The 55894-nt window shown below is 58.7% G+C and carries 55 protein-coding genes and 1 tRNA gene (2 of these 56 only partly in view); 24 read left to right on the top strand and 32 right to left on the bottom strand.

Going from position 1 to position 55894, the window contains the following annotated elements; genetic code table 11:
• From nuoL to KDX39_RS15620, 20 genes are all read right to left on the bottom strand, one after another.
• On the bottom strand, window positions 1–1198 hold the 5' portion of the coding sequence (gene nuoL / locus KDX39_RS15715) for an NADH-quinone oxidoreductase subunit L (RefSeq protein ID WP_099228008.1). The gene continues 656 nt to the left of window position 1, outside the view; 1198 of the gene's 1854 nt are visible here — the first part of the coding sequence; the start codon lies at window positions 1196–1198; its stop codon lies off the left edge, out of view.
• On the bottom strand, window positions 1195–1503 hold the full coding sequence (gene nuoK, locus KDX39_RS15710) for an NADH-quinone oxidoreductase subunit NuoK (protein WP_002554020.1): 309 nt from the start codon (window positions 1501–1503) through the stop codon (window positions 1195–1197). Before nuoK ends, nuoL begins: the two co-directional genes overlap by 4 nt.
• Window positions 1500–2009 carry an NADH-quinone oxidoreductase subunit J gene (gene nuoJ / locus KDX39_RS15705; RefSeq protein ID WP_099228007.1) on the bottom strand — a complete coding sequence of 170 codons (510 nt, stop codon included), beginning with the start codon at window positions 2007–2009 and terminating at the stop codon, window positions 1500–1502. Before nuoJ ends, nuoK begins: the two co-directional genes overlap by 4 nt.
• 10 nt (window positions 2010–2019) lie before the next feature.
• Window positions 2020–2568: an NADH-quinone oxidoreductase subunit NuoI gene (nuoI, locus tag KDX39_RS15700; protein WP_004884641.1), complete on the bottom strand. Its 549-nt coding sequence runs from the start codon at window positions 2566–2568 to the stop codon at window positions 2020–2022.
• Between the two features lie 11 nt (window positions 2569–2579).
• Window positions 2580–3587: an NADH-quinone oxidoreductase subunit NuoH gene (gene nuoH, locus KDX39_RS15695; RefSeq protein ID WP_004884642.1), complete on the bottom strand. Its 1008-nt coding sequence runs from the start codon at window positions 3585–3587 to the stop codon at window positions 2580–2582.
• Complete coding sequence (nuoG, locus tag KDX39_RS15690) at window positions 3584–6301, bottom strand: NADH-quinone oxidoreductase subunit NuoG (RefSeq protein ID WP_231660984.1); 2718 nt, start codon at window positions 6299–6301, stop codon at window positions 3584–3586. The genes nuoH and nuoG overlap by 4 nt, the downstream gene beginning before the upstream one ends.
• A 139-nt stretch (window positions 6302–6440) precedes the next feature.
• On the bottom strand, window positions 6441–7799 hold the full coding sequence (gene nuoF / locus KDX39_RS15685) for an NADH-quinone oxidoreductase subunit NuoF (protein WP_004884644.1): 1359 nt from the start codon (window positions 7797–7799) through the stop codon (window positions 6441–6443).
• A complete protein-coding gene (gene nuoE / locus KDX39_RS15680; RefSeq protein WP_024685527.1) occupies window positions 7796–8293 on the bottom strand; it encodes an NADH-quinone oxidoreductase subunit NuoE in 498 nt (165 codons plus the stop codon). Before nuoE ends, nuoF begins: the two co-directional genes overlap by 4 nt.
• Before the next feature lie 2 nt (window positions 8294–8295).
• Window positions 8296–10077, bottom strand: coding sequence for an NADH-quinone oxidoreductase subunit C/D (nuoC, locus tag KDX39_RS15675; RefSeq protein WP_099228005.1), 1782 nt, complete (start codon window positions 10075–10077; stop codon window positions 8296–8298).
• Window positions 10078–10151: 74 nt separating this feature from the next.
• Entirely contained in the window at window positions 10152–10826 is a 675-nt protein-coding gene (locus tag KDX39_RS15670; RefSeq protein ID WP_004884656.1) for a NuoB/complex I 20 kDa subunit family protein, read from the bottom strand.
• Between the two features lie 10 nt (window positions 10827–10836).
• Window positions 10837–11250 carry an NADH-quinone oxidoreductase subunit A gene (locus KDX39_RS15665; RefSeq protein ID WP_002554011.1) on the bottom strand — a complete coding sequence of 138 codons (414 nt, stop codon included), beginning with the start codon at window positions 11248–11250 and terminating at the stop codon, window positions 10837–10839.
• Between the two features lie 452 nt (window positions 11251–11702).
• Window positions 11703–13028 carry an isocitrate lyase gene (gene aceA / locus KDX39_RS15660; RefSeq protein WP_099228004.1) on the bottom strand — a complete coding sequence of 442 codons (1326 nt, stop codon included), beginning with the start codon at window positions 13026–13028 and terminating at the stop codon, window positions 11703–11705.
• 528 nt (window positions 13029–13556) lie between these two features.
• Window positions 13557–14288 carry a secretin N-terminal domain-containing protein gene (locus KDX39_RS15655; RefSeq protein WP_231660983.1) on the bottom strand — a complete coding sequence of 244 codons (732 nt, stop codon included), beginning with the start codon at window positions 14286–14288 and terminating at the stop codon, window positions 13557–13559.
• A 179-nt stretch (window positions 14289–14467) separates the two neighbouring features.
• Window positions 14468–14890, bottom strand: coding sequence for a GNAT family N-acetyltransferase (locus KDX39_RS15650; protein WP_184323330.1), 423 nt, complete (start codon window positions 14888–14890; stop codon window positions 14468–14470).
• The gene (locus KDX39_RS15645) at window positions 14883–16049 is read right to left on the bottom strand and encodes a ribosomal protein uL16 3-hydroxylase (protein WP_231660982.1); all 1167 of its coding nucleotides are present in this window, start codon (window positions 16047–16049) and stop codon (window positions 14883–14885) included. The genes KDX39_RS15650 and KDX39_RS15645 overlap by 8 nt, the downstream gene beginning before the upstream one ends.
• A 61-nt stretch (window positions 16050–16110) precedes the next feature.
• Window positions 16111–17481, bottom strand: a complete 1371-nt coding sequence (gene purB / locus KDX39_RS15640; protein WP_210041811.1) for an adenylosuccinate lyase — start codon at window positions 17479–17481, stop codon at window positions 16111–16113.
• Between the two features lie 131 nt (window positions 17482–17612).
• A complete protein-coding gene (gene hflD, locus KDX39_RS15635; protein ID WP_099227999.1) occupies window positions 17613–18233 on the bottom strand; it encodes a high frequency lysogenization protein HflD in 621 nt (206 codons plus the stop codon).
• Entirely contained in the window at window positions 18233–19363 is a 1131-nt protein-coding gene (mnmA, locus tag KDX39_RS15630) for a tRNA 2-thiouridine(34) synthase MnmA (protein ID WP_231660981.1), read from the bottom strand. Before mnmA ends, hflD begins: the two co-directional genes overlap by 1 nt.
• Window positions 19364–19423: 60 nt before the next feature.
• Window positions 19424–19870 carry an NUDIX hydrolase gene (locus KDX39_RS15625; RefSeq protein WP_231660980.1) on the bottom strand — a complete coding sequence of 149 codons (447 nt, stop codon included), beginning with the start codon at window positions 19868–19870 and terminating at the stop codon, window positions 19424–19426.
• A 134-nt stretch (window positions 19871–20004) separates the two neighbouring features.
• Window positions 20005–22230: an NADP-dependent isocitrate dehydrogenase gene (locus tag KDX39_RS15620; protein ID WP_231660979.1), complete on the bottom strand. Its 2226-nt coding sequence runs from the start codon at window positions 22228–22230 to the stop codon at window positions 20005–20007.
• A gap of 439 nt (window positions 22231–22669) precedes the next feature.
• On the opposite strand from KDX39_RS15620, the gene icd reads away from it, so the two are divergent.
• The gene (gene icd / locus KDX39_RS15615) at window positions 22670–23926 is read left to right on the top strand and encodes an NADP-dependent isocitrate dehydrogenase (RefSeq protein ID WP_231660978.1); all 1257 of its coding nucleotides are present in this window, start codon (window positions 22670–22672) and stop codon (window positions 23924–23926) included.
• 81 nt (window positions 23927–24007) lie between these two features.
• On the opposite strand, the gene cspD is transcribed toward icd, so the two are convergent.
• Window positions 24008–24277 carry a cold shock domain-containing protein CspD gene (gene cspD, locus KDX39_RS15610; protein WP_231660977.1) on the bottom strand — a complete coding sequence of 90 codons (270 nt, stop codon included), beginning with the start codon at window positions 24275–24277 and terminating at the stop codon, window positions 24008–24010.
• 222 nt (window positions 24278–24499) lie between these two features.
• Here cspD and clpS point away from each other — a divergent pair, with 222 nt between their 5' ends.
• Entirely contained in the window at window positions 24500–24862 is a 363-nt protein-coding gene (gene clpS / locus KDX39_RS15605) for an ATP-dependent Clp protease adapter ClpS (RefSeq protein ID WP_004884680.1), read from the top strand.
• A 30-nt stretch (window positions 24863–24892) separates the two neighbouring features.
• Window positions 24893–27166 (top strand): ATP-dependent Clp protease ATP-binding subunit ClpA, encoded by a 2274-nt coding sequence (gene clpA / locus KDX39_RS15600; RefSeq protein ID WP_004884681.1) that lies wholly within the window; start codon window positions 24893–24895, stop codon window positions 27164–27166.
• 112 nt (window positions 27167–27278) lie between these two features.
• On the opposite strand, the gene infA is transcribed toward clpA, so the two are convergent.
• The 3 genes from infA to aat form a co-directional block, all read right to left on the bottom strand.
• Window positions 27279–27497, bottom strand: coding sequence for a translation initiation factor IF-1 (infA, locus tag KDX39_RS15595; RefSeq protein ID WP_002553999.1), 219 nt, complete (start codon window positions 27495–27497; stop codon window positions 27279–27281).
• Window positions 27498–27598: 101 nt separating this feature from the next.
• Complete coding sequence (locus tag KDX39_RS15590; protein ID WP_004884684.1) at window positions 27599–28306, bottom strand: arginyltransferase; 708 nt, start codon at window positions 28304–28306, stop codon at window positions 27599–27601.
• A gap of 49 nt (window positions 28307–28355) precedes the next feature.
• Window positions 28356–29045 carry a leucyl/phenylalanyl-tRNA--protein transferase gene (gene aat / locus KDX39_RS15585; RefSeq protein ID WP_231660976.1) on the bottom strand — a complete coding sequence of 230 codons (690 nt, stop codon included), beginning with the start codon at window positions 29043–29045 and terminating at the stop codon, window positions 28356–28358.
• A 478-nt stretch (window positions 29046–29523) separates the two neighbouring features.
• On the opposite strand from aat, the gene KDX39_RS15580 reads away from it, so the two are divergent.
• The 6 genes from KDX39_RS15580 to cysG all read left to right on the top strand — a co-directional run bounded on the left by KDX39_RS15580 (window position 29524) and on the right by cysG (window position 37027).
• Complete coding sequence (locus KDX39_RS15580; protein ID WP_231660975.1) at window positions 29524–31926, top strand: DNA translocase FtsK; 2403 nt, start codon at window positions 29524–29526, stop codon at window positions 31924–31926.
• Between the two features lie 69 nt (window positions 31927–31995).
• Window positions 31996–32619: an outer membrane lipoprotein chaperone LolA gene (gene lolA, locus KDX39_RS15575; RefSeq protein ID WP_184323337.1), complete on the top strand. Its 624-nt coding sequence runs from the start codon at window positions 31996–31998 to the stop codon at window positions 32617–32619.
• Between the two features lie 19 nt (window positions 32620–32638).
• Window positions 32639–33961 (top strand): replication-associated recombination protein A, encoded by a 1323-nt coding sequence (locus KDX39_RS15570; protein WP_231660974.1) that lies wholly within the window; start codon window positions 32639–32641, stop codon window positions 33959–33961.
• Window positions 33961–34335 (top strand): fluoride efflux transporter CrcB, encoded by a 375-nt coding sequence (gene crcB / locus KDX39_RS15565; RefSeq protein WP_231660973.1) that lies wholly within the window; start codon window positions 33961–33963, stop codon window positions 34333–34335. The genes KDX39_RS15570 and crcB overlap by 1 nt, the downstream gene beginning before the upstream one ends.
• Before the next feature lie 16 nt (window positions 34336–34351).
• The gene (serS, locus tag KDX39_RS15560) at window positions 34352–35632 is read left to right on the top strand and encodes a serine--tRNA ligase (protein ID WP_099227990.1); all 1281 of its coding nucleotides are present in this window, start codon (window positions 34352–34354) and stop codon (window positions 35630–35632) included.
• Window positions 35633–37027 (top strand): siroheme synthase CysG, encoded by a 1395-nt coding sequence (gene cysG, locus KDX39_RS15555; protein ID WP_231660972.1) that lies wholly within the window; start codon window positions 35633–35635, stop codon window positions 37025–37027.
• Window positions 37028–37073: 46 nt separating this feature from the next.
• On the opposite strand, the gene KDX39_RS15550 is transcribed toward cysG, so the two are convergent.
• From KDX39_RS15550 to KDX39_RS15520, 7 genes are all read right to left on the bottom strand, one after another.
• A complete protein-coding gene (locus KDX39_RS15550; RefSeq protein ID WP_231660971.1) occupies window positions 37074–38072 on the bottom strand; it encodes a glutathione S-transferase family protein in 999 nt (332 codons plus the stop codon).
• A 108-nt stretch (window positions 38073–38180) separates the two neighbouring features.
• Window positions 38181–39182, bottom strand: a complete 1002-nt coding sequence (locus KDX39_RS15545; RefSeq protein ID WP_231660970.1) for a glycosyl transferase family protein — start codon at window positions 39180–39182, stop codon at window positions 38181–38183.
• Entirely contained in the window at window positions 39179–39514 is a 336-nt protein-coding gene (locus KDX39_RS15540; protein ID WP_231660969.1) for a TusE/DsrC/DsvC family sulfur relay protein, read from the bottom strand. Before KDX39_RS15540 ends, KDX39_RS15545 begins: the two co-directional genes overlap by 4 nt.
• Complete coding sequence (tusB, locus tag KDX39_RS15535) at window positions 39511–39807, bottom strand: sulfurtransferase complex subunit TusB (protein ID WP_231660968.1); 297 nt, start codon at window positions 39805–39807, stop codon at window positions 39511–39513. The genes KDX39_RS15540 and tusB overlap by 4 nt, the downstream gene beginning before the upstream one ends.
• Window positions 39807–40169, bottom strand: coding sequence for a sulfurtransferase complex subunit TusC (tusC, locus tag KDX39_RS15530; protein WP_231660967.1), 363 nt, complete (start codon window positions 40167–40169; stop codon window positions 39807–39809). Before tusC ends, tusB begins: the two co-directional genes overlap by 1 nt.
• Window position 40170: 1 nt before the next feature.
• Window positions 40171–40563, bottom strand: coding sequence for a sulfurtransferase complex subunit TusD (tusD, locus tag KDX39_RS15525; protein WP_231660966.1), 393 nt, complete (start codon window positions 40561–40563; stop codon window positions 40171–40173).
• 361 nt (window positions 40564–40924) lie between these two features.
• Window positions 40925–41012 (bottom strand) — tRNA-Ser (locus KDX39_RS15520).
• 121 nt (window positions 41013–41133) lie between these two features.
• On the opposite strand from KDX39_RS15520, the gene KDX39_RS15515 reads away from it, so the two are divergent.
• From KDX39_RS15515 to KDX39_RS15490, 6 genes are all read left to right on the top strand, one after another.
• Window positions 41134–41805 carry a Bax inhibitor-1/YccA family protein gene (locus tag KDX39_RS15515; RefSeq protein WP_184323343.1) on the top strand — a complete coding sequence of 224 codons (672 nt, stop codon included), beginning with the start codon at window positions 41134–41136 and terminating at the stop codon, window positions 41803–41805.
• Between the two features lie 490 nt (window positions 41806–42295).
• Complete coding sequence (locus tag KDX39_RS15510; protein WP_231660965.1) at window positions 42296–43735, top strand: serralysin family metalloprotease; 1440 nt, start codon at window positions 42296–42298, stop codon at window positions 43733–43735.
• A 57-nt stretch (window positions 43736–43792) separates the two neighbouring features.
• Window positions 43793–44182, top strand: a complete 390-nt coding sequence (locus KDX39_RS15505; protein WP_231660964.1) for a protease inhibitor Inh/omp19 family protein — start codon at window positions 43793–43795, stop codon at window positions 44180–44182.
• Window positions 44183–44255: 73 nt separating this feature from the next.
• Window positions 44256–46052, top strand: a complete 1797-nt coding sequence (locus tag KDX39_RS15500) for a type I secretion system permease/ATPase (RefSeq protein ID WP_231660963.1) — start codon at window positions 44256–44258, stop codon at window positions 46050–46052.
• Window positions 46049–47386 carry an HlyD family type I secretion periplasmic adaptor subunit gene (locus KDX39_RS15495; protein ID WP_231660962.1) on the top strand — a complete coding sequence of 446 codons (1338 nt, stop codon included), beginning with the start codon at window positions 46049–46051 and terminating at the stop codon, window positions 47384–47386. The genes KDX39_RS15500 and KDX39_RS15495 overlap by 4 nt, the downstream gene beginning before the upstream one ends.
• A gap of 1 nt (window position 47387) precedes the next feature.
• Window positions 47388–48737 carry a TolC family outer membrane protein gene (locus tag KDX39_RS15490; protein ID WP_184323347.1) on the top strand — a complete coding sequence of 450 codons (1350 nt, stop codon included), beginning with the start codon at window positions 47388–47390 and terminating at the stop codon, window positions 48735–48737.
• Window positions 48738–48744: 7 nt separating this feature from the next.
• Here KDX39_RS15490 and solA read toward each other — a convergent pair whose 3' ends face one another.
• Window positions 48745–49920, bottom strand: coding sequence for an N-methyl-L-tryptophan oxidase (gene solA, locus KDX39_RS15485; RefSeq protein ID WP_231660961.1), 1176 nt, complete (start codon window positions 49918–49920; stop codon window positions 48745–48747).
• Window positions 49921–50940: 1020 nt separating this feature from the next.
• Here solA and KDX39_RS15480 point away from each other — a divergent pair.
• From KDX39_RS15480 to KDX39_RS15440, 9 genes are all read left to right on the top strand, one after another.
• Window positions 50941–51864 (top strand): sigma 54-interacting transcriptional regulator, encoded by a 924-nt coding sequence (locus tag KDX39_RS15480; RefSeq protein WP_099227976.1) that lies wholly within the window; start codon window positions 50941–50943, stop codon window positions 51862–51864.
• A gap of 115 nt (window positions 51865–51979) precedes the next feature.
• On the top strand, window positions 51980–52186 hold the full coding sequence (locus KDX39_RS15475; protein WP_004884739.1) for a hypothetical protein: 207 nt from the start codon (window positions 51980–51982) through the stop codon (window positions 52184–52186).
• A 69-nt stretch (window positions 52187–52255) separates the two neighbouring features.
• The gene (locus KDX39_RS15470) at window positions 52256–53200 is read left to right on the top strand and encodes a DNA-binding protein (RefSeq protein WP_099227974.1); all 945 of its coding nucleotides are present in this window, start codon (window positions 52256–52258) and stop codon (window positions 53198–53200) included.
• Between the two features lie 34 nt (window positions 53201–53234).
• Window positions 53235–53594, top strand: coding sequence for a type III secretion system inner rod subunit SctI (gene sctI, locus KDX39_RS15465; protein WP_231660960.1), 360 nt, complete (start codon window positions 53235–53237; stop codon window positions 53592–53594).
• Window positions 53595–53603: 9 nt separating this feature from the next.
• Entirely contained in the window at window positions 53604–54395 is a 792-nt protein-coding gene (gene sctJ / locus KDX39_RS15460; protein ID WP_231660959.1) for a type III secretion system inner membrane ring lipoprotein SctJ, read from the top strand.
• The gene (locus KDX39_RS15455) at window positions 54392–55015 is read left to right on the top strand and encodes a hypothetical protein (protein WP_231660958.1); all 624 of its coding nucleotides are present in this window, start codon (window positions 54392–54394) and stop codon (window positions 55013–55015) included. Before sctJ ends, KDX39_RS15455 begins: the two co-directional genes overlap by 4 nt.
• The gene (sctL, locus tag KDX39_RS15450; RefSeq protein ID WP_180274306.1) at window positions 54981–55559 is read left to right on the top strand and encodes a type III secretion system stator protein SctL; all 579 of its coding nucleotides are present in this window, start codon (window positions 54981–54983) and stop codon (window positions 55557–55559) included. Before KDX39_RS15455 ends, sctL begins: the two co-directional genes overlap by 35 nt.
• A gap of 70 nt (window positions 55560–55629) precedes the next feature.
• Entirely contained in the window at window positions 55630–55851 is a 222-nt protein-coding gene (locus KDX39_RS15445) for an HrpF family protein (protein ID WP_004884749.1), read from the top strand.
• A protein-coding gene (locus tag KDX39_RS15440) for a type III secretion system chaperone (RefSeq protein WP_210041791.1) crosses the window boundary here: on the top strand, window positions 55838–55894 show its beginning. Its footprint extends 354 nt past the window's final position; the window shows 57 of its 411 coding nt (coding positions 1–57); it begins with the start codon at window positions 55838–55840; its stop codon lies off the right edge, out of view. The genes KDX39_RS15445 and KDX39_RS15440 overlap by 14 nt, the downstream gene beginning before the upstream one ends.

Raw genomic sequence — 55894 nt, 5'->3', positions numbered from 1 at the left:
AGTAGAAGCCTGCCGTCAACAGTGGCAGCGCGGCCAGAGCGGCACCACCAACGATGAAGCTTGCGTAGGCCAGTGGCAGTTTCTTCCACAGGCCGCCCATCTTGAAGATGTTCTGCTCGTGGTGGCAGGCAACGATCACGGCACCCGATGCAAGGAACAGCAGCGCTTTGAAGAACGCATGCGTCATCAGGTGGAAGATCGCACCTTCCCATGCGCCGACACCCAGCGCCAGGAACATGTAGCCGATCTGGCTCATGGTCGAGTAGGCGAGAATACGTTTGATGTCGGTCTGCACCAGCGCTGCGAAGCCTGCCAGTACCAGGGTGACGCCACCGACGACGCCAACCAGATGCAGGATGTCCGGCGCGAGGGCGAACAGGCCGTGAGTCCGGGCAATCAGATAGACACCGGCCGTGACCATCGTTGCAGCGTGGATCAGGGCCGAAACCGGGGTAGGACCGGCCATCGCGTCCGCCAGCCAGGTCTGCAGTGGCAGCTGTGCAGATTTACCGACAGCACCACCGAGCAGCATCAGCGTCGCCAGTACGATCCAGAAGTCGCCGACCTTGAAGTGCTCCGGCGCCCTTACCAGCAGTTCCTGAACGTTCAGCGTACCCAACTGCTGGAACAGGATGAACAGGCCGATGGCCATGAACACGTCGCCGATGCGGGTCACGATGAACGCTTTGAGGGCTGCGTTGCCGTTGTTGCGGTTGCTGTAATAGAAACCGATCAACAGGTAGCTGCACAGGCCCACGCCTTCCCAACCGAAGTAGATGAACAGCAGGTTGTCGCCCAGAATCAGGAACAGCATGCTGGCAATGAACAGGTTGGTATAGGAGAAGAAGCGCGAGTAGCCCGCTTCGCCGCGCATGTACCAGGACGCGAACAGATGGATCAGGAAGCCTACACCGACCACTACACCCAGCATCGTGACGGACAGGCCGTCCAGATACAGGGCGAAGTTGGGCTGGAAGCCATCCACGTCCATCCAGCGCCACAGCACTTGGGTGTAATGACCACCCTCAGGCGGTGCGACGTTGAATTGCCAGATGACCCAGGCCGTCACGATGGCGGAGAGCCCGATGGAGCCGACGCCGATCAGCGCTGCCAGGTTTTCCGAAATGCGGCCCCGTGAAAACGACAGCAGCAAAAAACCGATGAGGGGAAATACAAAAGTCAGAAAGAGAAGATTCATCCGCGCATCTCACTGGCAGCGTCGATATCGAGCGTGTGGAAGCGGCGATACAGCTGCATCAGGATCGCCAGGCCAATACTGGCCTCGGCCGCTGCAAGGCTGATCACCAGAATGAACATGACCTGTCCATCCGGCTGCGCCCAGCGGCTGCCGGCAACGACGAACGCAAGAGCAGAGGCGTTCATCATGATCTCAAGGCTCATCAACACGAAAAGGATGTTGCGTCGCACCATCAGGCCGACCAGACCGAGGCAGAACAGGACGCCGGCCACCGCCAGGCCGTGTTCGAGAGGGATAGCATTCATTGGCTTGGCTCCTTCGCCTCGTTGCGGCCCAGGTGGAATGCCGTGACTGCGGCTGCAAGCAGCAGCATCGAGGCAAGTTCCACAACGAGCAGATAAGGCCCGAACAGGCTGATACCGACCGCCTTGGCGTCGACCGTGGTGTGACCGATGGCAGCGCCGGTCTGGTTGGCGAACAGCACATACAGTAGCTCTGCCAGCAGCAGCACGCCGAGGATGACCGGACCGAGCCAGATACCCGGTTTCAGCCAGGTACGTTCCTGCTCGACCGAGGCCGGGCCAAGGTTCAGCATCATGACCACGAACACGAACAGCACCATGATTGCGCCAGCGTAGGCGATGACTTCCAGTACACCGGCGAACGGTGCGCCAAGACTGAAGAACGTCATGGCGACGGCGATCAGTGAAATGATCAGGTAGAGCAGGGCGTGCACCGGATTCGTGTTCGTGACCACCCGCAGGGTGGACACGACAGCGATACCGGATGCGAAATAGAAAGCGAATTCCATCTTTACTTCCTTAAGGCAGCAAGCTCTTGACGTTGATCGGCTCGGCTTCGTTCTGCGCGGAGCCCTTGGGCTTGCCGGCAACGGCCATGCCCGCAACGCGGTAGAAGTTGTAGTCGGGGTTCTTGCCGGGGCCGGAGATCAGCAGATCTTCCTTTTCGTACACCAGATCCTGACGTTTGAAGTCGGCCATCTCGAAGTCCGGCGTAAGCTGGATTGCGGTGGTCGGGCAGGCTTCTTCGCACAGACCGCAGAAAATGCAGCGAGAGAAGTTGATGCGGAAGAAGTCCGGATACCAGCGGCCGTCCTCTTTCTCCGCTTTCTGCAACGAAATGCAGCCCACCGGGCAAGCCACGGCGCACAGGTTACAGGCTACGCAACGCTCTTCACCATCGGGGTCACGCGTCAGTACGATGCGGCCACGGTAGCGGGGCGGCAGGTAAACCTGCTCCTCGGGGTATTGCAGGGTGTCGCGTTTGCGGAAGCCGTGACCGAACACCATCACCAGGCTGCGCAATTGGGTACCAGTACCCTTAACGATGTCGCCAATATATTTGAACATGGGTCAAATCCTCACTGAACCGAGCCTGCCGGTGTGTTCAACAACACAATCGCAGCAGTCACCAGCAAATTGATCAGGGTCAGCGGCAGACAGAATTTCCAGCTGAAATCCATGACCTGGTCATAACGTGGGCGCGGAATGGAAGCGCGCAACAGAATGAACAGCATGATGAAGAACGCGGTTTTCAGGGCGAACCAGAAGAAGGCCAGCGATGGCAGGATATCGAACGGGCCGTGCCAGCCGCCGAAGAACAGGGTTACCAGCAACGCCGAAATCAGAATGATGCCGATGTATTCGCCGACGAAGAACATGCCCCATTTCATGCCGGCATACTCAATGTGGTAACCGTCGGCCAGTTCCTGCTCGGCTTCCGGCTGGTCGAATGGGTGACGGTGAGTTACCGCCACGCCTGCGATGAAGAACGTACAGAAGCCGAAGAACTGCGGAATGATGAACCACAGGTTCTGCGCCTGATACTCGACAATGTCGCGCATGTTGAACGAGCCGACCTGCACCACGATGCCCATCAGCGCCAGGCCCATGAACACTTCGTAGGACACGGTCTGCGCCGAAGCGCGCAAGCTGCCCAGCAGGGCGAACTTGTTGTTGCTCGACCAGCCTGCGAACAGCACCGCGTACACCGAGAGACCGGCCATGGCGAAGAAGAACAGCAGACCGATGTTCAGATCCGCCACGCCCCAGGTCGGGGTGATCGGGATCACGGCGAATGCGATCAGCAGGGCGCTCATGGCCACGACCGGTGCCAGGGTGAAGATCACCTTGTCGGCGAACGGCGGCGTCCAGTCTTCCTTGAAGAACATCTTCAGCATGTCGGCGGCGATCTGGAACATGCCGAACGGGCCTACGCGGTTCGGACCGTAACGGTCCTGCCACCAGCCCAGCAAGCGACGTTCCACGAAACTGAGCAACGCACCGCAGACAACGACGGCCAGCAACACCACGATGGCCTTCACGACCGCGATGATTGCGTCAATCACTTCAGGGGTGAACCAGGTCATTGCGCTGCCTCCTGCAGACCATCAACGGATTTACCGAACACTGCCGCAGGAATGCCCGGCAGGCCTGCCGGCAATGCAACCAGACCGGCGCCGAGTTCTTCGTTGATGCGCAGCGGCAGTTTCAGTGTCTGGCCAGCGACATTGAGCGAGATCAGCGCGCCTTCGTTGACACCCAGACGATCCGCTTCCGACTTGGCCAGCGCCACGTAAGCCTGTGGAATCCGCTCCTGGACCGGGGCGGCCAAAGACGAGGTTTCATCGCTGCCGAACAGGTGGAAGAACGGCACCACCTGCCAGGTGCCGCGCTCTGGCGCGAATGCGCGGGGAACGCTGGCGAACCACGACAGAGCGTCGCCTTTGCTTTCGATCAGGCGAGTGCCTGGATCGCCTGCACGCAGGTGACCACCGACCTCGTCCTGGAATTTGTTCCAGGCCTGTGGCGAGTTCCAGCCCGGAGACCAGGCGAACGGCACTTGCTGACGCGGCTCGGCAGACCCCGAATAACCTTCCATGGAGAACGCAAACGCCGTGTCCTTGTCTTGCGAAGTGCGCGGTTCATGAACGCTGATGTTGGCGCGCATGGACGTGCGACCGCTGTAACGCAGCGGTTCGCGAGCGAGTTTCAGGCCCTTGATGCGGAACGAAGCCGATGGCGCAGCATTGACGATACCGGCCAGTTGCGCAGAGCTGCTCGCACAGGCTTCGGTGACATGGTCCAGTTGTGTCCAGTCTACCGGCCTGTTGAGCAGGGTCGCACGCAGGGCATGCAGCCAGCGCCAGCCTTCGTGGATCATGATGCTGGCATCCAGGTAGGTCGGATCGAACACCTGGAAGAAGCGCTGGGCGCGGCCTTCCTGGCTCACCAGCGTACCGTCGCCTTCGGCAAAACTGGCAGCAGGCAGGATCAGGTGGGCACGGTCGCTGGTAGGCGTCTTCTGATGATCGGCAACGATCACCACTTTCGCGGCACTCAATGCAGCGTCAACCAGCGAGGCATCGACACGGCGGTACAGGTCGTTTTCCAGCACAACGATTGCATCGGCCTTGCCGGAGATGACGGCCTGCAGTGCAGTGTCAACCGACTCACCGCCCAACATGGCCAGACCCATGCTGTTGGCTTCAGGCACGATCAGGCTGATGGAGCCTTGTTTGTCACGCAGCTTCAGGGCCTTGGCGATATTCGCGGCGGCTTCGATCAGCGCGGTCGAACCCAGTGAGCTGCCGGAAATGATCAAGGGGCGTTTCGCGGCGAGAAGGGCATCGGCTATGCGTTGCGCCAGTTCCAGCGCTTCGCTGTCCAGGCCTTCAACTGCAGGCGCGCTGGCGTCCAGAGCGTGGGCAACGGCGAAACCGATGCGGGCCAGGTCGTCGGGGGCCGCATGTACACATTCTTCGGCGACGTCGTCCAGGCGGGTTTCAGCCAGGCTGGCGATGAACAGCGGGTTCAGCTCGTGCTGACCGATGTTCTTCACGGCAGCGTCCAGCCATGGCTGGACTTTCATGGCCGCAGCCATGTCTTCGGCCTTGCCCTTGACGGCCTGACGCAGACCCAGCGCCATACGGGCAGCGGTCTGGGTCAGGTCTTCGCCCAAGACGAAGATGGCGTCGTGGTCTTCGATGTCACGCAGGGTCGGAACCGGCAGCGGACTGTCGTTCAGCACCTTCAGGATCAGACGGATGCGCTCCAGTTCACCGGCTTCGATGCCGCTGTAATAGTGCTCGGCACCCACCAGTTCGCGCAGGGCATAATTGCTTTCCAGGCTGGCGCGCGGCGAGCCGATACCGACGATGTTACGACCGCGCAGCAGATCGGCTGCCTTGTCCAGCGCCTCGTCCAGGCTCAGTTTGACCTGTCCATCGGCAAGCAGTGGCTGACGAGGACGATCCTTGCGGTTCACGTAGCCATAGCCGAAACGGCCGCGGTCGCACAGAAAGTACTGGTTCACGGAACCGTTGTAGCGGTTCTCGATGCGACGCAGCTCGCCATAACGCTCCCCGGGGCTGATGTTGCAGCCGCTGGAGCAACCATGGCAGATGCTTGGCGAGAACTGCATGTCCCATTTGCGGTTGTAGCGCTCGGAGTGGGTCTTGTCGGTGAACACCCCGGTCGGGCAGACCTCGGTGAGGTTGCCGGAGAACTCGCTTTCCAGCGTGCCGTCCTCGACGCGACCGAAGTAGACGTTGTCGTGCGCGCCGTAAACGCCCAGATCCGTGCCACCCGCATAATCCTTGTAGAACCGGACACAGCGATAGCAGGCAATGCAGCGGTTCATCTCGTGCGCGATGAACGGCCCCAGTTCCTGGTTCTGGTGGGTGCGTTTGGTGAAGCGATAACGGCGCTCGTTGTGGCCGGTCATCACTGTCATGTCTTGCAGGTGGCAATGACCGCCTTCTTCGCAGACCGGGCAGTCGTGCGGGTGGTTGGTCATCAGCCATTCAACGACACTGGCGCGGAACGCCTTGGATTCATCGTCTTCGATGGAAATCCAGGTGTTATCGGTGGCTGGCGTCATGCAGGACATGACGATACGACCACGCGTGTCGTTCTCGTCGGTGTACTGCTTGACCGCACACTGGCGACAGGCGCCAACGCTGCCCAAGGCAGGGTGCCAGCAGAAATAAGGAATATCGAGGCCCAGCGACAGGCAAGCCTGTAACAGGTTGTCTGCGCCATCGACTTCGAGGGCTTTGCCGTCTACGTGGATAGTAGCCATGGTTCAAAGATCTTCGTTGGCCCGTTGTCAGCAGGCGTGGCTAATGGAATCTCGGTAGTACCTGCAGCGCTCAGCCCGTCAGGGCGTCAGCAGGTACAAGGACGGCGGCCTTGAAAAGTCCGCCGCCCGGTGTGTCTTGTTATGCGCCGACCATGGTCGGACTTTTGCCGGGTGTCAGCGTGTCTGGTCGTGCGGGTGCGATACCGGCTTCGAACTCGGACCGGAAGTATTTGATCGCACTGCCCAGCGGCTCGACGGCTCCTGGTGCGTGTGCACAGAAGGTCTTGCCAGGGCCGAGGAAATTGACCAGGCCGAGCAGGGTTTCGATATCACCCGGCTGGCCCTGACCGTTCTCGATCGCGCGCAGCATCTTCACGCTCCACGGCAGGCCGTCGCGGCATGGCGTACAAAATCCGCAGGATTCCTGGGCAAAGAACTCTTCCATGTTGCGCAGCAGCGAAACCATGTTCACCGAGTCATCGACCGCCATCGCCAGACCGGTACCCATCCGCGTACCGACCTTGGCAATGCCACCGGCATACATCTGGGCATCCAGATGCTCCGGCAGCAGGAAGCCTGTACCGGCACCGCCAGGCTGCCAGCACTTGAGCTTGAAGCCGTCGCGCATGCCACCGGCGTAGTCTTCGAACAGTTCGCGAGCCTGCACGCCGAATGGCAGCTCCCACAGGCCGGGGTTCTTGACCTTGCCGGAGAAGCCCATCAGCTTGGTGCCATGGTCTTCACTGCCTTCGCGGGCAAGCGACTTGTACCAGTCGTTGCCGTTGTTGACGATGGCTGGCACGTTGCACAGGGTTTCGACGTTGTTCACGCAGGTAGGCTTGCCCCAGACACCCACGGCAGCGGGGAAGGGCGGCTTGGAGCGCGGGTTGGCGCGGCGGCCTTCCAGGGAGTTGATCAGTGCGGTCTCTTCACCGCAGATGTAACGACCGGCGCCGGTGTGCACGAACAGCTCGAAATCGAAACCGGTGCCCAGAATGTTCTTGCCCAGCAGTCCCGCTGCCTTGGCCTCGGCCACGGCGCGGTTCAGGTGCTTGGCCGCCGTCACGTATTCACCACGCAGGAAGATGTAGCCACGATAGGCTTTCAGGGCCTTGGCGCTGATCAGCATGCCCTCTACCAGCAGATGGGGCAGTTGCTCCATCAGCATGCGGTCTTTCCAGGTGTTGGGCTCCATCTCGTCCGCGTTGCACAGCAGATAACGGATGTTCATGGACTCGTCTTTTGGCATCAGGCCCCACTTCACGCCAGTGGGGAAGCCTGCGCCGCCGCGACCCTTGAGGCCGGAGTCCTTGACGGACTGGACGATTTCGTCGGCCGACTGCTGGAGCAGCGCCTTGCGCGCTGCTGCGTATCCGTCTTTGGTCTGGTATTCGTCAAGCCACACTGGTTCGCCGTCATCACGCAGACGCCAGGTCAACGGGTGAGTTTCTGCGGTGCGCGCAATGCGGTTCGCAGGGCCGAAGGACGTGATGGTCATAGGTAACCCTCCAGCATCTTGGCTACGCCAGCAGGCTGTACGTCGCCGAAAGTATCGTCATCGACCATCACGGCCGGAGCCTTGTCGCAGTTGCCCAGGCAGCAGACGGGCAGCAGGGTGAAGCGGCCGTCTTCGGTGGTTTGACCCAGACCGATGCCCAGCGAACTCTTGATCTCGTCGACCACTGATTCGTGGCCGCCGATGAAGCAAACCATGCTGTTGCAGACACGAATGATGTGACGCCCGACCGGCTGACGGAAAATCTGGCTGTAGAAGGTGGCCACGCCTTCGACGTCGCTGGCAGGAATGCCCAGCAGATCGCCAATGGCGTAGATCGCACCGTCCGGCACCCAGCCACGTTCCTTCTGAACGATCTTCAGGGCTTCGATGGATGCCGCTCGCGGATCCTCGTAGTGATGCATTTCATGCTCGATGGCCGAGCGCTCTGTTTCGCTCAGCGCGAAACGGTCTGTCTGGATAAGCGGGCTGTTCATGCTTAGCGGTCCACGTCGGCCATAACGAAATCGATACTACCCAGGTACGCGATCAAGTCCGCGACCATGCTGCCTTTGATCACCGAAGGGATCTGCTGCAGGTGCGGGAAGCTTGGGGTGCGGATCCGGGTACGGTAGCTCATTGTGCCGCCGTCGCTCGTCAGGTAATAGCTGTTGATACCCTTGGTCGCTTCAATCATCTGGAAGGACTCGTTGGCCGGCATGACCGGGCCCCACGAAACCTGCAGGAAGTGCGTGATCAGGGTTTCGATATGCTGCAGCGTGCGCTCTTTTGGCGGCGGCGTGGTCAGCGGGTGATCCGCCTTGTACGGGCCGGCCGGCATGTTGCGCATGCACTGGTCGATGATCTTGATGCTCTGGCGCATTTCTTCCACACGCACCATGCAACGGTCGTACGCATCACCATGGACAGCCAGCGGGACTTCGAACTCGAAGTTCTCGTAACCCGAATAGGGACGAGCCTTGCGCAGGTCGAAGTCCAGGCCGGTGGCACGCAGGCTTGGGCCGGTAACGCCCCAGTCCAGCGCTTCCTTTGTGTTGTAGGCAGCAACGCCGACCGTACGTCCCTTGAGGATGCTGTTCTGCAATGCAGCCTTGGTGTATTCGTCGAGCCGCTTCGGCAGCCAGTCCACGAAGTCCTTGACCAGTTTTTCCCAGCCGCGTGGCAGATCGTGTGCAACACCGCCGATGCGATACCAGGCCGGGTGCAGACGGAAACCGGTAATGGCCTCGATCACCGTGTACGCCTTCTGGCGGTCGGTGAAAGTGAAGAACACCGGAGTCATCGCGCCCACGTCCTGAATATAGGTACCCAGGAACAGCAAGTGGCTGGTGATACGGAAGAACTCGGCCATCATGATACGAATCACGTTGACGCGATCAGGCACGGTGATACCGGCCAGCTTCTCGACCGAAAGCACGTACGGCAGGTTATTCATTACCCCGCCCAGGTAATCGATGCGGTCGGTGTAAGGGATGTAGCTGTGCCAGGACTGGCGCTCGCCCATCTTCTCGGCACCACGGTGGTGATAGCCGATGTCCGGAACGCAGTCGACGATTTCTTCGCCGTCCAGTTGCAGGATGATACGGAACGCACCGTGAGCCGAAGGGTGGTTCGGACCCAGGTTGAGGAACATGTAGTCCTCGTTCTTGCCGGAACGCTTCATGCCCCAGGCTTCCGGATTGAAGCGCGCGGCTTCTTCTTCCAGTTGCTGCTTGGCCAGTGTCAGGCTGTAGGGGTCGAATTCGGTTGCGCGCGCAGGGAAGTCCTTGCGCAGCGGGTGACCTTCCCAGGTCGGCGGCATCATGATGCGGGTCAGGTGCGGGTGGCCCGGGAAATCGATCCCGAACATGTCCCACACTTCTCGCTCGTACCAGTTGGCGTTAGGCCAGATACCGGTTACGGTCGGAACGCTCAGGTCGCCTTCCGACAGCGCTACCTTGATCATGACGTCGCTGTTACGTTCTATCGACATCAGGTGATAGAACACAGTGAAGTCGGCGCCAGGCAGATTACGGCGGTGGGTGCGCAGGCGCTCGTCCACGCCATGCAGGTCGTAGAGCATGGCGTATGGCTTGGACACCTGGCGCAGGAACGTCAGGATTTCAACTAACCGGGCGCGCTCGACCCACAGCACAGGCATGCCGGTGCGGGTCGGTTGGGCCGTGAAGGCCTCGGCGCCAAAACGGTTGTTCAGTTCAACGACGACATCTTGGTCGTCAGCCTTGTAAGGCGGGATGTACAGAGCGTTGTCTGCAGTCATAGGTCTCAATCACTTCGGTCAACGTACAGAATCAACCCCGGTTCCTGTCTTTTTTATAAGAAGAACGGGCTGGATCAGACTTCGTCGGGGCTGCGCAGGTTGGTGACCTGAATACGCTGTTCGCGGCGCTGTTCCTTTTGCGACGGCATGTCGGCGCGATAGACGCCTTGATCACCGACGACCCAGGAAAGTGGGCGACGCTCCTGGCCGATGGATTCCTGCAGCAGCATCAGGCCTTGCAGGAATGCCTCGGGGCGGGGCGGGCAGCCGGGCACGTAGACATCCACGGGGAGGAACTTGTCCACACCTTGAACCACGGAATAGATGTCGTACATGCCACCGGAGTTGGCACAGGCGCCCATGGAAATGACCCATTTCGGTTCAAGCATCTGTTCATACAGACGCTGAATGATGGGAGCCATCTTCAGGAAAGGCGTACCGGCGATTACCATGAAATCCGCCTGACGTGGCGAAGCCCGGATAACCTCGGCGCCAAAGCGCGCGATGTCGTGAGGAGCCGTGAAGGCAGTGGTCATTTCCACGTAGCAGCACGACAGGCCGAAGTTGTAGGGCCACAGGGAATTTTTACGTCCCCAGTTGACCGCGCCGTTCAGCACGTCTTCAAGCTTGCCCATGAAAATGTTTTTGTGGACTTGGTCTTCTAACGGATCGGAAACGGTTTCCCGTTTGCCGATGGGGTACTGCTCGTTAGGAGCGTCCGGGTCGATCCTTGTAAGGTTGTATTGCATCGCCAAAGCCTCATTGTTTCAGCTTCGCTTGCCGGTTACGGCGACCTTCAGGAGCCCAATCAAGTGCTCCAACCCGCCATAGGTAGACAAGACCTGCCAACAGAATTGCTATGAAAACGAGAGCTTCGACGAATCCGGTCCAGCCGCTTTCGCGGACGGACACAGACCAGGCAAAGAGAAAAAGGGCTTCAATGTCAAAGATCACGAAAAGCATCGCGACCAGATAGAATTTTGCGGAGAGACGCAGACGCGCGCTGCCCGTGGGCAACATGCCGGATTCGAAAGGTTCGTTTTTGCTGCGGCCCCAGGCCTTGCTTCCGAGCAGGCTGGAGAGACCGAGCATGAAGGCGCAAAGGCCGACAACACCCAAAAGGAAAATGGCGAAGCCCCAGTTGTGGGCAATCAATCCTGTCGATTCGGGCATGCTGGCAGTCCTTGTTAGAGAGCAAAGGTCTCTGTGCTTGATAAAGAGTCGAGGCAGTGACGAAATGTCGCAGAGCGGTCAACGCGATGATTTTATGTGCAAACAGTTGGCAAGTAAATTTTCTACATCAAATTTATTCAACGAATCAATCGGCTATAAGCCCGAAACAAGGCCCAAGGGCCTGCCAGGCGGGCGTTACAGCGCATTTTGCCAATTATGTATCAACCGGTCGAAAATGAATGAAACGCAATTTGAATGATAATTGATATCATTTGAGGGGTTCTGTTAGTTCAACCTGCCATAGTTACGCCATGAGTTGATTAAGAGTCTGCAGGTTTTATCGCATTGCGCGCAGAGTCTTACATTGTCCCGGATCAATACAGTGCACCGATGCCCGGGAATAAAAAAACCGCCCCTTGGGGCGGTTTTTATCTGGCGCATTGCCGGTTGGATCAGTGGAACTGTTCTTCTTCAGTCGAGCCGGTCAAAGCAGTGACCGACGACACGCCGCCCTGGATCACGGTGGTCATGTCGTCGAAGTAGCCAGTGCCCACTTCCTGCTGGTGGGCCACGAAGGTGTAGCCTTTGGCGGCGTCGGCGAACTCCTGTTCCTGCAGTTTCACGTAAGCGGTCATGTCGTTGCGGGCATAGTCGTGCGCGAGGTTAAACATGCTGTGCCACATGTTATGGATGCCGGCCAGGGTGATGAACTGGTGTTTGTAGCCCATTGCCGACAGCTCGCGCTGAAATTTCGCGATGGTCGCGTCGTCCAGATTCTTCTTCCAGTTGAAGGAAGGCGAGCAGTTATAAGACAGCAGCTGGTCCGGGTATTCCTTTTTGATCGCCTCGGCGAAGCGACGTGCTTCGTCCAGATCCGGTTTTGCGGTCTCGCACCAGATCAGATCGGCGTATGGCGCGTAGGCCAGGCCGCGGGAGATCGCCTGATCCAGACCGGCACGGACCTTGTAGAAACCTTCCGGCGTGCGCTGACCGGTCACGAACGGCTTGTCGTAAGGGTCGCAGTCCGAGGTCAGCAAGTCCGCGGCGTTGGCGTCGGTACGGGCCAGAATGATGGTCGGCACGCCTGCTACGTCGGCAGCCAGGCGGGCAGCCACCAGCTTCTGAATGGCTTCCTGAGTGGGCACGAGCACTTTGCCACCCATATGACCGCATTTCTTCACCGAGGCCAGTTGGTCCTCGAAGTGAACGCCGGCGGCACCGGCCTCGATCATGCTTTTCATCAGCTCGTAGGCGTTCAGTACGCCGCCGAAACCAGCTTCTGCGTCTGCCACGATGGGCGCGAAATAGTCGATATAGCCTTCATCACCCGGATTCTTGCCGGCTTTCCACTGAATCTGGTCTGCACGGCGGAACGAGTTATTGATGCGCTTGACCACGGTCGGCACCGAATCAACCGGGTACAGCGACTGATCCGGGTACATGGACTCGGCAGAGTTGTTGTCGGCGGCAACCTGCCAGCCGGAGAGGTAGATCGCCTGAATGCCAGCCTTGACCTGCTGAACCGCCTGGCCGCCTGTCAGCGCGCCCATACAGTTGACGAAGTCCTTGTCAGGCCGGAAGGATGGCCTAGCACCTTGCGTGACCAGATTCCAGAGCTTGTCGGCGCCCATTTTTGCGAGGGTGTGTTCCGGTTGAACCGAGCCACGCAAGCGGACCACATCAGCGGCGGAATAGGTACGGGTCACGTGTTTCCAGCGCGGATTTTCGGCCCAGTCTTTCTCGAGAGCCGCTATTTGTTGTTCGCGTGTCAGTGCCATGGAGATAAACCTCTAGAAGTAGGTCTTGTTGGAAAGTCCTGCTCCGCCAAAACGCCTTGTTTATCGAAGGCACGGTAGATGGCTGCTCGCTGACAAGAGACCCTGCGTCGGGCCGGGGCTTGACTGACTGCGATGGATGAACGATGGCTCGAGGAGAGAGAGCAGGGCGCCGGGCATGACTCAGTCAAGTGGACAGTCTGGCTCGTGGATGCCGTTGTGCGTCACCAAAAGCCTTGCCGGGTTACCGTTTACGCTTCCGTCCCTCGGGACAACTTCGTTCCAGTCGCAACCTCGTCAAACTGCCTTGTGGGCGGTGCGGACACGAATCGGCTCTAGTGGGTGGGTCAGAGCGGCGATTCGAAGGCCTGTTCAGGGCCTCTGATCAGCGGGAGCGAGGCAATCATGCCTCGCGGTTTTTTGTCCGTCAAACAATTTGTAGTGCTTTTTATAAATTACTACATATCTGTTTGAAAGCGACCGGTTGGTCATTAAAAGCCCCGCAGGTATTGGCTTTCAGGCGTGCGCAGGCTATTCGAGGGCTTGCACCATTACGCGCAGTACCATGTCATCCCGACCCTGGGTCGAATAGCGTTGGGCGACGCCGCTCTGATCGGCCATCGACTGGTCGCTGCTACTGGCCAGCGTGATCCATTCACCGAGGCGGCCGCTGACCTGGCTGTCGGTGCTTTGCACCTTGATGGCGTCAGGACGTTCCTGGCTCATCCGGTCGCGGTTGGTGCTGATGTTCAGGTGCACGGTTTCGCCTGTAACGCTGGCGGTGACGTAAAACCCCTGAGTCACGTTGCGGTATTCGGTATTGCTCTGCGCGTAGCCGTAAGAGTCGGTAGACGAGGTGGTCAAGGGCACGCTTTGTCCGACCTGGATGAGCGCTGGCGTGCCCTCTGTGGCTTGTATCTGTTGCACCCCGCCTTCGCGACTGACGGTGCCGTAGTTAATGACCCGGGACCCGTTGGCGCTGCGAGAGGCGTTTTCACTGGTGTCCACGCTGATGAGCAGGCGCTTGGGCGCGGTATCGAGTTGCGAAATCAAGGTGCGAAGTTCCTCGATCTTGCGTGAATCCGCATTGACGACAAGCTGGTTTCCGTAAGCGCTGACCGTGCCCTCCTGCCCGAGGAAGGATTTGGCAACGGGCAGCAGATCGGCACTGGTCCGGTAATTCAGCGGTACAACTTCCGTCGCCGCGAGTGTGCAGGTGCTGAATATGATCAGCAGCGAGGCGAGCAGGGTACGTCCTGACATGTCCAGTCTCCGCAATGATTGCGTAAAGCATGAGTGTGCCATGTTGTCGGCCTGTAGCGAGCAAGCTGAATGCCCGGATGGCAAAACGCCCCGAGATTTTTATCTCAGCCTGTTCCGGCTGGAAAAAAATCGGGGCGTCATGTTTTGTAGTGCGTTTATAAGCGCCTACATGCCTTGGTTCAGGCCTGTCGGACCATGTTCACGTGTGGCAGTCCTGCTTCGAGAAACTCGTCACTGACCACGGTGAAGCCGAAACGCTCGTAAAACGCGATGGCTTGAACCTGGGCACTGAGTTTCTGCTCCTTCAAGCCACGCTTCTCGGCCTCGCTGATCGCGGCGGTCAGCAGGGCTTCACCGACCTTGAGGCCTCGCCAGTCTTTGAGCACAGACAGTCGACCAATTTCACCATCCTGCAGGAGGCGGGCAGTGCCGATCGGGTAATCGCCCTCGGAGGCCAGGAAGTGCACGGCATCCATGTCCTCCGAGTCCCACTCCAGTTCTGGCGGAACCGATTGCTCGGCGATGAAGACCGCATCGCGGATGCGCCTGATATCGGCGTTTTTTCTCTGCCAGTCTGCAACAGATACGGTGACTTTATTCATCGGCAAATCCCAGGCTTCCTTGTTTTACGAGTTCGCAAAGCAGATTGCGTCCTTCGTCATCGGCCAACCATTGGCCAAGGTTTTCGCTGTGCAGTGCATCGGCAGCGCAGATCAATTTGAGCAGTTCGCGCAGGTTGCCCGGCAACAGGCGGCTCTGGCCACTGGCAAACAGTAGCAGATCATCGTCCACTTCCGACCAGGCCAGGCGTGCGCTCGGATTGCGAATGAGCACTGCACCCTGTTCCAGGCTGTCGAGCAGATCGTCTTCGGCCAGTTCCGGGCCAGTTACCAGTTCCGGGTAGCGTGGCTCGGTCATGAACTGCCCGAACCAGGTCAGCAGCAGGCGCTCGTCGCCCATGTGTTCGGCCAGCAGGGCCTTGAGGCGACCCAGTGCGTCGTGCTGGATCTGGTGCGGATCGCTGACCGGCTGTGCGTCTGCGTCGGTGTAGCGCTCTTCGTCGGAGATGAACTGGCTGAGGAAGTCAGTGAAGTGGGTCAACACTTCGGCGGCTCCCGGAGCGCGGAAGCCCACCGAGTAGGTCAGGCAGTCGTCTACGGCTACGCCGCAGTGGGCCAGGCGCGGAGGCAGGTAAAGCATGTCGCCCGGCTCCAGCGTCCATTCTTCGGTCGCTTCGAAGTCGGCAAGAATGCGCAGGTCTGCATGCTGCAGAAGAGGGCTGTCGGAGTCGCACATCTGGCCGATCTGCCAGTGACGCTTGCCGTGGCCCTGAAGCAGAAATACGTCGTAATTGTCGAAATGCGGGCCAACGCTGCCGCCCGGTGCGGCGTAGCTGATCATCACGTCGTCGATACGCCAGCTCGGCAGGAAGCGGAAGTGTTCCAGCAGTTCGCTGACCTCCGGAACGAACTGATCAACTGCCTGGACCAGCAGGGTCCACTCACGCTCAGGCAGTTTGCTGAACTCGTCTTCGGCGAACGGGCCGCGACGCAGCTCCCAGGGGCGCTCGCCCTTTTCGATGACCAGTCGCGACTCGACCTCTTCTTCCAGGGCCAGGCCAGCCAGCTCGTCTGCATCGATCGGACTCTGGAAGTCCGGCAATGCCTGACGGATCAGCAACGGCTTTTTCTGCCAGTAGTCACGCATGAAGACGCGTGCGCTGATGCCGCCCAGAAGTTGAAGAGGAATATCAGGATTCATGTGTAAGCCCTTGAAATGAAAACGCCCGGCACAGCCGGGCGTGTGCAAATTGTCTTGCGTGTCAGATGCGCTTGGCTTGAGCTGCCGCGTTGCCGATGTAATTGGCGGGGGTGAGCGTTTTCAGCTCGGCCTTCGCTTCGGCAGGCATGTCCAGGCCGTCGATGAAAGTTTGCAACGCTTCCGGGCTGATGCCCTTGCCGCGTGTCAGTTCTTTCAGCTTTTCGTACGGGTTTTCGATGTTGTACCGACGCATGACGGTCTGGATCGGCTCGGCTAGCACTTCCCAGCAGGCGTCCAGATCGGCAGCGATGCGTTGTTCGTTCAGTTCCAGCTTGCCGATGCCTTTGAGGCTGGCTTCGTAGGCGATCACGCTGTGGGCGAAACCGACACCCAGATTGCGCAGCACGGTGGAGTCGGTCAGGTCACGCTGCCAGCGGGAGATCGGCAGTTTGCTGGCCAGGTGCTGGAACAGTGCGTTGGCGATGCCCAGGTTGCCTTCGGAGTTCTCGAAGTCGATTGGGTTGACCTTGTGCGGCATGGTCGACGAGCCGATCTCGCCCGCGATGGTGCGCTGTTTGAAATAACCCAGGGAGATGTAGCCCCAGATGTCGCGGTCGAAGTCGATCAGGATGGTGTTGAAGCGTGCAACGGCATCGAACAGCTCGGCGATATAGTCGTGCGGCTCGATCTGAGTGGTGTAGGGGTTGAAGCCCAGGCCCAGTTCATCTTCGATGAATGCACGCGCGTTGGCTTCCCAATCGATATCGGCGTAGGCGGACAAGTGTGCGTTGTAGTTGCCCACCGCACCGTTGATCTTGCCCAGCAGTGGCACTGCCGCGATCTGTGCGATCTGGCGCTCCAGTCGGTAGACGACGTTGGCCAGTTCCTTGCCCAGAGTGGTCGGAGAGGCGGGCTGACCGTGGGTGCGCGATAGCATTGGCACATCGGCGAAACGGATGGCCAGTTCACGGATGGAGTCGGCGATCTGGCGCATCAGCGGCAGCATGACGGTGTCGCGGCCTTCGCGCAGCATCAGCGCGTGGGACAGATTGTTGATGTCCTCGCTGGTGCAGGCGAAATGGATGAATTCGCTGACTTTTTCCAGCTCGGGCAGTTTGGCAGCCTGTTCCTTGAGCAGGTACTCCACGGCTTTCACGTCGTGGTTGGTCGTGCGCTCGATCTCTTTCACGCGCTCGGCGTGGTCCACGGAGAAGTCTTCGGCCAGCGTGTTGAGGATGGCGTTGGCCTGTGCGGAGAATGCCGGGACTTCAGTGATCTGCGGGTGGGCCGCCAGACGCTGGAGCCAGCGGACTTCGACCATCACACGAAAACGGATCAGGCCGTATTCGCTGAAAATAGGGCGTAGAGCCTGGGTTTTGCCGGCGTAGCGGCCATCAACAGGGGAAACCGCAGTGAGCGAAGAAAGCTGCATGGGATGCTCTCGGACAGTCGGGCAACGAAAAGGGCGCGTATCATACATGAAAAATCAGTCCGACTGAGGCGGACTGACCAGCGTAGATCGCACCATGCCTGTGGTGGTGGGGGTCATTGTGGCGCAGCGGGTCAGCCGTGCAGCAATGGGTAAAGTTCTTTCAATAGCTTGCGTCGATTGAAGACCAGCTGCCAGCGATGACCGCCAACCTGTCGCCACAACCGCGCCGAGCGAATCCCGGCCAGCAACAGGGCACGAATCTTCGATGCGTTGTTGGGTTGTTGCAGATTGCGCATGTCGCCGTGCACCTGGATACGCTGGCGCAATGTGCTCAGCGTATCCTGATACAGAGCGCCCGTGGCGGCGATGACATTCTCGTGGGCTACACCAAAATGCTCGGCCTGGGACTGAATCACCGGAATCCGTTTGCCGATCACTTCCAGCATGTCGTCACGCTTGGCGAGCTGGCGCTCCAGGCCAAGCATGGCCAGGGCATAGCGGAGCGGCTCGCGCTGCAGGGTCGCGGGATCTCGCTCCAGAGCGCTGACCATCGCGCGATAGCCTTCATGCAGGTTCAGGTCGTCACCGCCATATACGTCCAGCGTGTCCTTGGGGTCGATCACCAGCAGGCTGCCGATCATACAGCTCATCGCCGCTTCGCTGACCTGGCCGGTCTTGGCGATCCGGTCGACCAGCACGGCGGCCTGGAATACGCCACCCAGCGCGATCAGTTGTTCCTGAGTCGGGGTCATCAACGCTTGTCCTTGCTGGTCCAGGGTTCGGCGACTTCGATCACGCCGCCGCCCAGGCAGATTTCGCCATCGTAGAACACGACGGACTGGCCGGGTGTGACCGCACGCTGCGGTTCGTCGAACGTGGCGCGATAACCGTCAGCCGTTTTCTCCAGCGTGCAGTGCTGGTCGCCCTGGCGATAACGAACCTTGGCAGTCAGCTTGCGCGGGCTGCTCAGGTCGATGGGGTTGACCCAGTAGATTTCCGAAGAGACCAGCGCCCGTGAGAACAGCCAAGGGTGATCATTGCCCTGGCCGACAATCAGTTCGTTGTGCTCCAGGTCCTTGACCAGGACGTACCACGGATCATCGCTGGCATCCTTGAGGCCACCAATGCCCAGGCCCTGACGCTGGCCGATGGTGTGGTACATCAGTCCGCTGTGGCGGCCGATCACTTCACCTTCGGTGGTCTTGATCTCGCCCGGCTGGGCGGGCAGGTACTGGCGCAGGAAGTCGGTGAAGCGACGCTCGCCGATAAAGCAGATCCCGGTGGAATCCTTTTTCCTGGCGGTCGCCAGGCCATGCTTTTCAGCGATGGCACGCACTTCCGGCTTTTCCAGTTCGCCGACCGGAAACAGCGTTCTGGCGATCTGTTCGCCACCCACCGCATGCAGGAAATAGCTCTGGTCCTTGTTCGAGTCCAGCCCCTTGAGCAGTTCGGTACGGCCGTCGATATCCCGGCGGCGCACATAGTGGCCGGTGGCAATCAGGTCGGCACCCAGCATCAGGGCGTAGTCGAGGAAGGCCTTGAACTTGATTTCCCGGTTGCAGAGGATGTCCGGGTTGGGGGTGCGTCCGGCCTTGTATTCTTCCAGGAAGTGTTCGAACACATTGTCCCAGTACTCGGCGGCAAAGTTGGCCGTGTGCAGCTTGATGCCGATCTTGTCGCACACAGCCTGAGCGTCGGCCAGGTCTTCGCGGGCGGTGCAATATTCCGTTCCGTCGTCTTCTTCCCAGTTCTTCATGAACAGGCCTTCCACCTGATAACCCTGCTCCATGAGCAGTACGGCGGAAACGGAAGAGTCCACGCCGCCGGACATGCCGACGATCACGCGCTTCATTTCTGAGTTGGAGGGAGCTGGATCACGCATAGGGATTCAATGGGTGGCCTTTAAAAGGACGCGATTCTATCAGGCTGAGGGCGTCCAGTCTCACGCCTTGTCGCGCAGCAGGTCGAGACTGAATCGTTCGCCATTCAAATAATCGTCCACGCAGCGCAGTACCAGCGCACTGCGCCAGCGGTCCTGCTCGACAAGCAGTTGGTCGCGCGTCAGCCAGATCGGTCCGACGATGCCCTCATCCAGCGTGTAGTCGGGATGATGGCGTAGCGCCTTGGCGGCAAAGCAGATCCGCTGATAGGTCACGCCGTTGCTGGGTGCGGTATAGAGGTAAATCCCCACCACGCTGGTGAGTTCTACATCCCAGCCGGTCTCTTCCAGGGTTTCGCGAACGGCCGCGCGCTGCAGGCTTTCGTTCGGATCCAGATGGCCTGCGGGCTGATTCAACACCTTGCGACCACCCTTGATCTCTTCGACGAACAGAAATCTACCCTGATCCTCGACAATCGTGGCAACGGTAACGTGGGCTTGCCAATCCATACGTGGCTCCTTCGAGAGAGGAATGAAGCGCGAAGTACAGGTGTTGTCACGTGCTCTTCGCTTGAACGAAAAAGCCCCGGCGCAGGGCCGGGGCTTTCAGGAGGCGATGCTGGACAGCGTCGCCGTTTTGCCCCTTACAACGCGGCGATGGCTGCGTTCAAGGTTGCGCTTGGGCGCATGGCTTTGCTGGTCTTCTCGGCGTTGGCGTAGTAGTAACCACCGATTTCAACCGGCTTGCCTTGAACCGCATTGAGCTCGGCAACGATTTTTTCCTCGTTGTCGGTCAGGGTCTTGGCCAGCGGAGCGAACTGCGCCTTGAGGGCCGCATCTTCATTCTGAGCCGCCAGCGCCTGTGCCCAGAACAGGGTCAGGTAGAAGTGGCTGCCACGGTTGTCGATGCCGCCGACCTTGCGCGAAGGCGACTTGTTTCGGTCCAGGAACTCGCCAGTGGCCTGGTCGAGCGTCTTGGATAGAACCAGAGCTTTCGGGTTGTTGTAAGCGTTGCCCAGATGCTCAAGGGAAGCCGCCAGCGCGAGGAATTCACCCAGCGAGTCCCAGCGCAGGAAGTTTTCTTCCACGAACTGCTGAACGTGCTTCGGAGCCGAACCGCCAGCGCCGGTTTCGAACAGACCGCCGCCATTCATCAGTGGAACGATGGACAGCATCTTGGCGCTGGTGCCCAGCTCCATGATCGGAAACAGGTCGGTCAGGTAGTCGCGCAGTACGTTACCGGTCACCGAGATGGTGTCCTTGCCGGCGCGGGTGCGTTCCAGAGTCAGTTTCATGGCGTCGACCGGCGACAGGATCTGGATGTCCAGGCCCGAAGTGTCGTGGTCGCGCAGGTACTGACGTACTTTCTCGATCATCACGCTGTCGTGCGCGCGCGAGGCGTCGAGCCAGAAGATGGCAGGCGTGTCGCTTGCGCGAGCACGGTTGACGGCCAGTTTGACCCAGTCCTGGATCGGTGCATCCTTGGCCTGACACATGCGCCAGATATCGCCAGCCTCGACCTTCTGCTCCATGAGCAGATTGCCCTGGCTGTCGGTCACGCGCACAACGCCGTCGGTCTTGATCTGGAAAGTCTTGTCGTGCGAACCGTACTCTTCGGCCTTCTGAGCCATCAGGCCGACGTTCGGTACGCTGCCCATGGTGGTCGGATCGAATGCGCCGTTCTTCTTGCAGTCTTCGATCACTGCCTGATAGATGGTGGCGTAGCAGCGGTCCGGGATTACCGCCTTGGCATCATGCAGCTGGCCATCGGTGCCCCACATCTTGCCGGAGTCGCGGATCATTGCAGGCATGGACGCATCGACGATCACGTCGCTCGGCACGTGCAGGTTGGTGATGCCCTTGTCGGAGTTGACCATCGCCAGCTGTGGACGAACGGCGTAGACCGCGTCGATGTCAGCCTTGATTTCGGCCTGCTTGTCGGCGGGCAGGGCGCTGATGCGGTCGTACAGGTCGCCGATGCCGTTGTTCAGGCTGAAGCCGATCTGCTTCAGGGTGTCGGCATGCTTGGTCAACGCATCCTTGTAGAACTCGTCGACGATCTGACCGAACATGATCGGATCGGAGATCTTCATCATGGTGGCTTTCAGGTGTACCGAAAACAGTACGCCCTGTTTCTTGGCGTCTTCGATTTCAGCAGCAATGAAGCTGCGAAGTGCTTTTGCGCTCATGACCGAGCAATCGACGATCTCGCCAGCTTTCACGGCGGTTTTTTCTTTCAGGACGGTGGTGGTGCCATCCTGGGCGACCAGTTCGATCTTGACGGTGTTGTCAGCTTCGATCTGGGCGGCTTTTTCGCTGCCGTAGAAGTCGCCGTTGCTCATGTGGGCAACGTGGGCCTTGGAGTCGGAAGACCAGGTGCCCATCTTGTGCGGGTGCTTGCGAGCGTAGTTCTTGACCGACAGCGGCGCGCGGCGGTCGGAGTTGCCTTCACGCAGAACCGGGTTTACAGCGCTGCCCTTGACCTTGTCGTAGCGGGCGCGGGTTTCTTTTTCGGCATCAGTGGCAGGTGCTTCAGGGTAGTCGGGAATCTTGAAGCCCTGGTCCTGAAGCTCCTTGATGGTCGCTTTCAGTTGCGGAACCGAAGCACTGATGTTGGGCAATTTGATGATGTTGGCTTCTGGCGTGGTGGCCAGTTTGCCGAGCTCGGCGAGATGATCCGGCACTTGTTGATCGGCGCCAAGCGACTCCGGGAAGCTGGAGAGAACGCGGCCTGCCAGGGAGATATCACGCGTTTCCACGTCGATATCGGAGGAGGCGGTGAACGCTTCGATAATGGGCAGCAGCGAATAGGTGGCGAGGGCCGGAGCTTCGTCGGTGAAGGTATAGATGATCTTCGAGCGGTTGGACATTCGTATTAACTCTCTGTTTTGCTGAGCATGCACAAAATCTCGATACGCGCAGGGTATGCACTCTGCTCACAGTTCAGTCATGAGCCTGGGTCGAGGTTTATTCGCGGTGATGTTGGGTGCATCAGTCGAGCGTCAAGCTGCCGGGCGAGCTTCAGTCCGGCGCATCTGTAAGGCTGAGAGGTCTGGATCAGACGGGTCAGCCTTTATGACTCTGCGGTCACGGCGCGCAGTATATCAAACCCTTGGCGCCAAGCATTAATGCTATGCGCGCTATCGAATAATGAATATTCGCCGATGGTCGAACGAAACCGCTCTGGGTCAATGTTTTCAGGTGTTTTATAAGGTCTTCGCGGGGCGCTTCGGTTTGCGGCTGGCAGTGCCCGTGGCTACGCTCATTGGCTGTCACGCAGTCCAATCAGACCCGAAAACGGAGTCAGTCATGGAATACCAGAGCATAAGCATTCCAGATGTGGGCGAAAAAATTACGATCAATCCCGATCACTCCCTGAACGTACCTGACAAACCGATCATTCCCTATATAGAAGGTGACGGGATCGGCGTGGACATCAGCCCCGTCATGATCAAGGTGGTGGATGCGGCCGTTGAAAAAGCGTACGGCGTCCAGCGCAGGATTGCCTGGATGGAAGTCTACGCAGGCGAAAAAGCAACCCGTGTCTACGGCCCGGATACCTGGCTACCCGAGGAAACCCTGTGCGCGGTCAAAGACTATGTGGTTTCCATCAAGGGGCCGTTGACCACGCCTGTAGGCGGCGGCATACGCTCGCTCAACGTTGCGCTGCGCCAGGAACTTGATCTGTATGTGTGTCTGCGTCCGGTCCGCTGGTTCCAGGGCGTGCCCAGTCCCGTGAAGCGGCCGGGTGATGTGAACATGACGATTTTTCGCGAGAACTCGGAGGACATTTACGCTGGCGTTGAATGGAAAGCCGGTTCGGCAGAGGCCGCCAAAGTCATCAGATTCTTGAAAGAGGAAATGGGCGTCACGAAGATCCGTTTCGATCAAGACTGCGGCATTGGCGTCAAGCCGGTTTCCAGAGAGGGTACCCGGCGCCTGGTGCGCAAGGCGCTGCAATACACTGTCGATAATGATCGCACTTCGCTGACCATTGTCCACAAGGGCAATATCATGAAATACACCGAGGGCGCCTTCAAGGAGTGGGCTTACGAGCTGGCAGCCGAAGAATTTGGGGCGACTTTGCTTGATGGCGGTCCATGGATGCAGTTCAAAAGCCCGAAGACCGGTAAAGACATCGTCGTGAAAGACGTAATCGCCGACGCCATGCTGCAGCAGATTCTGCTCAGACCGGCCGAGTATGATGTGATCGCGACGCTCAATCTCAATGGCGACTACCTGTCCGACGCGCTGGCGGCCCAAGTCGGCGGAATAGGTATTGCGCCAGGGGCCAACCTTTCGGATGCCGTCGCGATGTTCGAAGCGACGCACGGCACCGCTCCCAGGTATGCGGGCAAGGATCAGGTCAATCCGGGTTCGCTGATTCTATCGGCTGAAATGATGCTGCGGCATATGGGGTGGGCAGAGGCGGCAGAGCTGATCATCAAAGGCACCAGCGGCGCAATCTCCGCTAAAACGGTGACCTATGACTTTGAGCGGTTGATGGAGGGCGCAACGTTGTTGTCCTCCTCAGCATTCGGCGATGCGCTCATCGAACACATGTGAACCACCCAGCTATCAGAATCAGCCGGTGCAGTGATTTTCGAACCGGCTGTTTCCTATGGCTGGCGTTTGTGGTGGTTCGCCCTATGCTGGCACGTTTGAAGCTTTCTGAGCTGCATTCGAACCCTCAGTCGCAGCGCTGACGCCTGCCGTGACCGTGGTTATATTGACTGCATGCAAACCCTTCGGGCCCTGGATAATGTCAAAGCTGACTGGCTGGCCGGCCTTGAGTGTTTTATACCCATCCATGTTAATAGCCGAATAATGAGCGAACAGATCTTCGTCCCTGCCATCGGCAAGGATAAATCCATAGCCTTTTGCATTATTGAACCACTTGACTTTACCACTGAGCATAGCCATATCCCTCTGCAAAGGACTCCGTCTGGAGTATCATCCACCTCAATCCGCCTGACCTAAAAAATTTTGGTTGACTGCGCGGACCCTTTTTACCCAATGTGGGCTCTATTGTTTGTAACACCGTTTAGCTGATAGTCAAGGTCATGCGGCAGTCCATTTCAAAACTGGTCAGATCGCGACTCAGGCTCAATCCGCCCTTTACCATGAACGTTTCTTTCCATGCATGCATTCAGCAAGATTCGACTAACATTCAATCAGGATGGTCCGCAATCACACGAGGACGACTCGGCTGGCATCGCAGTGCAGGACGCCAAGCCGACCCTGCAGGCTCCACCGATGTACAAGGTGGTTTTATTTAACGATGACTACACCCCGATGGATTTCGTCGTTGAAGTGCTCGAGGTGTTTTTTAACCTGAATCGTGAGCTGGCTACCAAGGTCATGCTGGCCGTCCATACAGAGGGACGGGCAGTTTGCGGATTGTTTACCCGCGACATCGCCGAGACCAAGGCAATGCAGGTCAATCAATACGCCAGGGAGAGCCAGCATCCACTACTCTGTGAGATCGAGAAGGACGGTTAATCGCCGACCACTTGGGTATGAGGTGAAGCTATGTTAAACCGTGAGCTCGAAGTCACCCTCAATCTGGCCTTCAAGGAAGCGCGTTCGAAACGTCATGAGTTCATGACGGTCGAGCACCTTCTGCTGGCTTTATTGGATAATGAGGCTGCAGCCACTGTCTTGCGTGCCTGCGGCGCAAACCTCGATAAGCTCAAGCATGATCTGCAGGAGTTTATCGACTCCACCACACCACTGATCCCCGTCCACGACGAGGATCGCGAAACCCAGCCGACGTTAGGTTTCCAGCGCGTCCTGCAGCGCGCAGTCTTCCACGTACAGAGCTCCGGCAAGCGTGAAGTGACCGGTGCCAATGTGCTGGTTGCGATTTTCAGTGAGCAGGAAAGCCAGGCCGTGTTTCTGCTCAAGCAGCAGAGCGTTGCCCGGATTGATGTCGTCAATTACATCGCCCACGGGATCTCCAAGGTTCCAGGGCATGGCGAACACTCTTCTGAAGGTGAGCAAGATATGCAGGACGACGAGGGCGGTGAAGCATCTTCCTCTGGCAATCCTCTGGATGCCTATGCCAGCAATCTGAACGAACTGGCCCGTCAGGGACGCATCGATCCGCTGGTCGGCCGCGAAAGCGAAGTCGAGCGGGTTGCGCAGATTCTGGCGCGTCGTCGCAAGAACAACCCACTGCTGGTCGGTGAGGCAGGCGTTGGCAAGACCGCAATCGCCGAAGGCCTGGCCAAGCGTATTGTCGACAATCAGGTCCCTGACCTGCTTGCCAGCAGTGTCGTCTACTCGCTTGACCTGGGTGCGTTGCTGGCCGGTACCAAGTACCGCGGCGATTTCGAGAAGCGCTTCAAGGCGCTGCTCAATGAGCTTCGCAAACGTCCGCATGCCATCCTGTTCATCGATGAAATCCATACGATCATTGGTGCCGGCGCGGCATCCGGTGGGGTCATGGACGCTTCGAATCTGCTCAAGCCACTGTTGTCCTCGGGTGACATCCGGTGCATTGGTTCGACCACCTTCCAGGAATTCCGCGGAATTTTCGAGAAGGATCGTGCGCTGGCACGTCGCTTCCAGAAAGTCGATGTGTCCGAACCTTCGGTCGAGGACACCATTGGCATCCTGAGAGGGCTGAAGGGGCGTTTCGAACAGCATCACAGCATCGAGTACAGCGACGAGGCGCTGCGAGCCGCAGCCGAGCTTGCATCGCGCTACATCAATGATCGTCACATGCCCGACAAGGCAATCGACGTGATTGATGAGGCGGGCGCCTATCAGCGTCTGCAGCCGGTGGAGCAACGGGTCAAGCGGATCGACGTGCCGCAGGTTGAAGACATCGTCGCCAAGATTGCACGCATTCCCCCGAAACACGTCAACAGCTCCGACAAGGAACTGCTGCGTAATCTGGAACGCGATCTCAAGCTTACGGTGTTCGGTCAGGATGCAGCGATCGATTCGCTGTCCACTGCGATCAAGCTGTCCCGTGCGGGGCTCAAGTCACCGGACAAGCCTGTCGGTTCGTTCCTGTTCGCAGGGCCGACCGGTGTCGGCAAGACCGAGGCAGCTCGCCAGCTGGCCAAGGCGCTGGGCGTCGAACTGATTCGTTTCGACATGTCCGAGTACATGGAGCGGCATACCGTTTCCCGTCTCATCGGCGCGCCTCCAGGTTATGTCGGGTTCGATCAGGGTGGTCTGCTGACCGAGGCCATCACGCGTCAACCGCATTGCGTGTTGTTGCTCGATGAAATCGAAAAAGCGCATCCGGAAGTCTTCAACCTGCTGCTGCAGGTCATGGACCACGGTACGCTGACCGATAACAACGGGCGCAAGGCCGACTTCCGTAACGTGATCGTGATCATGACCACCAACGCCGGTGCTGAATCGGCTGCGAGGGCCTCGATCGGCTTCACTCATCAGGATCACTCTTCCGATGCAATGGAAGTGATCAAGAAGAGTTTCACGCCGGAATTCCGCAACCGCCTGGACACCATCATCCAGTTTGGCCGTCTCAGCCACGAAGTCATCAAGAGCGTGGTGGACAAGTTCCTCACCGAGCTTCAGGCGCAGCTGGAAGACAAGCGTGTTCTGCTCGAAGTCTCCGACGCGGCCAGAAGCTGGCTGGCGCAGGGTGGCTACGATGCGGCGATGGGCGCTCGACCAATGGCCCGCCTGATTCAGGACAAGATCAAGCGGCCACTGGCCGAAGAGATCCTGTTCGGCGAATTGTCGGAGCACGGTGGTGTGGTTCACATCGACATCAAGGATGGCGAGATCACGTTCGACTACGAAACCACGGCAGAAATGGCGTGATGCAGTAGGGGGTGCGCCCGGAGAGGGCGCAGTCCTGAGCATGTTCAGACTGTCTTTAATTGTCAGAAACAAAAACGCCCGGCATATGCCGGGCGTTTTTGTTGATGCCTGATTAACGAGCGCGGTAGGTGATACGCCCTTTGCTCAAGTCATAGGGCGTCAACTCTACACGCACCTTGTCACCGGTCAGAATACGGATGTAGTTCTTGCGCATCTTGCCGGAGATATGCGCGGTTACGACGTGCCCGTTTTCCAACTCCACGCGAAACATGGTGTTGGGCAGGGTGTCGACGACAGTGCCTTCCATTTCGAAGCTGTCTTCTTTCGACATGCAGTAAAGCCCTCGGTATACAAATGAGTGGCCCGGTGCAAGTGGCGCCAGGCAAAAGCGGCGTGCATTGTGCCCGAAAAAACCTGTTTAAGCCAAGGGGTTCAATACAGAGTGACCCATCTTTGATTGGTGAGCAGCTCGATAGGGCGATATTGAGTCTTGTAATTCATCTTTTTGCAGTTCTTTATCCAGTACCCCAGATACACCGCATGCAACTGCAGCCTTGCGGCTTCGGCTATCTGCCACAGGATTGCATAGCGGCCCAGGCTGCGTCGCTCTTCTTCGGGTTCGTAGAAGGTGTAGACCGCAGAAAGACCATTGGGCAGCAAGTCGGTCACCGCTACGGCCAGAAGCCGACCTTCAAGGCGGAACTCGTAAAAGCGTGAAAACGGCAGGTCTCGCACCAGAAATGTCGAAAATTGATCACGGCTCGGTGGAAACATGTCGCCATCGGCATGCCTCTGTTCGATGTAGCGTTGGTAAAGATCGAAGTATTCCTGGGTAAATACGGGCTTGGTACTGCGCACCTGAATATCAGCATTGCGCTTGAGGATGCGTTTTTGCTGGCGGTCTGGCACGAACAGGTTCACAGGGATGCGCGCCGGCACACAGGCACTGCAGTTCTGGCAGTGAGGGCGGTACAGATGATCGCCGCTACGACGAAAACCCATGTCGGACAGGTCGGCATAAACCTGAACATCCATGGGCTGGCTGGGGTCCAGAAACAGTGTTGTCGCCTGTTCTTCAGGCAGATAACTGCAGGTATGGGGTTGAGTGGCATAAAACTTAAGCCGCGCCAGCTCCGTCATGATCGCCCCCTTGTCAAAAAACCTTTAATCATGAGTGTATGCCAGCCTGTCAAACTCGCCTAGGTAACCAGTCTGCGTTAGTCGGGTGATCCAGATGGCGGTTCAAATAATCGGCAAAGGTCTGTCGTGGAATCGAGCGTGCGCCGAAGCTGTGCAAGTGCCGGGTAGGCATCTGGCAGTCGATCAGAACGAAGCCCCAGGCGTGCAGGCGTTCTACCAGCGTGGCGAATCCGACCTTGGAGGCGTTGTCTGCGCGGCTGAACATGGACTCCCCGAAAAACAGTTGCCCCATCGCCAGGCCATAAAGGCCACCGACCAGGGTACCGTTTTCCCAGACCTCGACGCTGTGCGCGTGCCCACGGCGATGCAGTTCGACGTAGGCCTCCTGCATCGAACGGGTTATCCAGGTTTCATTGGCATAGCTGCGCGGCTCGGCACAGGCCTGTATGACGGCGGCGAAGTCCTGGTCGAAGGTGACGGTGTAGCGGGCCTGACGCAGGATCTTGCCTAGGCTGCGTGAGACGTGCAGCTCTTCTGGCAACAGCACGGTCCTGGGATCGGGCGACCACCACAGGATCGGCTGGCCGTCCTGAAACCAGGGAAAACAGCCGTGGCGGTAGGCGCGAATCAGGCGGTCGGCAGAAAGGTCACCGCCAGCAGCGAGCAATCCGTTTGGCTCGCGAAGTGCCTTGTCCAGGGGCGGAAAATCGAGGCTGTTGCGTTGTAACCAGGTCAGCATGGGTATCACGACTTTGCGGAAGGGGAGGGCGCATGCGATGCGTGTGTGCAACTCCGTGCAGCAAACGCGGTCACAAGCGGTCGTTATTATGGCGCTTGTCTGCCGCTTGCGGTAGGGCATGCAAAGGATGGCGGGGTCATGCACCGAGTGTTGGAGGCCATTGGCAGAATCCTGTCATAAGCCTTTGTCACAAAAGAAAATGCGTGCTCAAATTGAACGCTGTCGACAATGTACGAAGATCGTCGACCTCAACGCAGGCTTTTTATCAGGCATGAAACCGGTCAAGCGAGTTTTCGTACAGACCTCAAGGCCCGTAAGGCCTTACAATGCCAGCTTTGCGCATTATCATTCAAACGGTTCTCGAACAGGCCTTGCAGCAGGCTGTGGCCTTTTTTACCAGGGTGCAGTCGGTGCCGGCGACAACCGTTCAACGTCAATCAACGAGATGTTCGCGCTCCAGCGCAGGAATTAAAGCGTTTTGAAGAAATCCACACCCGCACCCAGCGCTGTTCCGCTTTGGCGACAGCAACTGCATTACCGGCTCAAGGAAGGTGCTTTGATCGCCTTCGGTGCCCTGTGCCTGTACCTGATGATGGCGTTGCTGACCTACGATCAGAGCGATCCGGGCTGGAGTCATACCAGCAGCGCCGCGCAAGTGCAGAACGCGGCCGGCCGTGCAGGCGCCTTCTGTGCCGACATCCTGTTTATGGTGCTGGGCTACTTCGCCTATATCTTCCCGTTGCTTCTGGCCATCAAGGCCTGGCAGGTATTCCGTCATCGCCATGAACCGTGGCAGTGGAGCGGCTGGCTGTTCTCCTGGCGTCTGATCGGTCTGGTATTTCTGGTGCTGGCGGGTGCTGCGCTGGCGCACATCCATTTTCATTTTGCAGCCGGCTTCCCCGGTTCTGCGGGCGGTGTGCTCGGCGAAGTGCTGGGTGATCTGGCCAAGAAAGCACTGAACATTCAGGGCAGCACCTTGCTGTTCATTGCCTTGTTCCTGTTTGGTCTGACCGTTTTCACCGACTTGTCCTGGTTCAAGGTCATGGACGTGACCGGCAAGATCACTCTGGACCTGTTCGAACTCTTCCAGAGTGCCGCCAATCGCTGGTGGGCTGCGCGTGTAGAGCGCAAACAGATGGTCGCGCAATTGCGTGAAGTCGACATGCAGGTCAACGACGCGGTCGCGCCCGCAGCTTCTGATCGTCGCGAGCAGGCCAAGGCCCGCGAGCGGATCACCGAGCGCGAGGTACCCCTCGGCAAGCAAGTGACCGAGCGTGAAAAGCATGTGCCTGCTGTCATTGCTCCTGCGCCTTCACGCCCGCCCGAGCCCAGCAAGCGCGTGCAGAAGGAAAAGCAGGTGCCGCTGTTCGTTGACAGCGCAGTCGAAGGCACGCTGCCACCGATCTCGATTCTTGACCCGGCTGAAAAGAAGCAGCTCAATTATTCTCCCGAGTCCCTGGCGGCTGTGGGTAATCTGCTGGAAATCAAGCTCAAGGAATTCGGTGTCGAGGTCACGGTAGATTCCATTCATCCGGGTCCTGTGATCACTCGCTACGAAATCCAGCCAGCGGCAGGGGTCAAGGTCAGCCGTATCTCCAACCTGGCGAAGGACCTTGCACGCTCTCTGGCAGTGACCAGCGTACGTGTGGTCGAAGTCATTCCCGGCAAGACCACAGTGGGTATCGAGATTCCCAACGAGGACCGCCAGATTGTGCGTTTCTCCGAGGTTCTTTCGACGACGGAATACGATAACGCCAAGTCTCCGGTGACGCTGGCTCTCGGCCATGATATCGGCGGCAAACCGGTCATTACCGACCTGGCCAAGATGCCGCACCTGCTGGTCGCGGGTACGACCGGTTCAGGTAAGTCGGTGGGCGTGAACGCGATGATTCTGTCGATCCTGTTCAAGTCCGGGCCCGATGACGCCAAGCTGATCATGATCGACCCGAAAATGCTGGAACTGTCGATCTACGAAGGCATTCCGCACCTGCTGTGTCCTGTAGTGACCGACATGAAGGACGCTGCCAACGCGTTGCGCTGGAGCGTGGCCGAGATGGAGCGTCGCTACAAATTGATGGCCAAGATGGGCGTGCGTAACCTGTCGGGCTTCAACCAGAAGGTCAAGGATGCTCAGGATGCCGGCGAGCCGTTGGCGGATCCGTTGTACAAGCGTGAAAGTATTCACGACGAAGCGCCTTTGCTGACCAAGCTGCCGACCATTGTGGTCGTCGTTGACGAGTTCGCCGACATGATGATGATCGTCGGCAAGAAGGTTGAAGAACTCATTGCCCGTATTGCCCAGAAGGCACGTGCTGCGGGTATTCACCTGATCCTTGCGACCCAGCGGCCGTCGGTGGATGTGATCACCGGTCTGATCAAGGCCAACATCCCGACGCGCATGGCGTTCCAGGTGTCGAGCAAGATCGACTCGCGGACCATCATCGATCAGGGGGGCGCCGAACAACTGCTGGGCCATGGTGACATGCTGTACATGCCACCGGGCACCAGCCTGCCCATTCGTGTGCACGGTGCGTTCGTTTCCGACGAAGAGGTGCACCGTGTGGTGGAAGCCTGGAAACTGCGCGGCACCCCGGACTACAACGACGATATTCTGGCTGGCGTCGAAGAAGCCGGTAGCGGCTTCGATGGCGGTGGCGGTGAGGGCGGTGAGGACAGCGAAAGCGATGCGCTTTATGACGAAGCCGTAAAATTCGTGCTTGAGAGCCGTCGTGCATCGATTTCCGCTGTGCAGCGCAAGCTCAAGATCGGTTACAACCGGGCGGCGCGCATGATCGAGGCGATGGAGATGGCGGGTGTCGTGACGTCCATGAACACCAATGGCTCGCGTGAAGTTATTGCGCCGGGCCCGATGCGTGACTGATTGCAAAACTGCGTCGACAGCGAGTCCTGCTCGCTGTCGTGACATCCAATGACTGCAAAGAGGAATTCCATGCGTCTTATCCGCATGCTGCTGGCAACCGCACTGACCTTTTCCGTGATTCCCGCCCATGCAGACAGCAAGGACGTGGCACGCCTGACCCAGTTGCTGGAAAACTCCCGTACCCTGACTGCACGCTTCTCCCAGTTGACATTGGATGGTGGGGGCACCCAGTTGCAGGAAACGTCCGGTGAAATGGCGCTGCAGCGCCCTGGCCTGTTCAACTGGCATACCGACGCACCTCAGGAACAACTGATGGTGTCCGACGGCAAGAAAGTCTCGCTCTGGGACCCGGACCTTGAGCAGGTCACGATCAAGACCCTTGATCAGCGCCTGACCCAGACCCCGGCCTTGCTGCTGTCCGGCGACGTGTCCAAGATCAGCGAAAGCTTCGACATCACCGCCAAGGAAGCCGGTGGAGTGATCGATTTCGTGCTCAAGCCCAAGACCCGCGATACCCTGTTCGACAGCCTGCGCCTTTCGTTCCGTAACGGCATCATTAACGACATGCAACTGATCGACAGCGTCGGCCAGCGCACCAATATCCTGTTCACCGGCGTCAAGGCCAACGAACCGATCGCCGCCAGCAAGTTTCAGTTTCAGATCCCCAAGGGTGCTGATGTCATTCAAGAGTAAGAAGGCCTGATTCCGAACCATGGACCTGTTTAGCCGCGAACCCATCGCCCAGCCACTGGCCGCACGTCTGCGTGCGACCAATCTGGACGAATATGTCGGCCAGGAGCACGTGCTGGCTCATGGCAAGCCGTTGCGCGAGGCGCTGGAGCAGGGCGCGTTGCACTCCATGATCTTCTGGGGGCCGCCGGGCGTCGGAAAGACTACGCTCGCCCGGCTGTTGGCCAAGGTATCGGATGCGCATTTCGAAACGGTTTCCGCCGTACTGGCCGGGGTAAAGGAAATCCGCCAGGCCGTTGAGGTCGCCAAGCAGCAGGCGGGTCAGTACGGTCGCCGTACGATCCTGTTCGTGGACGAAGTACACCGCTTCAACAAGTCGCAGCAGGATGCGTTTCTGCCGTATGTCGAAGACGGTACCCTTATTTTCATCGGTGCGACTACCGAGAACCCGTCCTTCGAACTGAACAATGCGTTGCTGTCCCGGGCGCGGGTCTATGTGCTCAAGAGCCTGGATGAAACCGCACTGCGCAAGCTGGTTCATCGTGCGCTGACCGAGGATCGTGGTCTGGGTCAACGTCAGTTGACCCTGAGCGATGAGGGGTTCGCGATTCTCATGGCCGCCGCTGACGGTGACGGGCGGCGCATGCTCAATCTGCTCGAGAATGCTTCCGATCTGGCCGAAGATGGCAGCGAGATCGGTACCGAACTGCTGCAGAGCCTGCTCGGTGACAGTCGACGTCGTTTCGACAAGGGCGGCGAAGCGTTCTACGACCAGATATCGGCGTTGCACAAGTCGATTCGCGGGTCCAGCCCGGATGCTGCCCTGTACTGGTTCGCCCGCATGATCGATGGTGGCTGTGATCCTCTGTACCTGGCGCGCCGTGTCGTGCGCATGGCCAGTGAGGATATCGGCAACGCCGACCCGCGCGCCTTGCCGCTGTGCATGTCGGCTTGGGATGTTCAGGAACGCCTGGGCAGTCCGGAAGGCGAGCTGGCAGTTGCTCAGGCCATTGTTTATCTGGCCTGCGCACCAAAAAGCAACGCGGTGTACATGGCATTCAAGAGCGCCATGCGTGAAGCATCCGAACAGGGTTCGCTTGAGGTTCCGTTGCATTTGCGCAATGCGCCAACCAAGCTGATGAAGCAGCTCGGCTATGGTGAAGAATACCGCTATGCCCATGACGAGCCGGATGCCTACGCCGCAGGCGAAGACTACTTCCCTGACGAGCTGGAACCGCGCCAGTACTACCAGCCTGTACCTCGCGGCCTCGAACTCAAGATCGGCGAAAAGCTCAGGCATCTGAGTGCGCTGGATGACGCCAGCCCCCGCAAACGGAGAAAGTAATGATTCAGACCATTCTTGCGGTGTCGATTGCCGGTATCGCTGGTACATTATTGCGCTTTGCGACAGGTACCTGGATCAGCGAAAACTGGCCACGGTATTTCTACACGGCGACGCTGGCGGTCAATATCGTCGGTTGCCTGATCATCGGCGTGCTGTACGGGCTGTTTCTGCTGCGCCCTGAAGTGCCCATCGAAATTCGTGCCGGCCTGATCGTCGGTTTTGTAGGAGGTCTGACGACCTTTTCTTCTTTTTCACTGGATACGCTGCGCCTGCTGGAAAGCGGGCAACTGCCACTTGCCCTGGGCTATGCCGGTATCAGTGTGTTCGGCGGGCTGCTCGCAACCTGGGTTGGCCTGTCCCTGACCAGACTTTGATAGACGAGAGAACGATATGCTCGATTCCAAACTGTTACGTACTCAACTTCAGGACGTAGCGGATCGCCTGGCTTCCCGTGGCTTTACACTGGATGTGGCCCGTATTGAAGCGCTGGAAGCCCAGCGCAAGGTTGTGCAGACCCGCACCGAACAGTTGCAGGCCGAGCGCAACGCCCGTTCCAAATCCATCGGTCAGGCCAAGCAGCGCGGTGAAGACATTGCGCCGTTGATGGCGGACGTTGAGCGTATGGGCACCGAGCTGAGTGAAGGCAAAGTCGAACTGGACGGCATTCAGGCCGAACTGGACGCACTGGTGCTCAATATCCCGAACCTGCCACACGAATCGGTGCCGGTAGGCGCGGATGAAGACGGCAACGTCGAGGTGAGCACTTGGGGCTCGCCGACCCGCTTCGATTTCGAGGTCAAGGACCACGTTGCGCTGGGCGAACAGTACGGCTGGCTGGATTTCGAAACCGCCGCCAAGCTGTCCGGTGCGCGTTTTGCGCTGCTGCGTGGTCCTATCGCACGTCTGCATCGCGCGCTGGCGCAGTTCATGATCAACCTGCACATCAACGAGCATGGCTACGAAGAGGCTTACACGCCTTATCTGGTTCAAGCGCCTGCGCTGCAGGGCACCGGCCAGTTGCCGAAGTTCGAGGAAGACCTGTTCAAGATTTCCCGCGAAGGCGAAGCGGATCTGTACCTGATTCCGACCGCCGAAGTGTCGCTGACCAACATCGTGTCGGGCGAGATTCTGGATGCCCGGCAGCTGCCGATGAAGTTTGTCGCCCACACGCCGTGCTTTCGCAGCGAAGCGGGCGCGTCGGGTCGTGACACTCGCGGCATGATTCGCCAGCATCAGTTCGACAAGGTCGAGATGGTGCAGATCGTTGCGCCGGACGAATCCATGGCCGCTCTTGAATCCCTGACTGGCAACGCCGAACGCGTTCTGCAACTGCTGGAGCTGCCTTACCGCAAGCTGGCCCTCTGCACCGGCGACATGGGTTTCAGTGCTGTAAAGACCTACGACCTTGAAGTCTGGATTCCGAGCCAGGACAAGTACCGTGAAATCTCTTCGTGCTCCAATTGCGGTGATTTCCAGGCGCGTCGCATGCAGGCTCGCTGGCGCAACCCGGAAACCGGCAAGCCGGAGCTGGTTCATACGCTGAACGGATCCGGTCTCGCGGTAGGTCGTACGCTGGTCGCGGTGCTGGAAAACTATCAGCAGGCAGACGGTTCGATTCGTGTGCCTGACGTTCTCAAGCCCTACATGGGCGGCCTTGAGGTCATCGGTTAAATGGAATTCCTGCCGCTGTTCCATAACCTGCGTGGCAGCCGCGTGCTGGTGGTCGGTGGCGGTGAAATCGCCCTTCGCAAATCTCGCCTGATCTTCGAGGCGGGTGCCGTCATCCGGGTCGTTGCACCGCAAATCGAGAGCCAGTTGCGCGAGCTGGTCGTTCAGAGCGGTGGTGAACTGATTCTGCGTGGCTATCACGAAGATGATCTGGACGGCTGCGTGCTGATTATCGCTGCGACCGACGACGAGCCGCTCAACGCTCAGGTTTCCCACGATGCCCGCTCGCGTTGCGTGCCAGTCAACGTGGTGGATGCGCCTGCGCTGTGCACGGTGATCTTTCCGGCCATCGTCGACCGTTCCCCGCTGGTGATTGCAGTGTCCAGTGGCGGTGATGCACCGGTGCTGGCGCGGCTCATCCGCGCCAAGCTGGAAACCTGGATTCCTTCGACCTACGGGCAACTGGCCGGTCTGGCGGCGCGCTTCCGTCATCAGGTCAAAGGTCTGTTTCCCAACGTGCAGCAGCGTAGGGCCTTCTGGGAAGATGTATTTCAGGGGGCCATTGCCGATCGTCAACTGGCCGGGCAGGGCGCGGAGGCCGAGCGTCTGCTGATTGCCAAGATTGCAGGCGAGCCGCCAGCGGAAACCGGTGAGGTCTATCTGGTGGGCGCAGGCCCTGGCGATCCCGACTTGCTGACGTTCAAGGCGTTGCGGCTGATGCAGCAGGCGGACGTGGTGCTCTACGACCGTCTGGTGGCGCCGACCATTCTTGATCTATGCCGCCGCGATGCGGAGCGGGTCTACGTCGGCAAGCGCCGCTCCGAGCATGCCGTTCCGCAGGATCAGATCAACAAGCAACTTGTCGATCTGGCGAAGCAGGGCAAGCGCGTGGTTCGCCTGAAAGGCGGCGATCCGTTCATCTTCGGCCGTGGTGGCGAGGAAATCGAAGAGCTGGCCGCCCACGGCATTCCGTTTCAAGTGGTGCCCGGCATTACCGCCGCCAGCGGTTGTGCGGCCTACGCCGGTATTCCGTTGACCCACCGCGATCATGCCCAGTCGGTGCGTTTCATCACCGGCCACCTGAAAGATGGCACCACCGATTTGCCGTGGTCCGATCTGGTGGCTCCGGCGCAGACTCTGGTGTTTTACATGGGGTTGATCGGCCTTCCGGTGATCTGCCAGGAACTGATCAGGCATGGGCGTTCTGCGGACACGCCAGCGGCATTGGTTCAACAGGGCACTACCACCAATCAGCGAGTGTTCACGGGTACTCTGGCCAACCTGCCGCAATTGGTTGCCGAGCACGAGGTACACGCGCCGACGTTGGTGATCATTGGCGAAGTGGTTCAGTTGCGTGAAAAGCTGGCCTGGTTCGAAGGCAATCAGGCGACTGTCTGATTGCGGTCAGTGGATAGCCCGTTCGGGCTATCCCTCTTCACATTGCTTACTTTTCCCAGACGCCCATCCCGGACAGCCGTTCGCGATCATGGCTGGACTGGAGGTTCAGAGCGGGGCCTTTGGGAATGATGCCGGTCGGATTGATAGTGCGATGGCTCGCGTAGTAATGGCCTTTGATGTGCTCGAAATTCACCGTCTCGGCAATACCCGGCCACTGGTACAGCTCGCGCAGCCAGTTGCTGAGGTTCGGGTAATCCGCGATGCGCCGTTGGTTGCATTTGAAGTGGCTGTAATAAACCGCATCGAAGCGCACGATGGTGGTAAACAGTCGCACGTCGGCTTCGGTCAAGTGTTCACCTGCCAGATAGCGCTTCTCGCCCAGCAGGTTTTCCAGCTCGCCCAGTTCGGCAAACACGTCATCGAAGGCTTGCTCATAGGCATTCTGCGAGGTGGCAAAGCCTGCGCGATACACGCCGTTGTTGACGGCGGGGTAGATGCGCTCGTTGAGCTCGTCGATGGTCGCCTGCAGTGCTGACGGGTAGAAATCCAGGCGGTTCCCTGTCAGTTCGTCGAACGCCGAGTTGAACATGCGAATGATTTCCGCCGACTCGTTGCTGACGATACGCTGTGTGTGTTTGTCCCACAGCACCGGCACGGTCACTCGGCCTGTGTACTGAGGGTCATCGGCGGTGTAGCGCTGGTGCAGGAAGCTCAGGTTATCGAGGGCATCGCCGCTTGAGCCTTTCTGCTGATCAAAGGTCCAGCCGTTTTCGAGCATCAGCCAACTGACTACCGAAACGTCGATCAGACTCTCCAGCCCCTTGAGTTTGCGCAGGATAAGCGTGCGGTGCGCCCAAGGGCAGGCCAGAGAAACATACAGATGGTAGCGACCAGCCTGCGCAGCAAAACCGCCATCGCCTGACGGTCCAGGTTTACCGTCGGCCGTGACCCAGCTGCGGCGTTGGGCGTTTTCGCGCTGGAAAGCGCCGTCTTTGCTGCTTTCGTACCACTGGTCCTGCCAGCGTCCTTCGACCAGAAGGCCCATGTCTGAATCTCCATTTTTGATTAAGTACAGCTTGGAGATCAGTCTAGTGACATCGGTTCGACCTAAAAGCGCAAATTCTGACCGATCATTATCGATAAAGCCGATTGGTCATAGATCCTTGTGACGGTGCTCCCAGAATGTCTGTGCCCGCACGAACGCTTCGTCACGCGCAATACCAAGGCCGCGCAGCGCCAGCGCCATGGTCGAGATCAGCGCCAGTTGCGGGTAACTGTCCTCAAGTTCGCCGCGCCACAGACCGACCAGCTGTGTCGGATCGAGTGTGGCGGGTTTGACGTGACGTCGTGGTGAGAGGGCTGGCCATTCCTCATCCCATGGCTGTCCGCCTGTCGTCCCGTATAGATGGCTGATGGTGTCCGGGTTGATCTCGATTTCGCCGCCATCGCCTTTGACCACGATGGCGTTGTCACCCAGCAGGCTGCTGGCATCCCGGTGAACGCTCTGATAGCCAGGATGGAAAATGCTTTGCAGCCCGCAGCGTGCCTGCAACGGATTGAGAATCCTTGCCAGTGAATGGATCGGTGAGCGCAATCCAAGCGTGTTGCGCAGGTCGATCATGCGCTGCAATTGCGGCGCCCAGTCGGCAAGCGGGATGAACGCCAGATTACCCTGTGCCATCGCCGTTTCGACCGATGACCAGTTGCGGCACAGCGGAATATTCAGCAGACCGAGCAACTGTTCGGTGTACAGCCGCCCGGCCGTATGAGCACCGCCGCCGTGCAGCAGGATCCTGATGCCATTCTGGGCCAGGCATTTGGCCGCCAGCAGATACCAGGGCAGGTGACGCTTCTTGCCTGCGTAGGTCGGCCAGTCGATGTCGATCGTGATCGGTGGCGCGTTCAGGCGTTGGCGCACGGCCTCGGTGAAACCGGCCAGTTCTTCCGGGCTTTCCTCTTTATGGCGCAGCAGCATCAGAAAGGCGCCAAGCTGGGTGTCCTCGACCTTTTCATCGAGCAGCATGCCCATGGCCTCGCACGCTTCTTCGCGCGTCAGGTTGCGTGCGCCACGTTTGCCTTTGCCCAGAATGCGGACGAACTGTGCAAAGGGGTGCTCTTCGGGTGTTTCGGTGACCAGCGGGGCGTAGTCGTTCATATGCAATTGGTCGGCTTTGGCAGGCCCGCCAGCTTGGCGGCAAGTTTGGCGGGTGTGCCGTTGAACAGGCGATTGAGGTGCATGCTGTTGCCTTTTTCGGCACCCAGTTTCAGTGCGGTGTACTTGATCAGCGGCCGGGTCGCAGGAGACAGCTGAAATTCTGCGTAGAACGCACGCAATAAATCGAGGATCTCGACGTGGTCTGCCGTCAGCGTCAAGCCTTCTTCGCAAGCCAGTGCATGGGCAACGTCCATGGACCAGTCGTTCAGGTCCTTCAGAAAACCATCCTTGTCGAGTTCCAGAGTGCGCTCGGCGACGATCATCTGCTTCATAGCCAGGTGTTCACTTTGTCAAAGCGGATCGACAGTTCGACGAAGCCTGCGTAATCCACACGGGTGATTCCGTCAGGCAACGCCAGGTTGCGTGCCTTGAGGTCCTCGTCCAGTACGAACAACAATCGCGAGCCGGTCTGCCGCAGCGTCTGAGAAACAGGGCCTGATGGCACCAGGGCATAGGCGGCGTCGCCACACAGCAGAACTCCGTCATTTTCGCCCAGCAGGCGCAGACAGCTTTCCAGCCGGTTGTCGGTGAAGGGCGAATGGGAAAGAACGTGCAAAGTGCTCATCAGATCGTAATCACCTTGTCATAGCGCTCGAACAGGGCCGACAACTCGGTACGGCCGGACAGCAGGCGGATATCATCATCCAGGCCATCACTTGGAATGCCCCGTTCTGCAATGCTCTGCGCGCAGGCATAGAGGTCCTCGACGCCGAACATCGACAGCGCCTTGAGGTTGGCCGTCAGGTCTTTCTGCTGCAAGGCTGCTGCGCTCTGTTGAGGCAGCAGTTGCAGAACGCCGTCATCCAGGAATAGCAAACCGATGGGCAGATCGAATGCGCCGCCTGCCAACACGATGTCCAATGCCTCACGCGCGCCTGGGCCGGACCAGGGCGATTGACGGCTGACAATCAGAAGTGATTTGGGCATTTCAAGGCCCTCCGAAGCAGATCAGTCGGTCTGCCGACTGCACGGCGTCGTGCAACTGACCCAGCCCCGATAATTCCCAAGGCTCCAGCAGATTGGCCGCCGGACGCTGATAACGCTCGGCTTCTTCGTGATTCAACACGCCGCGACGCAGCGCAGCGGCGATGCACACCACGCCGTCAAGCTGGTGCTCGACAATGAAGTCGCGCCACTGACGAGGCACATCCTGTTCGTCCTGAGGTGTGACGGCATTGGCCGACGCGCTGTGCACGCCGTCCTGATAGAAGAACAACCGGACAATCTCGTGCCCACCCGCGAGCACCGCTTGGGCAAACAGCAGCGCACGCCGGGAAGAGGGCGCATGGCCCGCGGAAAACAGGGAGATGGCGAATTTCATTATCGGCTCTGCCAGCAAAACATGCGCAATGATAAAGAATTCGAGGGCGGGGGTGTGAGTTTGCCGAGACAAAGAGGCTGCTTCGAGACGTCAACGGCCTCTGCCAGCGTCTGCCGCCGAATAGGATGCGCCGGCCCTGGGTGAGCGGTCGGCTGACGGGCACGGAGCCCAGAGGCTTGCCGTCGCGTACGAGCCAGAACTACTCGTCGCTCTGGAATGCACTATAGAACGCGTAATGATTGACCAGCCGCTCACCGATCTCTCCGGGTAGCACCAGGAGGAAAATCCGACATCCGATCCTGAGGTACGAACTCCAGAAACGACAAAGCCCTGAATAATCAGGGCTTTGCGCTACAAAATATGGCGGAGGCATAGAGATTCGAACTCTAGGACCTGTTACAGTCGGCAGTTTTCAAGACTGCTGCCTTAAACCACTCGGCCATACCTCCACTTCGTTGCGGGCGCCATAATACCGGAATGAAACAAGCTGTCAAACTCTCTGACTAGCCAGTTGCAGCGCCTCTGTTATGATCTTTGCAACTCAACATTTCAACAGTAAGGAGTTTCGCAATGCGCGAACAGGATTACGCCCTTAAAACCGGCATGCAGGCCGACCAGCTAGAGGTTAGTCGTGTCCTGCGCAATACGTATGGTCTTCTGGCCCTGACCCTCGCATTCAGCGGTGTCATGGCGTTCGTGGCTCAACAGATGCGCGTCGGTTACCCGAACATTTTCGTGGTGCTGATCGGCTTCTACGGCCTTTTCTTCCTGACCAACAAGCTGCGTGACTCGGTATGGGGTCTGGTTTCGACCTTCGCCCTGACAGGTTTCATGGGCTTTCTGCTCGGCCCGATCCTCAACCGTTACCTGGGTATGGCAGGTGGCGCTGAAGTCGTCAGCTCGGCGTTTGCAATGACTGCTCTGGTGTTCGGTGGCCTGTCGGCTTACGTGCTGATCACCCGCAAGGACATGAGCTTCCTGGGTGGTTTCATCACCGCAGGCTTCTTCGTTCTGCTGGGCGCAGTGCTGGCGAGCATGTTCTTCCAGATCAGCGGCCTGCAACTGGCGATCAGTGCCGGTTTCGTACTGTTCTCGTCGGTCTGCATTCTGTTCCAGACCAGTGCCATCATTAATGGCGGCGAGCGCAACTACATCATGGCGACCGTCAGCCTGTACGTTTCGATCTACAACCTGTTCGTCAGCCTGCTGCAGATCTTCGGCATCATGAGCCGCGACGACTGATAACGGCTTACCGTTCGCAGGAGTTCGCTTCTGTTGAATGAACACGAGGTTTGCCACGCGATAAACAAACGCCCCGACTTGCCGGGGCGTTTGCGTTTGTGAAATCCGACAATGGTCCAGCTGAACGGGCAGGGGGATCGTACGTCGGGAGCCGTCTGGAGAGGCTTGAATCAGCACTCACGTGCCGTAAGAATCCCTGACCAATCGATCAAAAAATTCATGACCAATCGGTCATATTTATCAAGATTGTGACAATCCTTTCAGCGGCCTATGGCCCATTGGCATATCACTAAAATAATTATCAGGTTATTCCCCAGTGTCTGTAGGCATTTTCCTGCTTTTGGCTAATTGACATCATCGTCGAGGGATAGACACAGGATTTCCAAATGTGTCAGTTTGCTTACGCTTCAAAAGGCGAGTGACAGGACTCTCTCGCTACCCGAGGGAGGCTGTCGTATCAAACTGTTCTATCTGTAGACAAGGAAGTGACATGTCGAAAGCTAAAGAAAATGCTGCTCTCTCGGCCGTGCAACTGGCGGCAACCGGTAGCTCGGCGTTCAACCAGATCGATACTTTTATCCATACCTACGATCGCGGTGGCAATCTCACGATCAATGGCAAACCGTCGTATTCTGTCGACCAGGCTGCTGACTACATCCTCCGTGACGACGCTGCATGGGTGGATCGTGACGGCAACGGCACCATCAATCTCACCTATACGTTCCTGACCGCTCGACCTTCCGGGTTCGATACGTCGCTGGGGACCTTCAGCGCATTCAACACACAGCAGAAAGCTCAAGCTGTGTTGTCGATGCAATCCTGGGCGGATGTCGCCAAGGTCACGTTTACCCAGGCTGCTTCCGGCGGCGATGGGCATATGACTTTCGGCAACTACAGCGACGGCAGCAGCGGCGGAGCGGCGTTCGCTTATCTGCCGAGCGGCAATAGCCGTTACGACGGACAGTCCTGGTACCTGACCAATAATTCCTACACGGTCAACCTGACGCCAGACAACGGCAACTACGGGCGTCAGACCCTGACCCACGAAATCGGCCACTCCCTGGGCCTGTCTCACCCTGGCGATTACAACGCCGGCGAAGGCAACCCGACTTACAACGATGTCAGCTACGCAGAAGACACGCGTGGTTACAGCGTCATGAGTTACTGGAGCGAGTCCAACACCGACCAGAACTTCGTCAAGGGCGGCTCGCCGACCTACTCGTCGGGGCCATTGATGGATGACATCGCAGCCATCCAGCAGCTCTACGGTGCCAACATGAGCACCCGTGCAGGCGACACGGTGTATGGTTTCAACTCCACTGCCGGTCGCGACTTCTACAGCGCAACCTCCGCCTCTTCGAAGGTGGTGTTTTCGGTCTGGGATGGCGGCGGCAAGGACACACTGGATTTCTCCGGTTTCACTCAGAACCAGAAAATCAACCTCAACGAGGCTTCGTTCTCAGATGTAGGCGGCATGGTGGGTAACGTCTCCATCGCCAAGGGCGTGCTGGTCGAAAACGCCGTGGGTGGATCGGGCAACGATCTGCTGGTCGGTAATGCGGCGGCCAACGACCTCAAAGGCGGTGCCGGCAACGACATCATCTACGGCGGTGGCGGTGCGGATTCGCTGTGGGGCGGTGCGGGCGCGGACATTTTTGTGTTCGGTGCCAGTTCCGATTCCAACCGCGCAGCGCAAGACACCATCCGTGACTTCACCCGCGGTCAGGACAAGATCGACGTATCGGCCATTTCGTCGCTGACCTCGCTGCAGTTCGTGAACGCGTTCAGCGGTCATGCGGGCGAAGCTATCCTGAGCTACACCCAGAGCACCAACCTGGGCAGCCTCGCCATTGACTTCACCGGTCAAGGCGTCGCTGACTTCCTGGTAGGTACTGTCGGCCAGGCGGTTGCGACCGATATCGTGGTGTAAACAGGAGTACTCATGGGCGGTCCGTACGGGCCGCCCATGTTCTGGAATAGACCCATCATGAACATCCGTCACCTTTTTCGACACGTGGCAGCGGCCGTTGCGCTGCTGGCAGGGATTTCTGGAGTCAGTATGGCGACGAGTCTGAAATTACCCAGCCCCGCTGAGCTCAGCGGTAAATGGCGACTGTTCACTCAGGCCCAGCCGAGTGAGGTCTGTGAATTGCAACTCAATACCGAGGCGCCGCAATTGGGCGGAGACCCGGCCTGCGCCGCGCGTTGGCTGAGCGAAACACCCATTGGATGGTTTCCCACGCCTGACGGGCTGGCGTTTACCGGCAAGGAAGGTAGCGGTCTGATTCATTTCAACCACATGGGCAATCAGCTGTATCAGGCCCGTTTGCCTGGAGGCGACCTGCTCACGCTGGCGCGTCTGGACGAGCAGAACTGAGCCGCACGGATTCGTAAACCGATCACTTTTACCGATGTCACCCGGCTGCGAACGCGGCCTTCAAGGAAGAATCATGAGTGCGTTGCCGTTGGGTGCCCACCCGCCGCTTTATAAAGCCCTTGGGCACTACAAACGCGCGCTGATCAGCGTCGGCTGTTTTACCGCACTGATCAACGTGTTGATGCTGGCTCCATCCATTTACATGCTGCAGGTCTACGATCGCGTTCTGACCTCGCAGAACCAGACCACGCTGGTGATGCTGACCTTGATGGTGGTCGGCTTTTTTGCCTTCATCGGCCTGCTGGAAATGATCCGCAGCTTCGTGGTGATCCGCATTGGTAGCGAGCTGGAGCGTCGCTTTAACCTGCGCGTCTATCAGGCAGCGTTCGAAAGCAATCTGCATGCAGGGCAGCGCCAGGCGGGGCAGGCGCTGGGTGATCTGACGTTCATTCGCCAGTTTCTGACCGGCCCGGCCTTGTTCGCCTTCTTCGATGCGCCCTGGTTTCCTGTCTATCTGGCGGTGATTTTTCTGTTCGATCCGTGGCTGGGTCTGCTGGCCACCGTGGGCGCCGCGTTGCTGGTGGCGTTGGCCTGCCTGAACGAATGGCTGACCCGCAAACCTCTCGGCGAAGCCAGCGGTTTTTCGCAGCAGTCCTCGCAACTGGCTACCCGTCACCTGCAGCAGGCCGAAGCCATTCAGGCCATGGGCATGCTCGATGCCTTGCGCCGTCGCTGGTTCGATGTGCACGGGCGGTTTCTGGCTCGCCAGAACGACGCCAGTGACACGGGCGCGGTGATCAGTTCGATCAGCAAGGCGCTGCGCCTTTGTCTGCAGTCACTGGTGCTGGGCCTCGGTGCGTTTCTGGTCATTCGCGGCCAGATGACCCCCGGCATGATGATTGCCGGTTCGATCCTGATGGGACGGGTGTTGAGTCCGATCGATCAATTGATTGCCGTCTGGAAACAATGGAGTTCGGCGCGTTTGGCGTACGGTCGACTGGATCAACTGCTCAGAACCTATGCCGAACCTGCACAGCGCATAGCCTTGCCAGTGCCGCGTGGTCAGCTGGGTGTCGAGCAAGTCAGCGCTGCGCCACCGGGGGTGACCGTGCCCATGTTGCATCAGGTCAGCTTTCAATTGAAAGCCGGTGAGGTACTCGGCGTGCTGGGTGCGTCCGGCTCGGGAAAGTCGACCCTGGCGCGCGTGTTGATCGGAATCTGGCCGGTGCTCGGCGGCGCAGTACGTCTCGACGGTGCCGACATGCACCGTCTGGACCGTGAGGCGCTCGGGCCTTACATCGGTTACCTGCCGCAAGATATCGAACTGTTCAGCGGCACCGTGGCACAGAACATCGCGCGCTTCCGTGAAGGTGACGCCAGCGCTGTGGTGGCTGCGGCGCAACTGGCGGGTGTGCACGAGCTGATTCTGCGTCTGCCGCAGGGTTACGACACTCGCCTGGGCGACGACGGCAGTGGCTTGTCCGGCGGGCAGAAGCAACGGGTGGTACTGGCCCGCGCGTTATATGGCGAGCCGAAGCTGGTGGTGCTCGATGAACCCAACTCCAATCTGGACACTGCAGGCGAAGCCGCATTGACCCGGGCAATCGGGGAGCTCAAGGCACGTGGCTGTACGGTGGTGTTGGTCACTCATCGAACCGCGTCCTTGTCGCAGACCGACCAATTGTTGGTGCTCAACGAAGGACGAATGCAAGCGTTCGGGCCTACGGCACAGGTTCTTCAGGCCCTGTCCGGGCAGGCTTCGCAGCCACAATCTCCCGTGCCGCCGCATCCACCCTCATCACCGCGTCCGGCCGTCGGGCTTTCCATGAGTCGCCAGTACGGCACACAGAACAGGCAGTCCGAAGCATGAGCAGCCCACTCGTCAATGATTACGCCGTTCCGGGCAAGGAGCGCGGCGTGCAATTTTTTACCCGTGCCGGTTGGCTGCTGACGCTGGTCGGTGCTGGCAGTTTCTTTTTATGGGCAAGCCTTGCGCCGCTGGATCAGGGCATCGCAGTGCAGGGCACGGTGGTGGTGTCGGGCAAGCGCAAGGCAGTGCAGTCACTTGACAGCGGCGTGGTGAGCAGGATTCTGGTCACTGAAGGGCAGGCTGTAAAAGAAGGCGAGCCGCTGTTTCGTCTGGATCAGACCCAGGTTGAAGCCGATGTTCAGTCGCTGCGCGCTCAGTATCGTATGGCCTGGGCAAGTCTGGCGCGCTGGCAGAGTGAGCGCGACAACCTGAGCGACGTGAATTTTCCCGCCGAGTTGATTGCCGCCGGGCAGGGGCAGGACCCCGATCCGCGGCTGGCAATGGTGCTCGAAGGGCAACGCCAGTTGTTCAGCAGCCGCCGGCAGGCCCTTGCGCGTGAACAGGCCGGGCTGCAAGCAAGCATCGAAGGTGCTGGCGCGCAACTGGCCGGCATGCGCCGGGCGCGCTCCGATCTGCTGGCCCAGGCCGATTCGTTACGCCAACAGCTGAGCAACCTGCAACCGCTGGCGCAGAACGGCTTCATTCCGCGCAATCGCCTGCTGGAATACGAGCGTCAGTTGTCCCAGGTCCAGCAGGAAATGGCTCAGAACGCTGGCGAAACCGGGCGGATCGAACAGGGCATCGTCGAGTCCCGGCTGCGCCTGCAGCAACAGCGTGAGGAGTACCAGAAAGAGGTGCGCACGCAGTGGGCCGATGCGCAGCTCAAAACCCTGACCCTTGAGCAGCAGTTGGCGTCTGCGGGTTTCAGTCTGCAGCACAGCGAGATTCTCGCGCCTGCTGACGGCATTGCCGTGAACCTTGGCGTACATACGGAAGGCGCCGTAGTGCGCGCCGGTCAGACTCTGCTGGAGGTTGTCCCGCAAGGCACCCGGCTTGAAGTCGAAGGCCGTCTGCCGGTCAACCTGATCGATAAGGTCGGCAGTCATCTGCCCGTGGACATTCTGTTCACCGCCTTCAATCAGAACAGCACGCCCCGTGTGACCGGCGAAGTGAGCCTGATCTCTGCCGACCAGCTGGAAGACGAGAAAACCGGTCAGCCTTACTACGTGCTGCGCACCTCGGTGAGTGATGCGGTGATGGAGAAGCTCAACGGTCTGGTGATCAAGCCCGGCATGCCCGCAGAGATGTTCGTGCGCACCGGCGAGCGGTCACTGCTCAATTATCTGTTCAAACCTTTGCTGGATCGTGCCGGCTCCGCGTTGACCGAGGAATAGGATGATCCACTTGACCCGTAAGGCTGCCGCGCTGGCAGCCCTGTTGCTCTGCGTCTCTCCCGCAAGCCATGCCCTGGGGCCGTTTCAGATCTACGAGCAGGCGCTGCGCAATGATCCAGTGTTTCTTGGCGCGTTGAAGGAACGTGACGCCGGGCTGGAAAACCGCGCCATAGGCCGTGCAGGCCTGTTGCCCAGAGTGTCTTACACCTACAACAAGGGGCGTAATGACTCCAAAGCGACTTTGAAGGGCGGCCGTGAAGACACCACTGATCATCGCCATTACAACAGTTTCGGTTCCAGCCTCACGATCCAGCAGCCTCTGCTCGATTACGAGGCTTACGCCAGCTACCGCAAAGGTGTGGCTCAGGCGTTGTTTGCCGACGAGACCTTTCGCGGCAAAAGTCAGGAGTTGCTGGTTCGGGTTCTGACGGCCTACACCCAGGCGCTGTTCGCTCAGGACCAGATCAACATCGCCCAGGCCAAGCAACAGGCGTTCGAGCGCCAGTTCGAACAGAACCGGCAGATGTTTCAACAAGGCGAGGGCACTCGCACCGACATTCTTGAAGCCGAATCGCGCAACGAACTGGCGATTGCCGAGCAGATCGAAGCTCGCGATGAGCAGGATGCCGCCTTGCGTGAGCTGGGAGCGCTATTGGGTGAGCAGGCGATCTCCATCGAACAACTGGATCCGCTCAGGGACAGCTTTCAGGCCATGGTTCTGGAACCGTCAAGTTTCAGCGAGTGGCATGCGCTGGCAATGGCCAACAGCCCGATTCTCGCCTCGCAACGCCAGGCCCTGGAAGTGGCTCGTTACGAAGTGGAGCGTAACCGAGCGGGGCATCTGCCGAGGGTCAATGCGTATGCGAGCATTCGCCAGAACGAGTCCGACAGCGGCAATACCTACAACCAGCGTTACGACACCAATACGGTGGGCATTGAGGTCAGTCTGCCGCTGTACGCAGGCGGCGGCACCAGCGCCTCGGTGCGTCAGGCCAATAGCGTGAGGGAGCAGGCGGAGTACGAGTTGGAAGGCAAGACGCGGGAAACCCTGATCGAACTGCGTCGGCAGTTCAATGCGTCCACTTCAGGTGTGAACAAACTGCGCGCCTATCAAAAGGCGCTGGTGTCGGCGCAGGCACTGGTCGAGTCGACGCGGCAGAGCATTCTGGGCGGCGAACGCATCAACCTCGATGCGCTCAACGCCGAACAGCAGCTCTACAGCACGCGCCGCGACCTGGCGCGTGCCCGATATGACTATCTGATGGCCTGGATCAAGTTGCACTATCACGCAGGCACTTTGCGCGATACGGATCTGGCGCGTATCGACGAGGCGTTCGTGCAGCCTCGCTGAGCACGCCTCAGGCTTTTTTGCCGAAGCGCTTCAGCGAGAACGCTGACAGGTCCACATCGCTTGTACCATGCAGACAACGCTGGGCCAGCGCCAGCCCCAGCCCTGCCGAATGCTTGAAGCCGTGCCCGGAACAGGCCGAGACCACTGTCACGTTTTTCAGGTGCGGGTGGTCGTCGATGATGAAATGGTAGTCCGGCGTCACGGTGTAGGCGCATACCGATGACTTCACTACCTCCGTCTTGAGTCCTGCGATCTTGCCGCTCACCTGCGTCTGGAACATCGTCCGCTCATCCTCGGTACTGACGCTGCGGTCCAGCTCGCACGCCGCAGATGCCTGCAGGTATTGCTCGGTGGCAATCTTCATGCTGCCTTCGCCGGGCAATGGCGGAAAGCCGTAATTGATGTCCATCTCGCCAGGGCCGTGGGTCAGGATGAAGCTGGGCGATACCGGGGCGAATGCGGCAGTGTCTTCCAGTGCGAACCAGAACAGTTGCTGCCGACAGACTCGCAGCAGATCGGTAAACGGTTCGCCGAGCAGTTGTGACGACCACATTCCGGCACTGACCACCACCTTGTTCGCGAGGATCGACCCCTGATCAGTCGTGATGCGCACCTGGTCACCCTGAGGCTGCAAGCGGGTGACGGTTTCGTTCATACGGATACGCGCGCCCAGTTTTCCGGCCAGTTGCAACTGAACGGCGATGCAGCGCTCGGGCCTTACGAAGCCTCCGTCAGGTTCGAAATAGCCGATGGCGGTCTCCAGGATTGGACTGAACTGGGGGAATCGTTCGCGAATGGCCCCGGCTGAAAGCACTTCATGCTTCACACCATACTCACGGGCAAGGGCGATGGTCTTGTGGGTGAAATCTTCCGGGTCGTGTGGGTCATAGGCCGGACTGGATGTCATCACCAACACGCCGCACTGCTCGAACAGGGATTCACCGGTCAACGCTTCAAGCTCGCGCCAGATGCGCTGTGAATGGCGCACCAGCGGCAGGTATTGCGGTCCTTCACCTACCGATAGCCGGGTGATGCGCGTATCGCCATGGCTGGAACCCTGCATGTGTGGCGGTGCGTACCGGTCGATCCCCAGCACATCGGCACCTTCCCTGGCCAACTGATACAGCGTTGCGGCACCCATTGCGCCCAGGCCGAGAACGGCCACCTCACATTGTTGCTCCATCTTGCAGACTGCCTCGGGTAAAGGATCCATTTCAGAGGCAAGCGCGTCAGGAATCAACAGTCATTTTCATCTATCGATAGGCCGGGGCATGACCATGCATATTCGGGGCTGGATTTGCATCAAGTAGATGTAAGATTTTTGGCTTGCACTCATCGCCGGTTTTAAGGTTGGAAATTCGTCAGAAGTTGTCCACGGAAATCGTGGGTATGTCTGTGGGTAACTTTTTGAAACCCTTGAATGACGTGGGGTGCAGCTGTGTGGTTAATTTATGAACAGCTCATGTTTCGCTCCCATGCTGAGCAGTGATTTGCCCGCAAATCACTGCGTTGCCGAGTGCCATGGCGCACAAAAAGGAAATTTTTTCGTTGTCCCAGGCGTGTGGGTGACGCGTTCCTGCATGACAAAAAATCTGCCGTTGGCGCGCCTGAGTGACCGTTGTGTCAGGCCGGTTCCACAGTCATTCATCAGGTCGCTCCAGGCGTATCTGATGGCCTTGATCTCCCTGCGCAGGGTGTGAAAGCGGAGCCGTCACAATCGGATGCTATATTTTTTTGCCGTGCGCAGCGCTCGAAAAATCTATCGTTGTACAGAATTCAGCCAACTAAGCCGCGACAAAGGCGTTCGGAAAACCGAATGTTTTGCACCGTATCACGGCGCAATTTCGGTGCGCGTTACTACAACTACTGGCGGGGCTGCGTCAAACAAGACCTGTACGGACAGCCTGACACTTCGTTGATGACAACCTTATTAAAACATTTGCTGGAAGTTGTGCATGATTGTGCGGATTTTACGGGCATGCCCTGTTTCAGTGCTGCGCCACATTCGGTAAACCGAATGTCGTCATGGTGGCCTCAATAGGCACGATAGAAAAACACCACAAGATAATTGTCTTACATTAATTTAAAGTATGCGATTCGCGGCACCGGACGCCTGAAGACTCTTGAAGTCCGTACCCGAAGTATTCCTGATATTCGACGGAAGTGATTATCATCGTGAGGGGAATGGATGGATGAGTGTGCTATGAACAACGACTCATTGCCGATGGAGCATGAGGTTCTCGATATCTTTGGCACTCTGCAGTCCTTTATCCGCAAGGCAGCACCGCTCAATGTCGATATGGTTCTGGAAGGCGAAACCGGCACGGGGAAAGACACGCTTGCCCGCCGGATTCACCAATTGTCCGGCCGGGAAGGGCCGCTGATTGCGATCAACTGTGCTGCGGTGCCCGAGCAACTGGCAGAGAGCGAGCTGTTCGGTGTGATGGCCGGCGCCTACACCGGTGCCTCCAAGTCCAGAGCGGGGTATATCGAAGCCTCCCACAACGGCACTCTGTACCTGGACGAGATCGACAGCATGCCGCTGCTGCTTCAGGCCAAGCTGCTGCGTGTGCTGGAGATGCGCGGAATAGAGCGGCTGGGTTCCACTCGGTTCGTGGCGTTGAACCTCCGAGTGATCGTGGCGACCCAGACTCCGCTGGAAAAACTCGTCGAGGAAGGCAAGTTCCGCCGCGACCTGTTTTTCCGGCTCAATGTCATCAAGATTCAGTTGCCGACCTTGCGCTCCCGACTGGATCATCTGCCTTCGCTGTTCGAGCGATTTGTCGTCGAGACCGCCGAAAAGCATGGTCAGCCCATCCCGGTGCGTGATCCGCATGTCCTCAACCGGCTGCTCAGCCACCGCTGGCCCGGTAATATTCGCGAACTCAAATGTGCGGCAGAGCGTTTCGTTCTGGGTATGCCGCCGCTCAGTAGCGAGAACGATTCTCAGACTGAAAACAGTATTCATTTGAAGAGTTACCTGCGACAGTTCGAAAAAGCACTTATTCAAGATTGTCTGTCGCGCCATCCCAAGAGCATCGACTCGGTTATCAATGAACTGGGTATTCCCCGGCGCACGCTGTATCACCGCATGAAGAGCCTGAGCATCAACTCGCCCGAGCTGTGATCATCACCATGAAATGATTGTCGTCATTCAATGGAACCGCTTTTGACTATCGGCCACTCATGCTTCGAACACACATGATGTGTTCGAACATTCTCGATGATCAGGAGTAATAACTATGGCTGGTACTGCTTCGCTCGGCGCTTCGATGGCTGCAATGACCAAAATGGATGCAACTGCGGCTGCAACCACAACAATGAACGCTGAAGCCCAATCCAACAAAATGATGACCGATACCGTAAACGGTATCGCCAGCGCCTATCAGGACTCCGCCACCAAGGCGCAGAACTCTGCACAGCAAACCGGTAAGGCGATCAACTACTAAGTGGTTGGCGTGCCCTCTCGGTTGATACCGGGAGGGCTTCAACCTGTGCGGTTTTCAAGGAGTGGATTCATGATTTCTTCTACTGCAAGCGTTCCACAAAGTGCCTCCTTTCAAAGTACCTTCGCCAGTACGCAGATGACCTCCATGCAGTCCGATTCGGGCGGCGCGGCAGGCAAGATCGCTTCGCTGCTGGGCGATTCGATGTTCGAAAAAAAAGGCAGCGGTGCCAACATCCGTGATACCGACAATCCTTTGCTTGGCATGGTCGCCGATCACATGGACAAGAATCCGGGTAAATACGGCAAACCCGACGACGCCACAGGCAATGTCAACGGTTGGCGCGACGAGCTTTCCGAAGACAAGTACCTGAACAGTGAAGAGAAGGAAGCGTTCACCAAAGGGCTTGAAGGACTGATCACTGAGTTCCTCAGTGGCGGCTCGACCGGCAGCGCTTCCGGCGGTACGGGTACCGGGCAGGGCGTGGGTTCCGGTCAGAACCCTGCTTCCAACTGGGGCGCACCGGCTGCCAACAGCGGCAATGCGTCGGGCGGCGGTCTGCAGGAGCTTCTGGCGGCGCTGCTCGGCAGCCTGGGCGAGGAAAAGCTCGACAACCTTCTGCAACCCAACACCAGCCCCAATGCCAAGAGCGGTCAGACGACGTTCTCGTTCGAAGACAAGGATGTGCTCAAGGAAGTGTCGCGTTTCATGGACATGCACCCTGAAGAATTCGGCAAGCCTGATGGCAAGTCCAAGGACTGGATGGGCGAGTTGTCCGAAGGCGACAACGTCATGTCCAAGGGCGAAAGCGAGCAGTTCCAGAAAGCCATTGACATGATCAAGGGCGAAATCAAGGGCAGCGCGCAAGGCGATTCACTGGGCGGCCTGTTTCCGAACGCGGAACAGAACTTCCAGAACGGCGGCGCGGGCAACACTCTGAAAACCGATGCCAGCATCGCGGCGGGCAATGTCCTGTCGGTTCTGGTTCAGCAAAGCACCACCAACTATCGCGGTTGATGGGTAAACCTTCGTCTTGGCAGGAGAATCAACTATGGCGATCACTCGCATATCCCATCATCAATCGGGCCTTCCCGAGCTTGATGCAGCGCCAGATGCGGCTCCTGCCGAGGCGGACATCAGCTGGTTCAACGCGGCCATGCGCTCGAACGCAGCACCTGCGCAAAGCGACCCGCAACGAATGATCTCGCCGATCTCCGAGGCGTCCCTTGCCTACCAGAAAGATTCGGAAAAGGTCGACCGCAATCTTCAGCGCGCCGCCCGTTCCAACGATCCGCAAACCCTGATCGAGGCCAACCGTTCGTTGTCTTCGTTCTATCTGGAAAGTCTGTTGAGCGCCAAGCTGGTGAGCAAGGCCGCCCAGACCGTGGAAAAACTGACCAGTCTGCAATAAGGCGTGATTATGCATCCCAGGACAGTCAGGTGTGTCGTGGTCGTTCTGTTGGCATTACTGGTGGCCGGTTGTGGTGATCGCATGGAATTGCATCGCGACCTGACCGAACAGGACGCCAACGAAGTTCTGGCCGAACTCGCCAGCAAAAACATCGATGCGCAGAAGCGTCTGGACAAGGGCGGTGTTGCAGTGCTCGTGTCCACGCAGGACATTTCCCGGGCCGTGCGGGTACTGGAAGCCGTGGGTTTGCCGCGCCGTTCCCGCTCCACACTGGGCCAGGTGTTTCGCAAGGAAGGCGTGATTTCATCGCCGCTGGAAGAGCGGGCCCGCTACATCTATGCCTTGTCTCAGGAGCTAGAGCAGACCCTGTCGCAGATAGACGGCGTGGTCGTCGCCAGGGTTCATGTGGTTCTGCCCGAGCGCATTGCGCCGGGGGAGCCTGTGCAACCGGCGTCGGCTGCTGTGTTCATCAAGCATCGGGCCGACCTGGAGCCTGACAGCGTGCTGCCGCGCATCCGGCGTATGGTCGCCAGCAGTATTCCCGGCATGACCAACGCGGACGAACGGAAACTGGCCGTGGTGTTCGTGCCGGCCCAGGGTTACCAGGAGACGGTGGAAATGGTCAGCATCGGGCCGTTCAACGTCACACGTGAACGTTTCGAGTTCCTGCAGTGGGTTGCAGCGCTATGTGGTGTTGGGCTGGTGCTGCTGCTGGCCGGTCTGTGGGCGCTCAATCCGCGTCTGCGAGAACGTCTGCTACGCAGAAACACTACGCCGCCTTCGAGCGAAACTTCGCTATGAATATCAGCGAACCTCAGGCGCTGATCTGGGTTCGCTGGTGGGCTCAGGGCTGGCGCGACGCACACGCCAGTTGGCAACTGTCGGAGCAGGCACGGGCCAATGCCTCGACCCTGCATCTGCTGGAGCAGGTCAGTGCGCAGTCGGCCGATCGCTGTCTTGGCATGACGTCGGCGATACCGCCGCAGCCCGAGGCGTTGTTGATGCCTTTGCTGGATCTTGATCCGCAGGAGTGGGCACTGGCGCTGAGGCTGTGTGTGACGGTCTGCGCGGGTACCCATCGACAGCGAACCTCTGGTCTGGATGAGTCTGCCCACCTGTGGTGTCGCCGGCTGGGCAAGGGATTACAGCCGGGTCGCTGGATGCCCAGTCAGTGGAACCCCGATCCCTGGGAGGTGGCCGGACTGAGTCTGTTGCGCCGCCGTGTCGGTGAACGGCTGTGGCAGAGGCTGCGACTCAGGTTTGCGCGCACCGCGGTCGAGGAAGCCGAGCGGATGGTTTTCGAAGAGGTGCCTGCCGTGCGTCTGCGTGCGCTGTGGCAGGCCATCGCCGGGTACGTACTGAACGCTCGTAATGAAGGAAACACTCATGTTGACCCGTCGCAGTCTGAACCTTCCAGCTGATCGAATCACACTCATCGAGCCGCTGTTGCGTCGGGAGACCCTTGAGGATTGTCTGCTGGCCGATGAGGTATTGCATGACGCCCGTACCCAGGCCGAGGCCATTCTCGCCGAGGCCCATGCCGAAGCCGATGTGTTGCGTCAGTCCTGTGAAGAGCAGGCGCGGGCCGAGGTCTGGGAAGAAGCGCAGGCGTTGCTCGATGACTTACGCACCCAGCGCGAGCAGGCCCTGGAAACGTTGGTCGAGACGGCCGCGCAGTTGGTGAGCCAGGCATTGGGAAGTCTGCTGGAGAAAATCCCGACCGATAAAAAGGTCAGGTCGGTGATTCGTCAGTTGGCGCTGGCCAGTTCGAATCAGGAGACCGCCTTGCTGTTCTGCCATCCCGATCAGTTGGAAGCGGTGGCGCTGAATCTTGAAACACATGATCAGCCTGGCTGGACCCTGCGAACCGATGCCAGCCTTGACCCGGACGCGATCAGCCTGCGCACGGAACACGGGGATTTCAGCCTCAGCTGGAGCGGCCTGCAGCAACAGATCTGGCCTTGAACATCAGGTTCTGGAACCAAAACCGGTGCCTTGCCACTCAGTCAGCAGTTTCCGGACCAGGAGTATCACCATGCTTTCTTCAGATGCACTCAGACGCCGTCTCGACAGTAATTTTGAAAACGCCCAGCAGGATCTGGATTCGGCTGCGCTGAATATGGATGCCTTTTCCCCCGAAGACTGGCACGCCTTCAACTCGGCCATTCGCCAGTCATCCACCGCCAGTTGGGCCGCCAACCAGGAGATTGTGGTCAAGCACAACCTGGCCAAGGCGATCATCAATGAAATCCGTTGACCTGCTCGCCACGGTCGAGCGTTGGCTCGACAGTGGTAAGGCC

Origin of the sequence: Pseudomonas sp. CDFA 610, assembly GCF_021147865.1 — a bacterium.
In the GTDB taxonomy this organism is placed as follows: domain Bacteria; phylum Pseudomonadota; class Gammaproteobacteria; order Pseudomonadales; family Pseudomonadaceae; genus Aquipseudomonas; species Aquipseudomonas alliivorans.
Note: the sequence above shows the minus strand (reverse complement) of the source record. Positions and strands in the feature narration are given on the sequence as shown.

What these genes read in the sequence shown, in the direction of transcription:
- nuoK (WP_002554020.1), bottom strand. Translation starts at nt 1,503, where the DNA reads ATGAATGCTATCCCTCTCGAACACGGCCTGGCGGTGGCCGGCGTCCTG.
- KDX39_RS15655 (WP_231660983.1), bottom strand. Translation starts at nt 14,288, where the DNA reads ATGTCAGGACGTACCCTGCTCGCCTCGCTGCTGATCATATTCAGCACC.
- KDX39_RS15645 (WP_231660982.1), bottom strand. Translation starts at nt 16,049, where the DNA reads ATGAATCCTGATATTCCTCTTCAACTTCTGGGCGGCATCAGCGCACGC.
- sctJ (WP_231660959.1), top strand. Translation starts at nt 53,604, where the DNA reads ATGCATCCCAGGACAGTCAGGTGTGTCGTGGTCGTTCTGTTGGCATTA.
- nuoE (WP_024685527.1), bottom strand. Translation starts at nt 8,293, where the DNA reads ATGAACAGCCCGCTTATCCAGACAGACCGTTTCGCGCTGAGCGAAACA.
- KDX39_RS15590 (WP_004884684.1), bottom strand. Translation starts at nt 28,306, where the DNA reads ATGACGGAGCTGGCGCGGCTTAAGTTTTATGCCACTCAACCCCATACC.
- serS (WP_099227990.1), top strand. Translation starts at nt 34,352, where the DNA reads ATGCTCGATTCCAAACTGTTACGTACTCAACTTCAGGACGTAGCGGAT.
- tusC (WP_231660967.1), bottom strand. Translation starts at nt 40,169, where the DNA reads ATGCCCAAATCACTTCTGATTGTCAGCCGTCAATCGCCCTGGTCCGGC.
- KDX39_RS15515 (WP_184323343.1), top strand. Translation starts at nt 41,134, where the DNA reads ATGCGCGAACAGGATTACGCCCTTAAAACCGGCATGCAGGCCGACCAG.
- aat (WP_231660976.1), bottom strand. Translation starts at nt 29,045, where the DNA reads ATGCTGACCTGGTTACAACGCAACAGCCTCGATTTTCCGCCCCTGGAC.
- KDX39_RS15445 (WP_004884749.1), top strand. Translation starts at nt 55,630, where the DNA reads ATGCTTTCTTCAGATGCACTCAGACGCCGTCTCGACAGTAATTTTGAA.
- KDX39_RS15545 (WP_231660970.1), bottom strand. Translation starts at nt 39,182, where the DNA reads ATGAACGACTACGCCCCGCTGGTCACCGAAACACCCGAAGAGCACCCC.
- KDX39_RS15475 (WP_004884739.1), top strand. Translation starts at nt 51,980, where the DNA reads ATGGCTGGTACTGCTTCGCTCGGCGCTTCGATGGCTGCAATGACCAAA.
- nuoF (WP_004884644.1), bottom strand. Translation starts at nt 7,799, where the DNA reads ATGACCATCACGTCCTTCGGCCCTGCGAACCGCATTGCGCGCACCGCA.
- icd (WP_231660978.1), top strand. Translation starts at nt 22,670, where the DNA reads ATGGAATACCAGAGCATAAGCATTCCAGATGTGGGCGAAAAAATTACG.
- nuoC (WP_099228005.1), bottom strand. Translation starts at nt 10,077, where the DNA reads ATGACTGCAGACAACGCTCTGTACATCCCGCCTTACAAGGCTGACGAC.
- crcB (WP_231660973.1), top strand. Translation starts at nt 33,961, where the DNA reads ATGATTCAGACCATTCTTGCGGTGTCGATTGCCGGTATCGCTGGTACA.
- clpS (WP_004884680.1), top strand. Translation starts at nt 24,500, where the DNA reads ATGCATGCATTCAGCAAGATTCGACTAACATTCAATCAGGATGGTCCG.
- KDX39_RS15470 (WP_099227974.1), top strand. Translation starts at nt 52,256, where the DNA reads ATGATTTCTTCTACTGCAAGCGTTCCACAAAGTGCCTCCTTTCAAAGT.
- KDX39_RS15650 (WP_184323330.1), bottom strand. Translation starts at nt 14,890, where the DNA reads ATGAATAAAGTCACCGTATCTGTTGCAGACTGGCAGAGAAAAAACGCC.
- tusD (WP_231660966.1), bottom strand. Translation starts at nt 40,563, where the DNA reads ATGAAATTCGCCATCTCCCTGTTTTCCGCGGGCCATGCGCCCTCTTCC.
- KDX39_RS15570 (WP_231660974.1), top strand. Translation starts at nt 32,639, where the DNA reads ATGGACCTGTTTAGCCGCGAACCCATCGCCCAGCCACTGGCCGCACGT.
- KDX39_RS15620 (WP_231660979.1), bottom strand. Translation starts at nt 22,230, where the DNA reads ATGTCCAACCGCTCGAAGATCATCTATACCTTCACCGACGAAGCTCCG.
- solA (WP_231660961.1), bottom strand. Translation starts at nt 49,920, where the DNA reads ATGGAGCAACAATGTGAGGTGGCCGTTCTCGGCCTGGGCGCAATGGGT.
- hflD (WP_099227999.1), bottom strand. Translation starts at nt 18,233, where the DNA reads ATGACCCCGACTCAGGAACAACTGATCGCGCTGGGTGGCGTATTCCAG.
- nuoG (WP_231660984.1), bottom strand. Translation starts at nt 6,301, where the DNA reads ATGGCTACTATCCACGTAGACGGCAAAGCCCTCGAAGTCGATGGCGCA.
- nuoH (WP_004884642.1), bottom strand. Translation starts at nt 3,587, where the DNA reads ATGACCTGGTTCACCCCTGAAGTGATTGACGCAATCATCGCGGTCGTG.
- KDX39_RS15455 (WP_231660958.1), top strand. Translation starts at nt 54,392, where the DNA reads ATGAATATCAGCGAACCTCAGGCGCTGATCTGGGTTCGCTGGTGGGCT.
- KDX39_RS15670 (WP_004884656.1), bottom strand. Translation starts at nt 10,826, where the DNA reads ATGCAATACAACCTTACAAGGATCGACCCGGACGCTCCTAACGAGCAG.
- KDX39_RS15540 (WP_231660969.1), bottom strand. Translation starts at nt 39,514, where the DNA reads ATGAAGCAGATGATCGTCGCCGAGCGCACTCTGGAACTCGACAAGGAT.
- sctI (WP_231660960.1), top strand. Translation starts at nt 53,235, where the DNA reads ATGGCGATCACTCGCATATCCCATCATCAATCGGGCCTTCCCGAGCTT.
- tusB (WP_231660968.1), bottom strand. Translation starts at nt 39,807, where the DNA reads ATGAGCACTTTGCACGTTCTTTCCCATTCGCCCTTCACCGACAACCGG.
- KDX39_RS15510 (WP_231660965.1), top strand. Translation starts at nt 42,296, where the DNA reads ATGTCGAAAGCTAAAGAAAATGCTGCTCTCTCGGCCGTGCAACTGGCG.
- KDX39_RS15550 (WP_231660971.1), bottom strand. Translation starts at nt 38,072, where the DNA reads ATGGGCCTTCTGGTCGAAGGACGCTGGCAGGACCAGTGGTACGAAAGC.
- mnmA (WP_231660981.1), bottom strand. Translation starts at nt 19,363, where the DNA reads ATGCGTGATCCAGCTCCCTCCAACTCAGAAATGAAGCGCGTGATCGTC.
- lolA (WP_184323337.1), top strand. Translation starts at nt 31,996, where the DNA reads ATGCGTCTTATCCGCATGCTGCTGGCAACCGCACTGACCTTTTCCGTG.
- KDX39_RS15500 (WP_231660963.1), top strand. Translation starts at nt 44,256, where the DNA reads ATGAGTGCGTTGCCGTTGGGTGCCCACCCGCCGCTTTATAAAGCCCTT.
- aceA (WP_099228004.1), bottom strand. Translation starts at nt 13,028, where the DNA reads ATGGCACTGACACGCGAACAACAAATAGCGGCTCTCGAGAAAGACTGG.
- KDX39_RS15490 (WP_184323347.1), top strand. Translation starts at nt 47,388, where the DNA reads ATGATCCACTTGACCCGTAAGGCTGCCGCGCTGGCAGCCCTGTTGCTC.
- KDX39_RS15505 (WP_231660964.1), top strand. Translation starts at nt 43,793, where the DNA reads ATGAACATCCGTCACCTTTTTCGACACGTGGCAGCGGCCGTTGCGCTG.
- KDX39_RS15665 (WP_002554011.1), bottom strand. Translation starts at nt 11,250, where the DNA reads ATGCCCGAATCGACAGGATTGATTGCCCACAACTGGGGCTTCGCCATT.
- KDX39_RS15480 (WP_099227976.1), top strand. Translation starts at nt 50,941, where the DNA reads ATGAACAACGACTCATTGCCGATGGAGCATGAGGTTCTCGATATCTTT.
- sctL (WP_180274306.1), top strand. Translation starts at nt 54,981, where the DNA reads ATGTTGACCCGTCGCAGTCTGAACCTTCCAGCTGATCGAATCACACTC.
- KDX39_RS15495 (WP_231660962.1), top strand. Translation starts at nt 46,049, where the DNA reads ATGAGCAGCCCACTCGTCAATGATTACGCCGTTCCGGGCAAGGAGCGC.
- nuoJ (WP_099228007.1), bottom strand. Translation starts at nt 2,009, where the DNA reads ATGGAATTCGCTTTCTATTTCGCATCCGGTATCGCTGTCGTGTCCACC.
- purB (WP_210041811.1), bottom strand. Translation starts at nt 17,481, where the DNA reads ATGCAGCTTTCTTCGCTCACTGCGGTTTCCCCTGTTGATGGCCGCTAC.
- clpA (WP_004884681.1), top strand. Translation starts at nt 24,893, where the DNA reads ATGTTAAACCGTGAGCTCGAAGTCACCCTCAATCTGGCCTTCAAGGAA.
- KDX39_RS15625 (WP_231660980.1), bottom strand. Translation starts at nt 19,870, where the DNA reads ATGGATTGGCAAGCCCACGTTACCGTTGCCACGATTGTCGAGGATCAG.
- infA (WP_002553999.1), bottom strand. Translation starts at nt 27,497, where the DNA reads ATGTCGAAAGAAGACAGCTTCGAAATGGAAGGCACTGTCGTCGACACC.
- cspD (WP_231660977.1), bottom strand. Translation starts at nt 24,277, where the DNA reads ATGCTCAGTGGTAAAGTCAAGTGGTTCAATAATGCAAAAGGCTATGGA.
- nuoI (WP_004884641.1), bottom strand. Translation starts at nt 2,568, where the DNA reads ATGTTCAAATATATTGGCGACATCGTTAAGGGTACTGGTACCCAATTG.
- cysG (WP_231660972.1), top strand. Translation starts at nt 35,633, where the DNA reads ATGGAATTCCTGCCGCTGTTCCATAACCTGCGTGGCAGCCGCGTGCTG.